Here is a 57,671-nt window from a genome sequence, read left to right on the forward strand (position 1 = left end):
ATGTTATCCCGGTCTTACAGGCAGGTTACCTACGTGTTACTCACCCGTCCGCCGCTAACCACCTAGTTGTCCGAAGACAACCAGGTAGTCCGCTCGACTTGCATGTATTAGGCACGCCGCCAGCGTTCGTCCTGAGCCAGGATCAAACTCTCCATAAAAGACAAATTGGTTTGCCGTAACCGGAGGTTACGAGCAGCAATTTGTCGAGAAGTGCTTGTTTAGCTCATTACTTCACTAGCTTTGACATATCGCTCATTGTTCAGTTTTCAAGGAACAAGTTGTTTCTTTTGCTTGTCCGTCGCTCTCGCGGCCGGAATTAGAATATAACACATTTCCGCATTCCGTTGCAAGCATATTTTTCGTTTTTCTTTCGCTGTCGTTTATGATTGCGGCGACAACGTTTAATAATATAACTCGTTTCTCGCCTCGAATCAAGTGGTATTATTTTACTTCAGTTCGCTTGTCATTTTACCCGCTACTTGTTTGCGATATACATTCAAATTAACGGCCAAGTATAGTTGGAATCGCCTTGCTCAGGCGCCTTAAAGTATTATAGATTGGGTCTAAGCAGGATTTATCATGTCAATCTTATGGAGGAAACAAGAAATGCGTACGGAAGATCAAATTAAGCGAAAACTGAATGAACTGCTGTTGCAGCATAAAAATTTGCGGGCTACATTAGATGAGGAGAAGGCGGCCACGCATCCACATTTGCTGCGATTAGAAGATATGATCTCAATATTAGAATGGGTAATGAACGCTCCAAGCGGTAGTTATCACAATTCGTAAATGGGGAATATTAATATGTTTCTCAGGGTATATACTCATATTGTTTACTTAGTGGAGCGTGTTAATTAGAAATTGTAACACTTTATGCGAATTGTTGTGGTTATAAGCGCAATCCATTGACCGATCGGTCACGACTGGTTATGATGCTGTATAAGATACACCGTTATAGTTTTCCATGTTATTTCACTTGCGGGAAGGGGAGATCCGGTTGGAGCTTACGTATAACCCGGAGGTATGGCACATCAACGACTGGGAGATCGCCTTTCGCATGGTGCTAGCACTGCTGTTAGGCGGTATGGTCGGCATTGAACGTGAGCTTGGCGGGCACTTCGCGGGATTCCGGACTCATATCCTTGTGTGTCTCGGATCGGCAGCAATCGTTATCTTGTCCATCTACGGATTCTCGGAGTTCGCCTCCGAGCCTAATGTCAGACTGGATCCGGCTCGTCTAGCCGCTCAAGTCATTAGCGGCATCGGATTCCTTGGCGCCGGCACGATTATGCGGACAGGTCTGACGATTTCGGGTTTGACCACGGCGGCATCTCTATGGGTCGTGGCCGCAATCGGGCTTACTGTAGGCGCTGGTTTCTACTTCGGTGCCGGGGCGCTGACGTTTCTCGTCGTGATTAGCCTCTTCTTCTTCAATAAGATGGAGAAACGATTCTCGCGAACGAAGAAAACGCGGCACCTCATTATACGCGTTGCGAGCGGATCTACCTGCTTAAACAAGGTCGTCAGTTATTTTAGCAATAACGGCATTCAGATTAATAAGCTCCTGATGGAGAAGGATGAAGACGCCGCCGGCAAAAACGACGATGTTCTTATTATCCGTCTTCATTTGAAGTTGAAGAAATCGAACCGGTATGAACAAATTATTGCCGAACTCTCCTCTTTCGACGGCATGCTGGGGCTGGAGACGGAAGGTGAATCGATCTAATTAGGGGAATATGCGATGTCCTTAACATTCGAAGACCGAAAGAAGCAAATCATGAGCAGGCTGGAGCGCGACGGCAAGGTAGGCGTCCCGCAGCTTGCGGAAATGTTCAACGTCTCCTCCGAGACGATCCGCCGGGATCTGGACCGGATGGACAAGGAAGGATTACTCAAGAAAGTGTACGGCGGCGCGGTTAAGTCCCGCTCCTACGCCATCGAGCCTCCATTCGATCAAAAAACGATTATCCATGCGACCGAAAAGGACGCGATCGGAGCGCTCGCCGCTTCGCTCGTCTCCGACGGCGACAGCATCATGCTCGGCAACGGCACGACGCCGCTCGCGATGATCAAGCATCTGGCCCAGCGGAAAAACGTCACGCTCGTCACCCACTCCGTACCGGTGATGCTTGCGGCTATGGAACAGTTCGGCGGCCGGCTTATTTTTATCGGCGGTGAAGTGAATGTTCATCAGCGGACGGCAAGCGGGCCGCTGGCCGAGCTTGCGCTGAAGCAGCTGAAAGTGAACAAAACGTTCATCTCCGCTGGCGGAATTACGCAGGCGGACGGCATTACCGACTACGACCTGTATGAAGCACATATCGCGCGCCAAATGGCGGAGCGTTCCGAGGCGCTTATCGTGCTCGCAGACCATTCAAAGCTCGGCAAATCAACGCTTGCCCATATTTGCCCGCTCAAATCGATTTCGGCGCTCGTCACCGATACCGGATGCTCCGCCGAATGGCGCGAGCTGTTGGATGAGAACGGCGTAGAGCTGCTAATCGCAGGTCCCGATGAGGAAACCTAGGACATTCAAGGTCGCCTCAGCAAGGGTGTATCGCCAGCATTACTCTTCATTACAACTGTGATGGAAGCGGAGCTACAGCCAAAAGTTAGAAGAGGCGTCCCACCGGGACGCCTCTTCTTTCATAATCAGTTAGGTTGTCATTCGTTCGTCAGCAGACCGGCTACCCCGCGCAAAGACGATACGCTGTAGGTCGGCATGACGCCTTCAATCGGCGTTTGACCGGAACGGTTCAACCAAACACTGGTCATGCCGATTCCGTTCGCCCCTTTAATGTCCGTTCGCAAATTGTCGCCGATCATCCAGCAATGCCGAGCCTCTTCGCCGAGTTCATCTAATACATGCTTATAGATGATCGGATAAGGCTTCCCGACTTCATAATGACCGGAGATGAACACCCGTTCGAAATAATCACCCAACCCTTGAACGCCGTCGACTTTCTCCTGCTGCAAGCTCGGATCGCCATTCGTTAACAGGACCATGCGATACTTCGGCTTCAACGCCTCCAATACGGAGAACGTATCCTCGTAGACGATCGGTCTCGCACGCCGCTCAGCCACGAACTGTTCCGCAAGTTCACTTGCCAGTGCCTTGGCTCTCTCTTCGGTTGCTCCAGCACGAATTAGCGCGTTCCGCCATACTTCTCTGCGATAGACCGGCGCATGCTCTTGCAGCCTGCGCAGCATCGGATGATCGCCCTGATCGAATCGAGCCCATAGTGCCTCCAGCTCGGTCACTTCGATTGCTTCCGCATACTCATAAGCGTCGCAGCTTCGAAATAACCGCTCCGCTTCCTCTCTAACCAACGCCTCAACGGCGACTGCGTCGACGCCGGCTTGCTGCTCCGCAATTCGACAAACCGCTTCAAACGATTCCTTCACGCTTCGTTCATCCCAGATCAACGTATTGTCCAAATCAAATATCAACGTTCTGGGCTCGCCATCGATCTTCGCCACCATAAAGGGATCACGCTCGCCTTCTATTCCACTTGACTTCTCTTATGGAAATGGTAATCGAAGATGCGCTTTCATGTCAACTTTATGTTGTTATTTGTTGTTTAATCAAAATAAAAATGACCAATCACAACAAAACACCAAACTAAATCCGGAATAATCCTTGCCCGCTCAAAGGCACGATTGGATGGCGGTCCCTGTGCAGACCGTTCTCCCCTTGCTTCATGGCGATATCGACCAGCCAGCGCGTCAAATCGGCTACCTTCATCGTCTCCATCTCTTGAAGGCTGAAAAAGCCCGCCTCGTCAACCTCGACGCCGTCGGCTGTCGGAACGCCGGAGATATAGTTCATCCCGAACGCGATGTAGACGTTATGTATGCCTCTAGGCTGATCGCGCAGCGCCACAATCCGGGTCGTCTCAGCCGTAATTCCCGTTTCCTCGAGCACTTCACGCTCAATCGTCTCTTCGATTGGTTCGAGCTGCTCAATATAGCCGCCTGGATTCGTCCAATACCCTTTACCGGGTTCTTGCGCCCGGCGGACAAGCAGCACTCTGCTTTCCTTCATGACTAGCGCGCCTACGCCTATGCTGTAATTGCCCCAGTGAACAAAACTGCAGCCTTCGTTCGTGCATGCTTTCCGAGGCGTACCGTCGATTACAATTTCAGCTAGCGCGGAGCCGCACGTCATACAATATTTCGCTTCCATTTTGTTCCCCTCTCCTGGCTTATAGGTCCAAAAAACGCTCCAATTCGGATAGTCTATCGACCGTCAACGGTGTGGCGTTATCGTACTGTAGTACCGCCTCCGGACGCAGCGGCCACGCAGCCTTCCTTGGCGCCAGAGATGCCGCAAAGGCACTCCAGTTCGCCAATTTCCAAACGTCGAGTTTGGAACCTCGCCCTTCGATGCGCTTACGGTAATCCTCCTCCGTCGGCAGTGTCACGAACAAGATCTTAACATTCACACTGCTTGTCGACTCATTGATTCGGTCAAGTTCGCGCGCCAACCAGCCCGGATCGGCGGTCTCCTTCGTAAACGGACCCACCACGAAGGATTCAGTTCCGAGCGCCACGTTCTCGAGCGCGGCGTCCATCGTTATCCTGTAGCCTAGATCTCGGCATAACGCCTTGTATGAGGCGGAATCCCTGTCAGCCGGGTCCAAGCCCTGAAGCATCATGATCGCTTCCGCCGCGGGACGCAGTAGCGTGTCCATATCAAAAAAAGCGCCTCCGCGTTTCGCGGCAAGCGCCTTGGCAACCGTTGTTTTGCCCGCTCCGGCTGCGCCAAGCACAAACACGAGCCTTTTCACCTGCCAAAACCTCCACCCTCTCGAATGTATGTCAAGGATAGCGCAATTTACCTTCTTAGTAAATGCAAAAGGGATTTCCAAGCTGCGCTCGTTCTCCCGATGCGCCCTTGGAAACCCCTTCTCGCTCATCCCTGTCAGACCACCCGTAAATCGACGGTCACATTACCGCGCGTACCTTTGGAATAAGGGCAAATATCATGCGCGGCATCAACCAGCTGCTTCGCCGTATCCGGATCGACGCCGTCGACTTTGACGTCAAGGGTCACGCCAAGCTTGTAGCCGTTGTCCACCTCGTCCCGCAGCAGCGAGACATGCGCGGTGACCTGCGTCCCCTTAGCACCTTGCGCGCCTTTCGTCCGAATCGCCAGCTGCAGCGCCTGGTCGAAGCATGACGCGTACCCTGCCGCGAATAGCTGCTCCGGATTCGTTCCTTCGCCGCCTGCGCCTCCGAGCGCCTTGGGCATTTTGATATCCAGATTCAGCGCATCGTCCGACGAAACGACGCGGCCGCTCCTTCCCCCCGTCGCTGTTACCGTTGCCGTGTATAAAACGCTCATCTTCCCTATCCCCTCGAGTCTCGTAATTGGTCTTCTATTGCTTCCGTATTGTCGGTCAAGGAGAGGAATGTTATGCAAGCGCCGCCGTTTAGCCGCAGCCTTCGCTGATACTACGGCCGAGTCACGTTCGTTGCGGCGCCCAACAAGAAAGACACCATAATCGCGATAGCAACCAATATGCCCTGTCCAAAAAAATATCCCACTTGGTAAGTTTCCGCTTCAAACGCAAGACGGCAATATTAAACGGAATACTTGCAGTCATGTATGCAATATACGGAATGAAGCCGAAAATCATCGGCAGCACGATTTAGAAAAACAAAAAAACTGCCGCTTGGGCAGTTTTCCCTTGATCGTTAGGCTTTGAAATGTTCATTCCAGAACGTGACCCGCTCAACTGGCAGGCGCGTCGTCGGATGGCCCTCCTTGGCTGCTTTCCCGATGGCAACGAGAAGCAGCGGCGCGTAACGGTCCGGAATCGCGAACGCCTCTTTGAATTTATTCTTGTCAAAGCCGGCCATCGGAACAGTGTCCAGTCCCCTTGCCCGAGCGGACAGCATGAGCTGCATCGTCACCAGTCCTCCGTCGAAAAGCACCATATCCTTGCGCGACTGCTCGCTCATCGCCGGCAGCATGGTCGAGACTCGTGCCACGAAGCTGTCCTTGATCTCCTGCGTCATATACCCGCGCGCGACCGCTTCTCCATAAATTTCTTCGATATGCTCGTAGCATTGCAGATCACCCAGAACCGCGATGACCGCCGAGGCCGTCCTCACTTGCTCTTGAGCATTGGCGATCGGGAACAGCTCTTCCTTCAGCTTCGGATCATCAATAATCAGAAATCGCCAAGGCTGCAGATTCGCTGAGGAAGGCGCGAGGGCGGCCTCTTGAATCAACGCCTCCAGCTCGCTCCGTTGAAGTTGATACGAAGGGTCGTATACGCGAACCGATCTTCTGCTCTCAAGAATTTCGGAATAGGACACTGTTTCTTCTTGTGTACGTTCAGTCATTATGGTCAGCCTCCTCGAATATACTGTGCCAAGTAAGAGCACAGTTATGGCTTAAAAAAAGCAGTTATCCAATTAACTGCAACCGATATAAGCACATTATATGAGAAGGGGACGCCACGCGCAACCTTATTTTTGCGTAAGCGTCTCCATCAAGTCGGCAAGCGTATAGCCTTGCAGAAAGGCTAACATTCGTTTATCAGCTTCCTGCATGAGTTCATCCATCGCCGCATCGAGCCGTTCGGTCTGCTCGCTGGGGGCATCTACCGCCGTGCATTCGTGCTCTTCTCCCCTCACGGCCATGTACACCTCCGCCAAGGTAATCTGGTCCGCCGACGCCTTCAATCCATAACCGCCCTCGCGTCCTTCCCTCGTCTCCACGATCCCGGCATTGGCCAACAAGGCCAAAATCCGGCGAAGAAAGGTGGCATGAGACTGAACCGAACAAGCTATGGTCGCACTGGATTGGAAAGCCCCGTCCTTCGCCAGGTACATCAGGATGTGTACGGCTTTGCGGAATTTTGGCGGCTCGATCTGATTCGTCCTCGTTGTCTTCATTCGCTCCACTCCCTTATAGGTTCAGTCTACTCTAACGGAAGGCGCGGTGGCAACGATTCCGGGTATCGGACAAGGCGCGGGACCCTGCTGAAATAAATAGGCGCTGTCAATACCAAAATGTGGTTGACAGTTATTACCGTCATGTTTTATTATACGAGTAAATAAATTTGACCGTGTAAAACGATTAGGATGTGAAAATATAATGGACCAGTTCCACATGATTACAAACTACGATCAACTCAAAGCGCTCAGCGACCCTTTCCGGGTGAAAATCCTGAACATGCTCATCGAAGGTTCTTATACCGGCCAACAGATTGCGCACAGTCTTGAGATTCCGCGGGCTAAAATCCACTATCACCTGAATGAGCTGGAGAAATACGGCTTCATTCAAGTCGTTCACACCGAGGCCAAAAACGGCATCATCCAAAAGTTTTACCGTTCGGTCGCATACAGCTTCCGCGTTGCCGACGACCTGCTGCCCTATGCTGCGGAGGTCGGCGATTACTACAGACACAGCATGCTGGAAGTGCTGAACCGGGCGAGATTGCGCGTCATCTCCGCTCCGGAAGAAGCGTTCCACACGACGACCGACGACGTACTTCGGCGTCCTCGTCTCATGATGCAGGCGGAAATTCGGGCAACCGAAGCGCAATTCGTCGATTGGCTCGTGCGCTTCCGCAAGCTTGTGGATGAACTCGATCAGCTTCCGGAACCTACCGATCAGGAAGACGCCAAATGGTACTATTTCTCCGGCATCGGCTTGCAAATCGACGAGCCTCGCTTCGGAACCGACCGCGAGCCAGCCGTCGAAGAACCGATTTCGGAACAAGAAGAACCCCCTACTACCCTCAAGGAGGAAGAATAAATGAACCCTATGCATCCGTATCAATTTGAACAAATGCATCAAGCGCAGCAGGCCGAACTGGCCCACCGCGCCCGCCATGCGTGGAAATTCGCCATGGTGAAACCACGCCCGAGAATCGTCGCCAGTCTCATCGAGCGGTTCCGCAGACGAAAGGATGACGCGCTGAAGCGGCAAGCTTACCTCGTATTGGAGGAAATGCTGCACCACGAGAACGACGAGCTTCGTCTTCGCGCGGCCGAGATCATCCTTCGTCCTTCGCGAAGCGCGAGCATGCCGCGCTCGGTTCGTCGTTCGTAATGGTCGCATCCCGTACGATCGCCGCGGTGCGAATGACGCACACAGCCGTTGCCCGCCGCTCACGACTCGATGAAATCAGAATCCGTTCGCATAATAGCTCCTTCCCGGGCAAGACCTTAGCGAGTATAACGAGGTCATCGTTCTGGGGATGGAGCTGTTTTTATATCTCCGAAAAACCACTTCATCATCGGCGGCGTCACGATCGTCGTCAGCAGCACGACCACCACCAGCACAGCGAATAAGTCCGGCTGCAGCAAACCCGCCTCTTGTCCGATCGCGGCGATAATGAGGGCGACTTCCCCTCTTGATACCATCGCTGCCCCAATGCCGAGAGCGCCGCGCCAGCCGAAGCCCGCCGCCTTCGCGCCGAGCGCGGATCCGAGCAGCTTGGAGACAACCGCAACGACCGTCAGTCCGGCGATCAGACCGAGATGGGACGAAATGCCCGAGAACTCGACCTTGAGACCGACCGACGTGAAGAATACCGGCACGAAGACGGCATAGCTAATCGTCTCGATCTTCTCCGTCACTTCGTGCCTGTAACCCGTAAAGCTGATGGCCACCCCCGCCATATAAGCGCCGATGATGGCGGCTACTCCCGTGTATTCCGCCATATAAGCGAAGGTAAAACAAAGAATCAACGCCGCCGACACGACCGATTCCGTCACCCGAAGCGGCGCGAATAGGCGAAGCACCCAGGGGACAAGCTTCCATGCCGCCGCAATGCCGACCGCGAAAAACGCGACTTTCTTCAGAATGACGACGCCCAAATTGACGTCGCCGCCCGCCAAGCTCATGACGAACGCCAGCGCGATAATGACCAGCACGTCATCGATGACCGCGGCGCCAAGTATCGTCGCTCCTTCCTTGGACTTAAGCCTACCCATCTCCTTCAGCGCCTGGACGGAGATGCTGACGCTCGTGGCGGAGAGTAACAAGCCGAGGAATACCGCTTCCAGCGGCGGCAAATCCATGAGCACTCCCGCCCCATATCCAAGCGCGAGCGGCAGCGCGATGCCAGCTACCCCGACGAAGGAAGCCGCTTTCCCCGTGCGCTTGAATTCGTCCGCATCCGTCTCGAGTCCTGCCATGAACATGAGCAAAATAACGCCAATCTGGCTGAGCTCTTCCAGCACGTCGCCGGCGGTGATCAACCCCAGAACGGCCGGGCCCAAAATAATGCCGATCAGCAGCTTGCCCAATACGGCCGGCTGACGGAACTTCACGCTCAAGTCGCCGGCCAGCTTCGACGCGAGCAATATAATGGCCAATTCAAAAATCAGCATTGTTCAACACCATCCTTATTTGGTATTATGCGCAAAAGGAGCCTGCCACCAACGGATCCCGTGCGATAGGCACGGCGATCCCTTGGTGACAGGCTCCTCCAGTTCGTTGCGCGTATTCGGTTGTTAATCCTCCACCCAGGCGAGCGATTGAATCAGTTTCGCTTTGAAAAGTTCTGTCAGAAAGTCGGCGTAATGCTCATCTTGGACGATAATTTTATACGCTTGATCCGGATAAACATAAAACAGCGCGTCCGTGTAGTCCTCGTTATCTTCAAATTGCCGCTGTATGTTCCTCATCCTTCCCACAAACGGTTCGGCTTGCAGCAGGCGAATGCGGAATTCGGTCTCCGCTCCGTCCCGCTTCTCCTTCATCTCGATAAGATTTTCATCGAAACTGTAAGTGATCATGGTTACCGCCTCCCTACATCAAATATCGGACGTAAATATAAACGCTCGCCATGGCCACGGAAAGCAGCATGAGCGGAAACCCGATTTTCAGGTAGTGGAGAAACCGGATCGGATGCCCCTCCTTGCCCGCGAGTCCCGCCACGATCAAGTTCGCGCTCGCCCCAATCAAGGAACCATTGCCGCCTAAACAAGCGCCGAGCGCGAGACTCCACCATAACGGCTCCAGATTGTCCATGCCCATCTGGCCCATCTCTTGAATCATCGGAATCATTGTCGCCACGAACGGGATGTTGTCGAGGAACGCGGAAGCGATAGCGCTCAGCCATAAGATCAACATCGACGTCGCGAGCAAATCGCCGCCCGTCAGGTCGATCGCCTTGGCCGCCAACTCCGTGATTACCCCGGTCTCGACCAGGCCGGATACCAGCGCGAACAGTCCCACGAAGAAAAATATCGTCGTCCATTCGACCCTTGTAAACGCCTGCTCCATCGTACGCTCGCCCGTAAGCAGCAGCAGCACGAAGGCGCCGGTCAGCGCGACGGCCGACGACTCCAGATGCAGCGTCTGATGCAGGAAGAAACCTAGAATGGTCAGTCCCATCACGGTCAAACACTTCGTCAGCAGCTTCCGGTCCGTAATTAGCTCTGACAAATCCAGTCTCATGACGTCCGCCTGCAGCTCGGGCGTCGTCCGAATTTGCTTGCGGAACATCCAAATGAAGAGCGGGATATACGCCAGCATGATGAGCACGGCGATCGGCGTTAAATTGTAGATAAACGCCATGAACGTTAATTCCTTCACTTCGCTGCCGATCATGATGTTCGGCGGATCGCCGATCAGTGTCGCCGTCCCGCCCACGTTCGAAGCGATAATCTGCGTGATGAGGAATGGAATCGGATTCACCCTAAGCTGCTTCGTAATGCTGAACGTAACGGGCGCCATGAGCAGAACGGTCGTGACGTTGTCGAGGAAGGCCGACCCGAACGCCGTAATCAGCGCCAGCGCGACCAGAATGCGCACGGGCTCCCCTTTCACCTTCTTGGCGGCCCAGATGGCGACGTATTTGAACAGCCCCGTATCCGCCGTTACGCTGACGATGATCATCATACCGATTAACAAGCCCAACGTATTGAAATCGATATGATGGAGCGCCTCCTCCTGCTCGACGATTCCGAATACGACCATGGCCAGGCCGCCCAGCATCGCCAGAATCGTCCGGTGAATCTTCTCCGAAATAATTAACCCGTAGATTAAAAGAAAAATGCCGATTGCCCAGTAAGCCTGTTGTTCCACGTATGCTCCTCCTTGCGTAATGCCTCCCGCTTAAACAGGGAATACCCTAAAAAAGACAAAAAGAGCCCGCTGTTGGCAGGCTCCTCCGGTACTCTCGATATGAACATATGCTGTAAGTATAGCTGCAATAGGTCCGGGTTGTAAAGACTTCGACGATGATTTCGACCTGTTTCAGGACATGGCCCGGACGCGCAAACCGATGCCGCTTAATCTATTTGCTAGCCGAATATTCCGTCCAAGTAAGCTTTCAGATCGACTTTGATCGGCATCAGATAGACGTTCGTCCCCGTCGTTGCGCCATAATCGAGGACACGCCGGGCGAATTGGGTATTCCATCCAAGCGTAGGTTCGAAGCTAGACGGGAACACGGCATTGTTCTTCGTCTCCCAATAGTTGCGCGACCGATCGCTCGTTACGGGCGATACGCCCCAGTAGATCTCTTGACCGCCCATCAATTCGTGATAAACCTCCATGAGCCGCAGATCGAAGAACGGCTGGGTGAAAAAGCCGTCCGCCCCCGCATCCAGCTTGCGTTGAATATAATCGTACTCGGCGCGGAAGTTAGCCCGGTATGGATCGATTGCGCCGTACACCTTCATCGAGGGTCTCGCCTGCTTGAGCTTTCGGATCAAATCCAAACTCGTCGTCGGGTAGACCGGGCGGTTCATGTCCTGCGGCGGATCGCCGGTGACGACGAGCACCTGGTTGATGCCATGCTCGTCCAGCACGTCAAGCAGGCCGAAATCCTGCTTCAAATTAAAATCGATGGCCCGGATATGCGGAATACAGGTCGCAAAACGGCGGCCCGCCTGCGCGGCGCCTTCCCAGCTGCGCGTCGACAGCCGCAGTAAATCCGGTATGTTAATCGCATTGATCGATGCATAGCTCGTCTGCACAAGCGTAAGCTCCGCCTCCAAATGCGCGGTATCCCTTGGTATCAGCTCAATCGAGATGTTCAGCGCGTCCACGTCCATTCTTCATCAACTTGCCCCCCTTGCCGCTCAGCTCAGCGAGCCTAGCATCGATGCCGCGCCCCGTCTATAACTGGACTCGTATTCGATGTCCGATTGCCGGATAAGGAGAAGGCTTCCTCCACAGTCTATCATATTTCACTAGACCAAGGGGGATAGTGGAGAATTTTCGTAAAGGTTCAACTGCGCGCGAAGCCGCTAGAGTCCGCCCTCCGCCTCGATGCCAAGCGGCGCGCCGAAGCATAATCGATAGCCATGCAGATCTTCCACCAGCAAATCGCGCATGCGGTAATCCATATTTTCCGGACCGAACACGATGTTCGCCCCGCTGTTCTTCAATTCCCGATAGACCGCGTTCACGTCATCGACCCAAATGTACGTATCCAGCTCCACTCCGACATGTCGATTGGGACGAACCGCCCCCTCCGCCTTGCTTTCCTTGAACAGAAACTGCACGCCGTCGCGCATGACGAATTCGCCGTCCACCGCGAAGCCAAGTACTTCGCTATAATATCGTTGCGCCGCTTCGATGTCGGTCACGATAAACACATGCGACGCATATTTAAAGTTAGCTCCTTGCGGACCTTGGTCCTTCTGCTGATCCTGTATCACGAACGCTCACTCCCGAATTAGGTGTATCTCTCTACTATGGCCAGAACGCGGAAAAGCATTACATGGGCGGATGCAACCTGACGATGGGGATGATCGGACAATCGGGGGGGGACTCTGGTGGGCACTTGGATAGACGAGAATTGATCACGCTTCGAAAAAAGGAAGAGCGACGCGAAAAGCCCCCGTCGCATCCGAAGATGAAACGGGGGCTTTTCGCGCTGGGGCAGAACGCAGACTTAGCCTAAGTTAGGACGGTCGACGAAGTTGAGCTCCGTCTTCTTCGCGCCATGCAGCTCGAACACGATGAATTCGTTCTCGCCTTCGCGCAGCAGCGGGGCCGGGATGTAGAGCGTCTGCTGCGGACCCGCCTCCCAGTAGCGGCCGAGGTTGAATCCATTGCAGTACACGACGCCTTTGGTCCAGCCGCTCGTCTCCAGGAACGTATCGCAAGGCGCGCCTTCCACGTTCAGCACCGCGCGGTGGAACGTTGGCTGCGGATACGACGGCTCCGCGCTTGCGAAGTCGAGCGTCTCCAGATTGTCGAGCGGCAGGCAATATGTCGTCCAACCGAACAGGAACGCGTTGCCGATGCGGACGCCCTCGGTAATGCCCTTGCGGTCCAGCATGTACGGCCCGTAGTTAATCCGTCCCATGTTCTCGACGACGATCCGAAGCCGCGCGCCGCCTTCCGGCACAGCGTATTGGATTGTCTTGGATTTGTCAGCGCGTTCGATTACGCCGAGCAGCCGATCGTCCGCGAAGACGAGCGCGCGGTCATGACAGTCCTGGATGACCAGCTCCTGCTCGTCGCGCGGACCGGAGACGAACGTCTCGTAGACGATGAAGCCGTCGTTCTGGCCAAGCGCCTCCATCGTCTCCGGCGCGGCGGTACGGATCGGCGTTGCAAGACGAGCCAGCTGATCGAACAATCCCGCCGATTCCGTCGCAGCGATGGTGCCATACGCCATGGTCGGGATAGGCTCCGGCAGTTCCAGCTCGGGCAGCGTCTCGAACTGCGCAATCACCTCGCGCACCGCGTAGAACTTGGCCGTCGGCTCCCCCGTCTCGCTGAGCGGGGAATCATAGTCGTAGCTCGTAATCGTCGGCTGATATTCGTCGCGGCTCGGGCAGTTCGCCCCGCTCATGAAGCCGAAGTTGGTGCCGCCGTGGAACATGTAGAAATTGACCGACGCGCCAAGCGCCATCATATCGCGGAAGTGCGCGGCCGCGTCGTCCGCATCGCGGGTATGGTGCGGCTCTCCCCAATGGTCGAACCAGCCGTTCCAATATTCCATGCACATGAGCGGGCCGTCCGGCTGGTAGCGGCGCAGCATCTCGAACGAGCGGCAGGCCTGCGAGCCGAAGTTCGCCGTCTCGAGCACGCCTTCGACCATGCCGCCCTGCAGCATGTGATGGTCTGGCCCGTCTGAGGTGAACAGCAGCACGTCGAGGCCACGCGCGACGAGCCCGTCCCTCAAATGGTTCAAGTAATTCTTGTCATTGCCGTAGCTGCCATATTCGTTCTCGATCTGCACCGCGATGATCGGCCCGCCATTGGTGATCTGAAGAGGCACGATCAGCGGAAGCAGCTGATCATAGTAGTCGTCCACGTGCTTCAAATACGGCTCATGCATGCAGCGCAGCTTCATCCCCGGATCCGCGAGCAGCCAGGCTGGCAAGCCGCCGAATTCCCATTCCGCGCATATGTAAGGACTCGGGCGCACGATGACGTGCAGTCCCAGCTCTCCCGCCAATCGGATGAACGCCGGCAGGTCCGCGATCCCCTCGAACCGGAACTGACCCTTCTTCGGCTCGTGGAGATTCCACGGCACGTACGTCTCAACGGTATTGAATCCGCAAGCCTTCAGCTTCAACAGACGGTCTTCCCAATATTCGGGCACGATTCTGAAATAATGCACCGCGCCGGATAAAATGCGAATCGGCTCGCCGTTCAGCACGAACGATTGGCCTTCAACGCCGAAATGTCCCATCGATTCTTCACCTCTGCCTCATAGTTCGATTGCTCCTCTTCATCGTAATGAGGTTGAGTAGGCATTCGAATAGCCAAAACGTCCGATTGATTGACCTTTTGAGACGGGGTCTTTTATACTGATGGCACCAGATGCAATTCTTTCCCGGGAGGGCATTCGCTTCGCATGGACAACATCCTTCGTCTTCCAAATATGATCAGCACGCTGCAGACGGTCGGCTGCCATTTCGGCGTCAAACCGCCGGACTGGCGCTATGAGCGGCATCATCATTTTCTGTTCGAAATTCTATACTGCCGCGAAGGCGAGGTGACCCAGATCGTCGGGCAGGATACGCTGGCGTTGCGGGCGGGCGATTGGCTGCTGATCAAGTCCGGCGTACCGCACGAGACGATCAACGACGCATCCGGCGCCCTGTACCGTTACTTCAACGTCCATTTCGATCTGGACGAGCCGAAGCTTCGCGAACTGCTGTGCAGCGCAGATTACGTCTTACTGGGCGATGACGAGGTCAGTCCTTCCGGAGGGAGCGACGGGCCGCTCGCCGAGCTGGAGACGATCATTAGCCGGCATGGCGAAGAGGGCGACGCGGCCGTGGAGAGCGCAATAGGCCAGCTTCGCATACAAGTATTCATCCTGCAGCTGATTGGCAAATTCGCCGACAAGCTGTTCACGGAAGGCCCGCCAATCGCTCCTGCCGCTTCCCGGATTCCCGCTACGACGAGCGAGACGGAGATTGCCCGGGAAATGGAGCGGCTGCTGAAGCTCTTCTACGCCCGCAAAGGCGCCATCAGCGAGGTCGCGCGCACGATCGGGCTGAGCCGAAGCCAGTGTACGAAGATTTTCCACAATATTTACGGCCAATCGCCGCGTCAATATGTAAGCGCACTCGTGCTGAGCCGCGCCAAACATCTGCTCGTCTATTCGACTTTGACGATGGAGCGGATCGCGGAGGAGCTTGGCTTCGAGTCGGCCAGCCAATTCTCCCGGCAATTCCGGCGCTGGACCGGCATGGCTCCGTCGCATTATCGCCCTCGTTACGAGACGAAGCGGTAGAATCAACAGCGACCGGGCTAAGGCGGGCCTTGTCTAGGTTTGATTCCGTTCGTAATTATGGATGAAAGGAGGTCGCGACACTGAAGATTCGTATCGCAATTGAGCAGGACCTGCCCGCCATCGTACGCTTGCTTAGCGAGGATGAGCTGGGGTCGACCCGCGAGCTGGTTGCCGACCCTCTGCCCGACGCTTATACGGAGGCGTTCGCGAGCATCCAGAACCAGCGGGGCAACGCCGTACTCGTTGCCGAGACTAACGGCGAAATCATCGCTTGCCTGCAGCTCACCTTCATACCCGGGCTTGCCCGCCAAGGCATGCTTCGCGCGCAAATCGAAGGCGTTCGGGTCGACGGCCGTTACCGCGGCCAGGGAATCGGCGAGCAGCTATTCCGTCATGCGATCGACGCCGCTCGCCGCGAAGGCTGCGGCATGGTCCAACTGACCACGGACAAGCAGCGCCCCGATGCGCACCGCTTCTATGAGAGGCTCGGCTTCGCCGCATCGCACGAAGGCATGAAGCTGATGTTGAACTAATCGTTCGCGCCAAGAAGGAGTACATCATGATGAACACAATGAACGCGACCGGCCGTCGGCCGCTCTATGGCATGCTGCTGGCCATGACGATCTTCGGCACGGTCGGCTATGCCGCCAGCTTCACCGGCTTAAGCTCATACGAGCTCGTATTCGTCCGTTGCCTATGCGGCACGCTCTTCCTCGCCGCCGGATGGATCTTATCCGGACAAGCAGCCCGTGAGCGGTGGAACCGCAAGGAAGTGCTGCTCGTGCTGACCAGCGGCCTTTTCCTCGTCTTCAACTGGGTCTTCCTGTTCCGCGCCTTCGAGCTGATGCCGGTGACGGTGGCCATCTCTATCTACTATTTCGCACCGGTCATCGTGCTGCTCGCGGGCAGCTTGCTGTTCCGGGAGCGACTGACCTGGCTTGCGGTTGCATCCATCGCGCTGTGTGTCACCGGCACGGCGCTCGTCTCGGGCTTCAGGTTCGACATGCCGCTGTCCGATTCGCTCGGCGGCGGCGTACTATGGGCGTTCCTGGCCGCGCTATTCTACGCCGCGCTCACCTTGCTCGGCAAAGGCGTCCGCTCGATGAGTCCTTACGCGGTATCCATGCTGCAAACGGCGCTCGGCGTCGTCATTCTTCCGCCATTCGTCCATTTCGGCGCCTACGAAGGGCTAACGCCGGGAAATTGGTCGGCATCCGCTATCGTTGGCATCGTGCATACCGGACTCGTCTACTTCCTCTTCTTCGGAAGCGTCCGCCATCTATCCGCACGCGCGATCTCAGCGCTGGTATTCCTTGATCCTGGCGTAGCTATACTAGCCGATATGACGCTCAGCGGGTTCCGCCCGACTTGGCCGCAAGCAGTCGGCATCGCGCTGACGTTCGGCGGGATGGCTGTGACGCTGATTCGACGGGTAGGTCGTAGTTCGCAGGACGATGCATAACGAATCAAGCATAAAGGGACCAATCGCGCGTCGGCTTCTGCGACAAGCGGTCGGTCCCTTCCTTACGTTAAAATTCGATCCCTTTCACTTTCGCGAACACGAGGGTATCGCGAAGCGTGCCGTCTACGCCCATCCTCTCCATGCGAAGCAGCCCCTCATGCGTAAATCCGCATCGCTCCGCCACCGCGGCGCTGCGTACGTTGCGCGCGTCGCAGCGGATTTCGATCCGATTGGCCGCCAGCTCCTCCGCCGCGAATCGAACGATGCGATGAACGGCTTCGCTAATGTAACCTTGCCCGGTACAGCTGCTCCTCGCCCAGTAGCCGATTTCGAATTTGCGTGCGTCCCAATCGATCCGGTGCAGGCCGCTCGATCCGACAAGCCGTCCGCTCTCCTTCTCGATCAGCATGAGCCACAGGTCCGAACGATCCAGGTATCGCGCCCTGCCTTCGCGAATTGTAATCTCCGATTGCTCGACCGTTGGCAGCTCGACCGCCCAAGGCATCCAAGCGGAGAGCTCCGGCATACTCTCGGCTATCGCCTCGTTAATCATCGCACCGTCGCCCCAGCGCGGCGCACGGATAAGCAACCGGCTGCTCTCGAACTGCTCAGGCACCTCCAGCAGCTGCGGGTGCACGCTATTGTCTCCCATCGCGAGCCCTCCTTCGTTTGATGTAACTCCCACTATCGCATAGGGCGCGAATCATTGTCTAGACTTTTCAGACAGCCGATACATAATCGTCCGTCCAATTGCGCATGCTCTTGGCAGTTCCCGATAAGCCACAAAGGAGGTGCGCCCATGCCCGATTGGCTGGAGGCGGCGATCCGCACGTTATTGTCCATCGTGATCCTGTTCTCCCTCACCAAAATGCTAGGCAAACGCCAAGTGTCGCAGCTGTCGGTCTTCGAATATATGACCGGCATTACGTTCGGCAGCTTGGCCGCTTACGTCTCGATCAACCTGAGCACGCCCTGGTACCTCGGACTCGTCTCGCTCTTCGTATGGGTTACTTTCTCGTACGGCATGGAAGTCGCCCAAATGAAAAGCAAACGGCTGCGTTCGTTCGTCGAAGGCAATGCGACCGTCCTAATTCAACAAGGGCACGTGCTGGAAGCGAATATGCGGAATGAGCGGCTGACAGCGGACGAGCTGCTGCAGGAGTTGCGCCGCAAAGGCGTATTCCGTCTCGCCGACGCGGAGTTCGCTCTAATGGAGACGAGCGGGGAAATCAACGTCATGCCATCAGGCGGCGACAAGCCGGCGATGCGGGACTTCGGCATCCACACGGGGATGAAGCACGCACCGGTCGCCGTTCTGATGGACGGCACCGTCATGGAGGAGCAGCTCGCGTCCATCCGGCTCAATCGCGGCTGGCTCGATCATGAACTGACAAAGCGCGGCCTGGCCGCGGCAGATGTATTCCTCGCCCAGCTCGATGCGGACGGCGAGCTTTATATCGACCTCTACCAGGATACGCCTGGCGCCAAGGAATCCGGCTAAGACGGGAAAAGATGCAATCCTCGCGCAGCCGAGCTTATAATAGGGGTATTACCGCATGGGAGGCCCCTTATGAAACGAATTAAAATGCTGACGACCGGCGGCACGATCGCCATGCAGAGCAATCCCGAAACGGGCGTCGTGGAACCGATCGAAGGCCATCATATGACAAGCTGGCTGGACCATAGCTCCAGCATCGATATGGAAGATGTCTTCAACAAGCCAAGTCCTCACCTGACGTTCGCCGACTTGCATCTCTTGCTTGCCAAGGTCAAAGCCAATCTGGACGACCCCCTAATCGATGGAATCGTCATCACTCACGGAACGGATACGCTGGAGGAGACCGCATATTACCTTGATCTTCATCTGCCGGTCGGCAAGCCGGTCGTGCTGACGGGCGCCATGCGCTCTTCCAACGAGATCGGCTCGGACGGACCGACGAATCTGGTCAACGCCATCCGAACGGCAGCCAGCCCAGGCGCGGCAGGCAAAGGCGTGCTCGTCGTGTTCCAGGATGAGGTGCATGCGGCGCGCTACGTGACGAAGACGCATACGTCGAGCTTGTCCTCCTTCAAATCCCCGGATTTCGGGCCGATCGGCTACGTGGAGAAGCAGCAGGCTGTGTTCCACTACAAGCCGCGTCCGCAGGAGAACTACCCGGCACCTGCCGAGATGAAGTCCGTCTACATCGTAAAGACGGCCATCGACATGGATAGCGCGATGATCGACTTCCTGATTACACGCGGCATCTGCGGTCTTGTCATCGAAGCGTTCGGGCAAGGCAACGTGCCGCCGACCCTCATGCCCGGCATCAAGCGGGCGATCGGCGCGAACATCCCCGTCGTTCTCGTCAGCCGCTGCGGCAGCGGCCGCGTTCAAGACACGTACGGCTATGAAGGCGGAGGCCATAGTTTGAAGGAGCTTGGCGTCATCTTCTGCTACCATCTGAACGGGCCGAAAGCACGAATCAAGCTTGCCTCGCTGCTCGCCGTCACAACCGACCGCGCGGTCATTCTCCATGCGTTCGAGGCGGAAGCGAGCATGCACGAATAGGCAGCGCAATTGAAGAAGGACCTCGCTTCGCGCATTCTGCGTGAAGTTCGAGGTCCTTTTTTGTTCAATCGGATGGCTTATTGCGGAACGCTTTTGCGCGCGCTGCCCGCGTATCTAGCGAGGTACCGAATCAGCAAGTAGAGGAGCAGCAAGCCTTGAAGCGCCAGCGTCTCCGCCGTCGGATAGATGCCGAGCGCCGAGAGGGCAGGCGCATCCGGCAGCGCATGTCCCGGCACGATCGAGGCCACTTGGAGCGAATGCACGCTCTCCCCGATAAAGCGGAACACGAGCAAATAAATAAATGCCGAAGCGACCAGGAAGAACGGTCTGAGCGGCAGCTTCACGCTGTACTTGATCATCGCGAACGCCAGGATGAGCAGCAAAGCCAACGCGCCCGCAATGCCGAGCACCAACTGGGACATGGCGATGGATGGAGCCATCCCCACATAGAAGATGGCGGTCTCCGCGCCTTCGCGGAAGATCGACAGCGCCGCCACGACGAACAACGACCATAAGCTCCCCCGCGCAAGCGCTCCGCCGACCTGGCGATCGATGAATGCGTTCCACGCTTGGACGTTGGATTTGTTGTGCAGCCAGTTACCCACCAATAACATGAAGACGACGGCTGCTAGACCCGCGAAGCCTTCGATGCGCTCGCGCATCGCACCCGCGCCGGCTTGCGAGAAGACGAGGGTCAGCGCGATCGCCATGGCCGCGCTGAGCGCGATCCCCGTGCCCGCCCCGCTCCAAATCCACTTGCGTTTGTCCGCGTTGCCGCTCTTATTCAAATACGCGACGAGCGCCCCGATGACGAGAATCGCTTCCATCCCCTCCCGGAGCAGGATCGCTCCTGCGTCCAAGGCACTGTAACGCGTGTCCTGAAGCATCGGTTCAAGCTTGGCGCGCATGTCGTCTATGACGACGATGGCTTGATCCAGCTGCGGCGGGTCCGAGACCAGATAGCCTGCCGCTTCCGTCATCCGGTTCTCGATGTTCGTATATATTGAGCTCGATCTGAGCTGTACTTCGCCCTCTATGCCCGGCCACATCCGGATGAAAGCTTGCAGCTGGCCGCTGGCTGCGTCGGCATGACCCGCCTGCGCGTCGATAGCGGCTTGATCCAGCTTATCGACGGCATCCCGCAGCGTTATGGCGGACGCATCGGATGCCGCGGAGAGTCGGCCTGCCGCATAATCCTTGAGCGTCTGCAGCAGCGCGGACGCTTCCTGCTTCGCCTGTTCCCCGCGCGGAGGATCGGAGCGAAGCGCGATCCGGATCATGCTCATCCCAGTCTCCAGCGCGCCGTATACGGAGGCGTTATCCGAGCGAATGGGCAGCTCGATCTGCTTCCAGCTCTTATCGATTATCGCGTAATCGGCAGATGCGGCCTCCCAGTCGGATTGATCGATATGCGCAAGCAATTGTTCGGCCTTCGGAATCATGAGCACGGCCGCTGCCGGTCCGGTCAACCCGCCCTTCGCTTGCGCTTTCAAATACGCATTTACCGCTTTGGCGGCGGCGGCCAGCGCCTGCTTGGCGGCAGCCGGATCCTGCTCGGCGGCTTCGACTGCCGTCTTCGCATGGGCAAGCGAGGAGTCGACGTCGGCCGTCAAATCCGACTTGGCCGCATCCGCCGCTTGCCAGAGCGCGATGGCTTGGCCGATGGCGTCCTCCGCCTCGTCGTACTTCGCTTGCCCGATATCGACAAGCGCGCTGCCGATTACCGGAAGCACGCCGTTCGCGGGAGCGGAATCGGCTGCCGCAATGATGCCCGGCCCCGCGACCAGCGCGGCAAGCAGCGTCCATAGCACGGCAAGCCGCGTAAGACGGCCTGCCGCTCGCGGCGTTCTGTTCGTTGTTGCGTTCATCTGTCGTTATACGCTCCTTCCGCCTTACAGCAGGGTATCTCCGATATAGCCGCCTTCGCGAACGCCGGGGAAGCAAGCGAACACGGCACTGCCGTTATGCACGATGTATTCGTTCAGTCTATCGGACGCCAGCCGCTGCTGCATCGGAATGAACTGCTTCCCGATATCGCGCTGGTAACTTATGAACAGCAGTCCCGCGTCAAGCTGCCCCGTCTTCTTGTCGAGTCCGCTGGAATACGAGTAAGAACGGCGCAAAATACGAAGCGTCCCGTCTCCTCTTGCGAGGCGAACGTGCGCATTCATCGGAATGAGCGGTTCGCCCTTCCCGTCCTTGGCCTCCAAATCGACCGGATCCGTCTCGCTGCGGCTGCCGAGCGGCGCGCCGCTGCCCCGATGGCGGCCGAACGTCGCCTCTTGGTCGCCAAGCGTCGAGCGGTCCCACACCTCGACGCGAATGCGGATGCGCCGCACGACCATGTACGTTCCTCCGCTCATCCAGTCCGCGCCATCGCTTGACTGCGCCCAGACGACCTCGTTCATCGTCTTCTCGTCCCGAACGTCCGGGTTGACGGTTCCATCCTTGAACCCCATTAAATTACGGGGCGTCGCGCCAGCCGGATCGGCTTGCGCGCTGCGCTGGAAGCCCTCCTGCGTCCAGCGCAGCACCGCTTTCCCGCGCGCGATGCGGGCCAAATTGCGGATGGCGTGGAACGCGATCTGCATATCGTTCGCGCATACCTGCACGCCGATATCGCCGCCCGTCCATTCCTCCCGCAGTTCGTCCCCGCTGAAAGGAGGCAAATCCGGCAGCGCGGCCGGGCGTTTGCCCGCCAAACCGAATCGTCCATCGAAGAATGATGGTCCAACGCCGAATGTGATCGTCGTCTTCGACGGCGCAAGGCCCGCCGCTTCGCCGGTATCGGATGGCGGCATATTCAAATTGTCGTTGACGTCCCCGATCATGACGCCGCCCGTCATCGCCGCAGCCGCTTCGGTCCACTTCTGGAACAATCGGCGCACGCTGTTCACGTCGTCCGTCGTCAGATCGAACGCAGCGAAACAGATAAAATCTTGCGCAGGGGTCGCAACGCCAGCCTGATGGCTGCCGTAAAATTCAACCGCTTCGCCAGCCTCGGCGAATGTGCTGGATGCCTCCGCTGCCCCAAGACGCCCCGCCGCGCCGAGCACGCCTCCGGTAGCCAAACCTCCGAGGAGCAGTCCGGCGCCGCCGATGCCAGCCATCTTCAGCATGTCGCGCCTGCTGATCGGCTTCTGCCACAGCGCGTCTTGGCGCTCGTCGCCGCTCTGTCGTTCCTTATCGTTCTTCATCCGCGTCTTACGCCTCCAGAATCGTGCCCATTTGCGACAGCGGCTCGGCCAGCGCGTCCAACGCCTGGCTCAAGGAAGTCGTGTCCGCTTCCTTGAGATCCGTGTACAGCACGTACCCGTCGCCCGATTTATACTTGGCCAGCAGCCCTTCCAGATCCGTGAAACGTTCGCCGATCTGCTGTTCGAGCTCCGCGTCCTTCGCGTTCAGCGCCGGCTTCAGCAGTTCGTAAATCTTCTTCGCCCCTTCGACGTTGGCGACGAAGTCATACAGGTCGGTATGTGAATAACGCTCTTCCTCGCCTGTCACTTTCGAAGAGGATACTTCGTTCAACAGCTCTACGGCGCCTGTCACAAGCAGCGTGCTATCGACTTCAACCGTCTCCATCAGCGCGCGCAGCGACTGCACGTCGCTCAGCAGGCGGTCGGCGAATTCGCCCATGCCGTCCGTCTTGTTGTCGACCCATAGCGACTTCTCGATCCGATGAAAACCGCGCCAATCCGCATCGGGAACGTCGTTCTCACGGGCGTCGATGTTCGGGTCAAAGTCGCCAAGCGACTCGGCGATCGGCTCGATCCGCTCATAATACATGCGCGTCGGCGCGTACAGCGCTTTGGCCGTATCGATGTCGCCGTCCTTCACGGCTTTAACGAACTTCTCGGTCTCGAGAATGAATTGGTCGCATTGTTCGATGCCATATGCACGATAATCAGCCGACGCCTGTGTCAAATCCGGCGCGCTGCTTGTCTCGTTCGTCTGCGCGGCAGCCGTTCCGTTCGCGCTTGCTTCTTTCGCCTCATTGCCGCCATTGTCTTTCGAGCAGCCCGTCAGCACGATCGCGGCCGCCGCGAAGAGGACAGCTCCTGTCTTCCATGCTTTCATCTTTCCATCTCCCCCAATGATAACCGTTCTCATCAACTTGATAAACAATCTCAATTATAAACATTGATGAGGATGTCGTAAATAACCAAAACACGCGCCACTCTATTTATTAGCCGGCTTGCTCTCTATTCTTCATTCGACTCCGCTTGCGCACAGCCGCTCCTTCTTTACGAGAACCGAACATTTCGATAACCAAGCGTTAACGATCACCTCCTACAATAAGCACCAAGGAGGTGAGGGGCATGTACTATGAGGAGGACCGGATACCGTTCGACCAGCCTGACGACATCGCGTATCCGCGCGAGGAATCCCATCAAGGCGTATCAAAGCCGGACGCCGTATAATTCCGAAGCAGCTGTCTGAGACAGGTGCTTTTTTTCTTAATTTGCGGCTGGCGTGGATGGTAATTCTTCTCAATCCATGTTGAACCCAAAGAGGCCTTGTTCACGCTGATCGCAGCGCTACAAGACCCCAGAGGCATTCGGATTTATGCGCCTTCGCAAGCTTACATCGGCTGCGTCAGGAACATGTACGCGACTTTACCGTCTTTCAGATAGAAATGCACCCGCAGGTTGTCTCCCCAGCGGTAACTCCAGGCGACGGACGACTTCGCATTCGGCTCCCCGATCTTCTCCAGCAGCTCGGCGTCGGTTGACCCGACGCCGATGCCGCTGTCCGTACGATAACGGTCATCCACGAAATAGTAGCTAAGACTCATCGCGACCACGCCCTCATCATAGACGACAACCTTCCTTGCTTCTCCGTTCATGTCGTCGTAATACCCGATCTCCTCTTTCGGCGTCAGCTTGGCCTCGTCACGCTCCCACTCGGCGAAGAGCTTACCGTCTACCTTGAGCAAATCCGCGTCGTAGCTGCCGTCGTTCGCGACGTTCTCGTTATGCTCCACAGCCAGCTGCTGCTCATCCCGAAAGGCCGCAATTTCTGCCAGCGTCGAACCCGGCTTCAGCAGCCGGCGCATCATGAGCAGCGTGTTCTCGTTCGCGTAGAACGCTTGGCCTTTCCACAAGATCGTATTGGTCGCGATCTCGTAAGGGATCTCATAGATTTTGCCGCCGTCGCGAACGCGGAAGTAGACGTCTTCGCGTTTGTCTGTGGCGGGCGCCTTGGCTTTCTCAAATTCCAGTCCGTACAGCGTCTGCATCAAATACGACTGCTCCGTCACGTTCAGCTCGATACTCGCTCCGCCGCCTGGCTGGTAAACGGTAACGCCCTCTTGACGGTCGATCTCGAACGGCAGCTGCTCGCGCAGCAAGCCGGTCAGCGGCTCGGTTTGCGCCGGCGGCTGCGGCTCGATCGTCTCCTCTTGGCTGTCCGGCGTATGCTCGTTGTCGGGCGTATTCTCCCCGGGCGGCGTACTCGCTTCGTTCGGATCGGACTTCTGCTCTTCGTTCGGCCGACCAGCCGTCTGGCTTTGACCGTCTCTCAGCCACCCTGTTAAAGGTCCCTCGGGCAGCACGCCCGCGACCAGCGTGAGCAGGATCAGCGCGCCAGCCCATACAACCGCCGCCTTTCCTTGACGACGCCCCCTTCGCTTCTCCTTCATCCCTTTGGCCTCCCGCTCGATTTGCAGCATGTGTCTGCTCGTAAACGTTCGTTGTCCGGCAGGCTCCGTCTCCTTCAACAGCCGTTCCCAATCGGCATTAAATTCGTTCATAGGACGCGCCCGCCTCCTTCCAATAGCCCGCGACTTTCTGCCTTGCCCGCGACAGACGGGATTTGACCGTCCCCTCGGAGACGTCCAGCAGCTTGGCGATCTCCTTCAGCGGCATTTCGTATTTGACGTGAAGCAGCAGCACCTCGCGAAACTTGACCGGCAGCTTCATGACCGCCTGCCAAATGTCCGTGACCGCCGCCCGGTCCATGACCTGCCGCTCGGCCGAAGGGTTCGTCCCTTTGCCGTCGATCCATGGCATCAGCGTGACTTTGCGGAAGAAAGCGGTGCGTCTATAATTGATCGCGGTATTCCGCGCTATCGTAAGCAGCCAAGTCCTGATCGAAGACTCGCCGCGGTATCGGTCAATGTTGCGGTATGCGCTCAGAAACACATCCTGCGCGATATCGTCCGCCAAGTCGCGGCTTCTCGTCAGCACGAACGCCACATTCCACACGTCCTGCCCGTATCGCTCCATCAGATCCCGGAACAATTCATCGCTCATGGCGCTCAAATGTTTCCAGTGCGCCTCTTCCATCCTCTCACCTCCATGCATTAGACAACGCAAGCGATGCAGAAGTTCCCGTTTTCTTGGTAAAATGGAAAATAAAATTTCTCTTGACCCTGACACTGATGTTAGCCTTTATACTGACGATGTACCTTTTTTCCATCGATAACCCCGGGAGGACGACATGAAAATCGGTCAATTATCGGAAGCGACGGGCGTCAGCATCCGTTCGCTCCGTTACTATGAACAGCAAGGACTGATCGCGTCGACCCGCCAGGCCAACGGGTATCGGACGTATTCGCCGCTTGCGGTCGAAACCGTCGAGGCGATCAAGCTTTATTTGAATCTGGGACTGACCACGGAGCAGATCGCTGGTTTTCTCACCTGCGTCATCCAGAATAAAGAAGCCTTCTGCGCGGAGGTCATGCCCGTCTACGAGCGAAAGCTTGCGGAGATCGAGCGGCAAATCGTGCAGCTCACGCAAATCCGGACGAATCTCATCGACCGGATGGCAGCCTTGACCGCCGAGCAAAACCGAACAACATGCGAGGAGTGTGGAACGAATGACGATCCGAAACGCAGCGAGCCATGAAGAGCTGAATAGCATTGTACAAGAAGGGCTGGTGCTCGTCGATTACGGGGCGAAGTGGTGCCCGCCGTGCAAAGTGCTGCTGCCGATCTTGGAGGAACTGGACCGCGACTTAGGCGGCACCGCGACCATTGTAAAAGTCGATTGCGATGAGCTGCCCGACGCGGCATCGGCAGCCGGCGTCATGAGCATGCCGACGGTCGTCGTCTACAAGGACGGCAGCCCGATGGATAAGCTGGTCGGTCTGCGTCCGAAAGCGGCATACCGCCAGACGCTGGACAAATATAGCTGAGGAACAAAGGGCTTCGCCCTTCGAGAACCGTTTTTCTCCCTCGACCCTTAATTGCTCCCTCCCCCTTCCCCCTCCGCTGCAATGCTGTCAGGTTAAAAAGGGCTCCGCCCCTTTGACTCCGCTTTTGTTGCCCCTCGCCCCTTCCCCCTCCGCCGAGGGGAACCAGAGGACTTCGCCCTCTGGACTCCCTTCTTCGTGCAGCCACGTTTGTTCGCGGTCGGCGGGTCGGCTTGAGGTGGGCACGCTTTTGTCCTCGCGGACAAAGCTTCAGTGGGTTTTGAAGGCCTTCCTAAGACATAAGCATGTCAATTATAGGCCATAGGCGGCTTCGCCGGACGTTTTTTCTTAACCTGACAGCATTGTCCCCCCTCCTCCAAGAGGAACTAGAAGGTTAGCACCCTCTGATCTCTGTATATACAGCCCCGTGCCGACCTTCGCTTTCATCCGATCCAGCGGACACGCTTTACTTGATCCCAAAAACAAAAGGGCTTCCCGCGCGGGAAGCCCTTTTTTCTTGCTTGGTCCGGATTGCCTGGCAAACGAAGCTATCTCCGTCCCAGCCTAGCCGAGGGCCTCGTCCAGCAGCTTGATCGCCAAGGCCAGTTTCTCCTCCGGAATCAAGTCGAGCCGATCTCCCAGACTCAGCTCGAAATAGCTGCCCTCGCCCTTCGGCCGGACATAGCTGGAGAGCCCGACGCCGCTCGCTTGCGCGACTGTGACGAGCGCCTCTTCTACCTGCTCCGGCGGAAGCGCGACATGGACATGGAACATGTTCGTGACCGGCACCTCAGGCACTGTGACGACCTGGCGGCACGCGTTGAACAGACGAGCAACCTTCTCCGCGCCAGCCCAGTAATGGGCCATCTTGTCCACCCGCAGATCGAAGTTATAGTCCGCGGTGACGATATACGGATATAAGCTGATCAAATCGCCGCCATGCCGTCTTTTCCACACGACAGATTCCTCCGTGAAATCGGATTCGCCAGCTAGAATCGCGCCCGCGATGCCGCCGATCCCCTTATAGAACGAGACGTAGACGCTGTCGAACAGCGCGCAAATCTCGGCTGCGGTCTTCCGATAGTACGGCAGCACTTCGAACAGCCTCGCGCCGTCGAGATGGAGCTTGATCCCGCGCGCCCGGCAATGGGCGGAGATGGCTTCCAGCTCTTCGTACGCCGGCAATTGCCCGCCAATCTCCCGCTGCGGCAGCTCCAGCAAGAGACAAACGACGTCCTCCGGCATGCCGGTTACATCGTCCAGCCGAATGAGGCGATCTGCATCCGCAAGCAGCACCGGTTCGATGCCATGCAATTCATGCAACCCGCGCTGCTCGTGAATTTCGAGATGGCACAGCGGGTGGTAGGCGACGCGCTTGGACGATTGGCGGTCGCTCCAGATGCGCAGCGCGATCTGCTGGGCCATTGTGCCGCTCGGGAAGAAGACCGCCGAGGATTTGCCCAGATAATCGGCCATTTTGCGTTCGAAATCTCCGATCAGCTTGCCTTGTCCGTACATATCAGCCTCGGTCTCCGCGTCCATGCCATCGAATGCCTGCTTCAATAGATCGACATTGCGCGGTGCGTGGCCGCCTAACTTATATTCCGCTTGTTGAAAGACGGATGCTAACGAGTTCGTGTTTTGTTGGTACATCAAATAATTCTCCCTTCTGTCCGGGCTGCTAGAGCGAGGGACAAATCTAGTATAGCACGCATAAGACGCGAAAGAGGCCTTCCATAGGGATGGAAGGCCTCTCCTGCTAGATTCGCCAATGCGTGGCGTCGCCTTAGTCTTGCGGCTTGCTCTCCTCTGCCGGCCGTTGGCCGATCGTCTTCTTCTTCAAGAGCAGCCATACCTGGGCCGCGATGAAGATCGAAGAATACATGCCTACGGCAAGTCCGAGCGTCATCGCCATCGAGAACAACGCGATGGACTTGCTGCCGAACAAGAGCAGGATGAATGAAGCCACAAGCACCGTCAAACCGGTATTGATCGAACGCGTCAGCGTCTGCGAGACACTCACGTTGACGAGCCGCGCCATATCCTCGAATGTGCGGATTTTGGCAAAACGAAGGTTCTCTCGAATCCGGTCGAAGATGACGATCGTATCGTTGATCGAATAGCCGATAATCGTCAAAATCGCAGCGATGAACGTCAGGTTGACCTCGAGCCGGAAGATCGAGAAGATGCTGACGACGACGAATACATCGTGGAACAGCGCGACGATGCCCGCCAGCGCGAACCGCCATTCGAAGCGGATGCTGATCAGAATGATAATGCCGATGCTCGCGAACAAAATCGCATAGATCGCCTTCACCGCCAGCTCCCGCGCGATGCCCGGATCGACGGTGTTCTCCTCGATGGAGACTTCCTCGCCGTACTTCTCCTCGAACAGCGCTTTGATCGCGTTCACTTCGCCTTTGTCGGAATCGAGCACCCGGTCGAACCGAGCGGTAACGCGCTCGCCTCCCTCGCCGCCGACCGTCAGCGACTCGGGTGTAACGCCTGCTTGCTCGAATAACGCTTCCGCGTCCTCTTTGCTCACGCTCTTGCCGACAACCATATCGAGGCTCGTCCCCGCTTTGAAATCAACGCCGTAATTGAAGTTGAACAGCAGCACGAACACGAGTCCCACGATGGTGATGGCGCCCGAAATCGCGAAGAACAGATTACGGAGCTTGGTGAAATTGAAAATTTTATAATAGCCGTCCTCATAGCCCGTCTTGTCCGAGAGCTTCTGGATATCCGATGGCTTGACGCCGTAGTGCTTGCTCTCGCTCAACCAGCCCGTGCCAATGAACAGCTTCAGCAGGAACCTCGACAAATAGACGTTAGTGGCCATGCTCAGAATGTTGCTGAGAATGAGCGTCAGCGCGAAGCCTTGGATTGCGCCAGTGCCGACGAAATACAGCACGCCCGCGGCGACGATCGTCGTGACGTTCGCGTCGAGAATCGTGCGGAACGAGCTCTTCGAGCCCGCCTTCATCGCCGACAGCAAGCTCTTGCCGGTGCGCATCTCTTCGCGGATCCGCTCGGCCGTGATGATATTCGCATCGACCGCCATGCCGACGCCGAGCACGAATGCCGCGATGCCCGGGAGCGTCAGCGTCGCCTGCATCCAATAATACAGGACGAGCAAACCCCAGTTATAAATGATCAGCGTGATACAAGCAATGAAGCCTGGCACGCGGTACACAAACAACATGAACAGCAAAATGAATATCGTGGCGATTACGCCGGCCAGCAGCGTCTGCTCAAGCGACTTCTGCCCCAGGCTCGCACCGACGGACTGCGTATACTTCTCGGTCAGCTTCAGCGGCAGCGCGCCCATATTGATGATGTCCGCGAGCTCCTTGGCTTCAGTCATCGTATAATTGCCGCTAATGGTGGCGCTGCCGTTGCCGAGCACGTCCCGTACGACCGGATTGGACAGCATCTCCTCGTCTAGATAGATCGACAGCTCTTGCCCCAGCAGCCGCTGCGACACCTCGCGCAGCTTCTCCTTATCCTTCACCTCGATGAGGATCATCGGCTGGTTCATCTCATCCATGGCCACTTCCGCGGCGCCTTCGACGAAATCGTTGCCGAGCAGTTCCTTCTTGCCGTCCGGCCCGCGGAAGGTCAGCTCCGCCGGCTTCTTCATCATCTCGCGGACGGTCGCCTCATCCTGAACGCCCGCGATGCGCGCGCGGATGCGGTTCGTGCCCTCGGTCGTCACCTCCGGCTCCGTCACGCCGAAGGAATCGGCACGTTTGGCCAAGCTTTTGGCGGTCTGCTGCAGCGCTTCCTTCGTGATCGTGCCGCCTTCTTCGATCGGCTGCGCCTCATACAAGATCTCGAAGCCGCCTTTAAGATCCAAGCCTAATTTGATACCGCTTAAAATCGTCGGGCTTGTCGTGAACACGACGGCCAGCGTAATAAGCGCCGTCAGCAGAAAGCCTGCTATTCTTCTTCCTCTCATCGTTAACATCCCTTCGTTATTGGCTTCTTGCAGCGCAAAATAACGAAGGATTGTCTACATACACGCTCGTCATTTGGATCGGCGCAAGCAACCGGTGACGCAAGAGAATGGCGATGGCGTCGCTGCCGACACGACCATGCTTGGCGAGATCCCTTCGGAATCGCCCCATCCAAGCGGCTGCTCCTAACCCGCCAAGCGCAAGAGGGACGACTTTGGGCTCATTCGCAGGCTTGCCCGTCCCTGCGGCGTGTACGCCTTGCTCGGCGCTGATTCGCGCCCCGCCTAATTCTACTTTATGCGGCTGACCCGTCAGCGCGGGTGCGAGCAGCAGCGAGAGCATCCCGATCAGCATGAACGCGATCCATGTGTTAGGCGCGGCTTTGCGCCTGATGGCGTGCACCATTCTTGTCGTCCCCCTTCCTTGGCGAGTGTCTCGCATAAAAAAGCAGGCTTGCATGCAGCTGCAAGTCTGCCGAAATGTGATAGAATCCGCTTGTATACGGACGAATTAAAGGTTGGTTTCATTTTTTCGCCGCTTCCCCAGGGGGGAATCATCATGAGATCCCGCGATCAATCGGTCAACGGGGCGCGCGATAGGTTGCCTAACTTCCCAACATTCGTCTATTGACACGATCTAACCCGTCATGTAATATTTATCCCGGTGCAGCGCGCACGCATCCGCAATCGAATACTTACGATCGTATAACCTCGCAAAATGCCTATTCAGGCAAGGGCGAGGGTTTCTACGGGGAGCCTTAACTTCCTAACTACGACGCCAGCCGATTATCCTGACGATGATCCCGCTGACGATCGGAGTTAGGATTTTTTTGTTGGCTGGAATTTGAGTAAGGAAATCAAGGAGGTCTATACACAACATGAAGTACTTATTATCCGTCTTTCTCGGAGCCGTCAGTTACGGCATCCTTTCGACCATAGTCGTGACTGCGTACGGCAAAGGATATGATCTCGGCGAAGTCGTCGGCAGCCAGCTGTTGACTGGCTTCCTGCTCTCCTGGGCCCTTGCGCTCTGGACGAAATACCGCCAAGGCCGTCTGGCCAAAGCGAATCCTGCTGCCGCGGCCGCAATTGCAAGCCAAGAGCAGAAGCTCACTTGGAAGCATCGCCTGATCCTCATGGCGGCCGGCACGCCGACCGCGATTACGGGTCTTGTCTACTACCACTCGCTTCGCTACATCCCGGCGTCGCTCGCCATTATTCTGTTGTTCCAGATCACATGGATTGGCGTACTGATACAGGCGATTAGCCAGCGCAAACGCCCGAACGGTATCATGGTGCTGACACTGGCCGTTCTGTTCGGCGGCACGCTGCTGGCAGCCGGCATTCTGGAACAAGGCGCATCGAAATTCAATATGCTCGGCATCATGTTCGGCCTGTTGGCCGCGGTCAGCTACTCGATGTTCATTCTGTTCAGCGGCAAGGCGGTTCCAGCCGCGAATCCGGTCTATCGCAGCGCGTGGATGCTGACTGGCGGTCTGACGCTCGTATTCATCCTGTTCCCGCCGGCATTCCTGTTCAACGGCGTCATCTGGGGCGACCTGCTGCTGATCGGCTTCATGCTCGGCCTGTTCGGCGCCTTCATCCCGCCGCTCCTGTTCGCCGTAGGCGTGCCGCATATCGGCGAGAGCATGTCGAGCATTCTCGGCGCATCCGAGCTGCCGGTCGCGGTGGCACTCTCGTCGATCGTGCTCCACGAGTACGTCAGCCCGCTGCAATGGACTGGGGTCGTGCTGGTTCTGATCGGCGTGGCGCTGCCCGAACTGTATAAACTCAGGAAACAATCGGGCTCTGGAAGCGTCCTTTCTTCTTAAGATCGCGCATCATGCGTCCCGCCATCATACTCTAATGTAACGAGAAGAACCTCCCGGCGCCTGAATGCGTCCGGGAGGTTCTTTTGATGTGTACCGGTTTAGAATAAGGCCCACCATATTTTATCAATGCCAACGACGAAGAAAATCCATACACCGACCAGAATATGCGAGAACGAGGCGCCAAGGAGCGAATTTTGCCGGGCATACATCCAACCCCAATAGAAGCCCGGGAACAGCGTGAGAAGCGCGAACGTCAAATTGAGATGCGCATGCGCCATGGCGAACAACAAGTTGGAGAGAAGGATCGCAAGCCATACGCGCTTGTTCGACGGGGGCAAAAAGTTCTGCAGGGCGGACTGAATGCCGCTGCGCGATATAAATTCTTGAATTGGACAAAATAACGCGTAAGCCAACCCATAAATAAGCATCGTCTGGTCAAATCCGCCGCCCGCCACCTGCCGCACGATGCTGAACACCGTATCGTCAATCTCCGGATGCAGCAGCAGCACGACCCACTTGAGACCCGCGATCCCCGCGAGCAGCGGAATCGTCAGCAGGAACGATTCACCCAGCACCTTCCGCCAATTAGCCAGCGTTAGTCCGAACATAGCTAACGGATAGCCGCTGCGCCGGATGAGCACATACATCGCGGTCGCCATGATGGCCAGGATACCGATCGAGATCCAGTTCGATCCCCACTGAATGACCAAGTCCATCAGCGTCCGGAACGAGAGCGTGTAGATCGCCAGCAGAAACAGGATATTCACCGTAAACATCCCCATGGCAATCTGCGCCTTGCTCGCCGCCAATTCCTTGCGGATGGACGCTACCGTCACCTGATTCGTCGCGTTCAGCTTGGCGGACAGATCCCGCGAAATGTTGCTCAACAGCTTGACATGCATAGCGTCGTTCGCATTATGCTGCCAAATCAGCTCAAAATCGATGCGGATTACAGCAGACGGTTCGCATGTCCGAATCGTCGCCGACCGGGCGCCTTCCGCATCCGCCAGCAGGGCCATCTCCCCGGCGCTCGCTCCCGGCTCGAGCCGGACGATCGTATAATTCTCGCCAGTCTCCGCATTACGCTTAAGCACCTCCGCACCGCCGCCGACGAGGATGATCACCGTTCGATCCGTGTCTCCTTCGCGGATTAACACTTCCCCCGCTTCGACGTTAAGCCATTGCGCCGATGCCGTCACACGCGCCAGCTCTTCCTCGGTCAAATGCGCCATTAGCGAGTGCGCGCGTAATACTTCTCCAATACCACTGGCTTGAATGTCCAACTCATTCCCGCTCCTTTCCGCGCTTCTTCTCACGACTTCGGCACGCTTAGGTCTTCGATGCGAAGCGCGCGCGTATGCACCGTATGATTCCATGACTTGTTCCGGCTCGTGAAGAAGGCGATGAACGTCAGCGGCAACCACGTCAGCTGGAAAATCGGATAGACCGGGATACCCAGGTACGCCTTCCAAGGCTTCTTCTCGATGAACAGCACGAGCGGCGTCTGCAGGAAGATCGCGATATGGATGCTCCACCAGACCCAGTCGGGCGCAAGCTGTTGAATGCCGAGCTGCTCGAACAGCGGCGTCGCGACTTGAAGATACAGCATGACCGAGATGCTGGCCAGGAAGAGGAAGCGGAACGGCTGGAACAGATAGAGCACCGCATCGAATTTGGCGAAGCTCCGGTGACGGATCGCGCTCTTGAGCAGCGGCCACGTGAACCGTCTCGCGCAGTCGAAGTGGCCCCGCATCCAGCGCAGCCGCTGCCTAAGCGAGCTCATCATCGTAATCGGCTTCTCGTCGTACACGATGGCGTTGTTCGCCCATGACGGCGCGATGCCCCGCTCGACGCAGCGGGCGGTGAACTCGACATCCTCTGTCAGCGAGTGAGCGTTCCAGCCCATCTCCTTCAGCAGCGCGGACTCGAAGCACATGCCGGTGCCGGCCAGCGTGTTGGCCATGCCCAGGTTGTACCTCGCCAGCTGCCACATCCGGTTAATGTACCAATAGGTAATCGCATACGAGATCGAAACCCATGAATCATAGGGGTTCTTCGTCTCGACATAGCCTTGAATGACTCGCTTGCCCTGCAGCAGCTTCTCGTTCATCTCGGCCAAATAATTGAGGCTGACGAGATTATCCGCATCGAAGACGACGACCGCGTCGTACTGCTTATCGCCTGCCCACAGCTTGGCCAACAGCCACTCGATGGCATGTCCCTTGCCCTTGTTCGCCAAGTCGCAGCGTTCCATCGGCGTCAACCCGTGTTGGCGGACGATATCCGCCGTCCGGTCCGTGCAGTTGTCGCAGATGACGAAAATATCGTATCGTTCCTTCGGATAGTCCAGGTTCTTCAAATTGTCGAGCAGCGGCGCGATCACCTGCTCCTCGTTGTGCGCGGCGACGACGACGGCGAACGACTTCTCCGGCGCTCGTGCCGGCGTCTCCTTCTTCGCGCGGAATCCCGCAAAGCTGAGCAGCGATTGATAGACGCCGATAAAGCAAATAAGCGCTTGGATGATTATACAAACGAGGTTAAAGCCGAATTGAATGGCGTGCATCGTACTTTTGTCCCTTCCCCATGGTGTAAGTGGTTAGCTTGCGAAGATTACTATTGAAAAGATAGCGCGACATCCATCACGCCTTTCGCTTCATCGAAAGCCGCGATGTCTTCCTTGCCGTTGCCGTCAAAGTCGGCCGCGATCGGCACGATCCCCTTGCCGGCAGCCCATGGCCCGAACGCATTGTCCAACTGGCGGAACGATCCGTCGCCTTGCCCCGCGTAGACCTGCCAGATCCCAGCTCCCGGGTCGTGCACGATAAGATCGTCCCTCCCATCGCCATTAGCGTCGGCAATCAGCACGTTCGAATCCCCCTTCAGCTTCAAGCTTAACGACGCGGATGGCGCGAGCGTGCCGCCGCTTGTCAGACGGATTCCGATCGGCTCTGCCCTATCGTTAGGTATGAAGAGGAGATCGTCCTGCCGATCGTCATTGAGACGGGCGCTCGCGACGCGCGCATCCACCGGAACGGTCGCCCCCGTATCCATCCAGGCCAGCTCGTCGCCTACGCGCGAGATCGCGATCACGCGGCGATCTTCGGCTCGGACCGCGATCCACTTGCCGCCGCCCGGGCATCCGTCCGCGCAGTCTTGCAGCTGCGTCAAGCCGGCTGGAAGCTTGCCAAGCGGCGTCAGATAAGCCGTCCCGCCTGCGGCATAACCCGCCGTCTGCAGGAGGCCTGTCGCTTGATCATAGATCATAAGCTCCGACCGCCCATCATCGTTGACGTCTGTTAGGAGCAATTGTTCGTCAGGATTGTAGTCCCGCGTCAGCCACGTCGCCGCCTGATGCTGCAGCTGATTGCGCGGCCATCCGAACGCCCCCTCGCTAATCTCGATGCGCGACTTTCGCACCGTAACGACATCGGCCAGCCCGTCTCCGGCGACATCCCCGATCAGCGGCGGACCTATCGCATCAAGCGCCACGTACCGGTTCGCGGGCGAGAACGGCACCGCGTCGTACAGCCGGATGAACCGGTAGCCTTGGCCGGAGAGTCCGGCTGTGAGACGATGGAGCAGCGTCTTCTCGTTGCTGCGGTAGCGATAGACGGGCAGCCCGTCGCGCAACACGGGCTGGCCTTGTCCATCCTTGACGGCCTCCAAATGCTTGAATTCCAGAAACGGGTGGAAATAAAAGGAGGCCAGCCCGTCATATCCGTCGGCCTTGTCCAGCAGACGATCAACCGATGCGTCATCGGTCAAGTAGCCGAGCGGCGCCGGCACGTAAACCGAGCCGTTCGTCACGCCGCCGTATGTATTTAGACTCTCGTATACGTTGAGATCCCGAAACGTCCGTATCGAATAAAGGTCGGGCTCATACAAAATGCCCATGTAGGAGCGGAAGGTGGCTTCCTGCTCGCGGGTGTCCTTGTAGTGGGGCGACTCCCAAAAAGCGGGGGTGAGCCCGGCTTGACGGAACGCGGCCAAACTGCGCTCGATCCGTTCGGCGGCATACGCCGGCTCGAATGTCTCATCCGCGCCCGGCACCTTGAACTCGCGCGCGATGCCGGTGATATGATTGTCGTCCGCGCGAGCCTCGCGCCCATATTGATGCGTGTAGCCGTGCATGCCGAGCACGGCGCCGCGCTTCTGCGCGTTCTGCAGCAAGCGGATGAACTGCCCCGTCAGCACGTCCGGCTCAGGATCGTCGATCCCCCGCTCTATCCACCTGCCGTCCTCTTCGAGGTGGATCGATCTTGGAATGACCGCCATATGGAACGGAATATTCAACCCATCCAGCTCGTCCAGCACCGCCCTGAGCTTGCCGAGTCCTTCCTTCGTCCCGTATTCGCCCCCCGGCTCGATGTCTTCCAGCCGAAGCATGGCGTGGTGCTTGTCTGAATTCGGATATGCGTTCGTACCCGACCTGTCATACGCATAGTAGGCGATGGCGACCGCCGCGAGCAGCGCGACCGGGTAGAACAGTATTTTCATTTTGCGAAGTACTCGAACCAAGGTTAACCCTCCTATGCCGCATGAGCCGAGATGCTTGCTCCCGCCCAGCTGACGAGAGTTAGTATAAAACATTTCCCACGCGGCGAATAGGGCGTATTTGGGTTTTAGGCCTTAATTTTCACTAAATCTCGAGACCTATGTCTCGACTTCGTTCGACATTTTAATATAAATAATCCCAAATGAGTGATTGGGAGAATAAGCGTTACTGCGGAGAGAGACATGGGGCACAAGCAATGTGAGATTTCGAGAATGGGAATGGAGAGGCAACGTCAGACAGAGACGCCTCAATAGCGACCTAGGTGTCGCTATCAGGACGAAACGAGGCAGGGGCGCGGCGTTAGCGACCTGGGTGTCGCTATCAGGACGAGACAAGGCGGGGACGCGGCGTTAGCGACCTGGGTGTCGCTATCAGGACGAAACGAGGCGGGGACACGGCGTTAGCGACCTGGGTGTCGCTATCAGGACGAGACGAGGCGGGGACGCGGCGATAGCGACCTGGGTGTCGCTATCAGGACGAGACGAGGACGCGGCGTTTGCGGCCTGGGTGTCGCTATCATCCAACTAAAAAACGCATGCCCGTACCAAGGAGCATGCGCAATCCATCCTCGCGAACCTAGCATCAGTCCGGCATAATCCAGACGATCTCGGCAATCCGCACGAAAAATGTATTGTTCCGCACTCGCAGCGCAACGTGGTCCGGCTTGCAGCTTTGCACGATGCCTTCAATTCGGCCGCGCGTGGTCTCGATGACGACGTAATGGCCCATGCAGCCTTGCAGCGTCTCGACGACGAACGGGTCGACCGGGTTGACCGTAACCGGCCCATTAAACAACGGCAGCGATGGCGACTGCCCGCCTTGATGGTAAGGTTGCGACGGCATTCCGTAAGGGTTCACAGACTCACTCCTCCAATGGTTTGAACGGCACACCGTATCGTATGCCGCCGCCCACGACGAGGTATAGGCGCCTGCCGCCCTGCCGCTGCCTTAGGCTAAAAGCACGCCAGTCCCAGTCCAGCCGCCGCAAGACCGAGCACTACGGAAGTTACCACGTACAGCGCCGCCCGGCCCGGTTGACCGCCCGTAACCAGCTGCACCGTCTCGTACCCGAATGTCGAGAACGTCGTATACGCCCCGCAGAAACCCGTCCCGACCGCCAGCCAGACGCCCTCTGCCAGACGGCCTGCATCATGCAGGCCGAACAAAATACCGAGCAGCAAGGAGCCCGACAAATTGATCGCCCACGTCCCCCATGGAAAGGAAGAAGACATCCGGGAATTGATCCACTTGCCCGCATAGAACCGCGTGAGCGTCCCTGCGACCCCACTTAGCCCGATGAGCCAAATCATGGCGCGCCCTCCCCTTGCGTCCGCAGCCCGCGGCCCAATCGCACGCCAGCGAAGGCGAGGGCCAGACCGCCGCCGACACTGAGCGCGATATAGAGACCCGCCGTGGCCGCATGCCCGCTTCGGAGCAGAGCCGCCGATTGGACGGAGAACGTGGAGAAGGTCGTGAACGCCCCCATCACGCCCGTCCCTAGACCAAGCCGCACCTGCGGCGGGATGCGCCATCTCCCCGGCGTTGCCGTGAATAATAATCCAAGCGCGAAGCAGCCGAGCAAGTTGATGATCAGAATACCGAGCGGGAAGCCGCTCCCCAGTGGCGGAATCACCTCACTCAGCCAATATCGAAACAGCGTGCCCGCGAAGCCGCCGATCGCCAGCGCAATGACATTCATGTTCCTCTCTCGCTTCCTTTGTCCAAAATAATAAACTCCTCCCCCGCCATAACGGCGGAAGAGGAGCCAAACCAGATTATGACGGTTCCCTTATGACGGATCCAGCTTGAATTGCGCGGCGCGGCTGCCCATCTTGTCCGCCTCGCTCTCCAGCGACTCCTCGTCGTTGATCGCCTTGCCGCCGATCTCGGCCGTCGGCTTCACGCGTCCTTGCTTCTGCTGCACGAGGTGCCAAGCTTCATGCGGAAGATGTTTCTCTTGACCCGGCCCGACGTGAATATCCGTCCCTTGCGCGTACGCGAGCGCGCCCAATTGCTGCGGCTTCGTAGAATTCCGATGCACCCGCACGTCGTCCATCGGGATCCCGCTCAAATTCTCGATGCCCGCCTTTAAGGTTTCCCCCAGTCCGGTGCGATCTCCCTTCGCCTGCAGTACCGGCCGCGAGCCCCCGCCTCCGATGCGCCCCGACTGCATCAGCTGCATCGCGATCTGATTGCCAACCGTTCGCTGCAGCTGCGCAATCGTTCCCGCGGATGCGGGGACGCCTGTATTCCGCGTTTGCTGCGCGGACGATTGATTCCGTGACGTCGATGTCGCGGATGGCTGCCGCTCTCCGCCTTTATTCGTGTACTGATGCAAGTCCGTCGGCTCCTTTGTCATCCCGATTGCGTTATTCATACGCGTGATCTTTTCCTCATTATAGCATTAAACGCAAGATGGGAGGCGGGAACTTTGTCGCTTACGCCTACGCTTGTTCGGCCGGCAGCGTGCGGCGCAGTCGAAGCGCCAGCATGCCCGACAGCAAGAACAACCCGCCAGCCGTCAAATAGGTCGTACGAACGCCAAACCAATCTGCGATCAGCCCCATGACCATAACCGATACGCCGAAGGTGACCGAGAGCAGCGTCCCCTGCGCGGCGTAGACTCTCGCCAGCTCGGCAGCCCCTACGCGCGTCTGAAAAATAGTCCGCTGCGCGATATCCCGCATCTGGAACGCCGGCCCCATGAGCAGACACAGCAGCAGCGCGACGGGCGACGACGAGGTGAGCGCGAATAATACGGTCATCGCCGAGATTGCCAGCGAGCCCGCGATCATGGCAGGGATCAGCCTGCCTTCGATCCTTCTTGCGAACAGCATGACAAGCAGCCCGCCCGATATCGTGCCCGCGAAGTAAGCGGCGTTCATGAAGCCGAACCAGTCCGCGCCTTGGCCGAGCACCTCCTCGACGTAGATCACCATGATCGCCGCGACCCAGACGCCATTGGCGATGCTCTCGATCACATCCATCGTCGTTACCACGCGCAAAATCGGACGATCCCAAATCGTCTTCCAGCCGGATTTCATCGCGCTCCAATTGGAGACCTCCTGCCCTTGCGCCTCGCCCGCCGGCTCCGCCTCCTCGAACCGGACGCACCATGCGGCTGCCCATGCCGTCCCCATAATGGCCAGCGCGGCCCAGAAGCTACCGGACCAGCCGATCCAGGCGATGACGATCCCGCCAAGCGCCCATCCGGCCATCATGACCGTCTGGTCGGTCGTGGACATCAGTCCGTTCGCTCGGACGAGCATCGCTTCGGGAACCAAGCGCGGAAGTATGGCATCCTTCGCCGGCTGCGACCAGCCCTTGAAGAATGCGAAGCCGAATAGCAATGCAAGAAGCGCGGCAATCCCCATCCTCTCCGCGAAAGCCTCATAAAACGCTGCGATGAGCAGCAGGAACAAGATTTCGCCCGCCATGCTGCCGAGCAGCACCTTGCGCAAGGGGGACCGCCGCAGCACGATCGGCGCGATCATGCCGCTCATGAACAGGGCGGCTACCCGTACGATTGGCACCAGCCCTGTCACGAAGGCCGAACCCGTCGCCTCGTTCACGAGCACGATCAGCGTGAGCGTGAACAGCACGTCGGCCAAGTTCACCGCCGCTTCCGCGGCTAACAACAAATAGTAATTCCGGTTCAGTCTCATTACGCTCGCGCACTCCTCCTCTATGCTAAGGATATCTCGCCAACATAAGGAAGATTACGGCAGACTTAATCGGGTGGTCGACATCCTATTAATCGCTCCTTCTCCGGGAAATAAACCGCAGGCGACCTGCCGGCACGCTGAGCAAAATAAGGAGCGCGGCCAGGCCGTCGGTTATCGTAAGGGGTTCACCGAGCAGCAAGAAAATAAACAACAGCGTCACGACAGGCGTAAAGAAGGTGAAGTTCGCGATCAGCGTCGCCGGCGAATGCCGGAGCGCGCGAGCATACAGGATGAAGCCAAGCACGACGTTGCTCATGGCGAGCCATAACGCGCCGTAGAAGTCTGCTTTCTCCGGCCAAGCGAACCCGGAGTTCGTGACCAACGCGCATACGGAGAGGAGCAGCGCGAAGCAAGCGATGGCAAAGATGCTTAGCGCCGCGTCCTGCTTGTTCCATTTGAGCAAATTCGTAAACACGCCCCAGCTAATCGCCGCCCCGATCGCATATAGATCGCCGGCCAAGTCAGTGAAGTGGAGCTGGGCAGGATTGCCCCCGGTCATGAGCAGCCATGTACCCGCAAGTCCCATCAGCACAGCGATCACGGTGCCGCCGGTCGGCTTCTCCCTGTTCATGGGCAGCGCAAGCAGCACGATGAAGATCGGGAACAAGTAATTCAGCATGGACGCTTCGACCGCGGGGATGCGCTCGAGTGCTTTGAAATACAGAAAGTCGTACAGGAAGGAGAAGAGTCCACACGCCGCCAAAATCAACCAGGCTTCGGCTGTCCATCTTCGCATCGCGGACAAGCCGCCCCCGATCAGGACGAAGGCCGCGAAGACGGTCGCCCCAATCCCGTACATATAGAACAACAGTTGATAACTGTCCAGCCGGCCGAGCAGCAGCTTGCTGACGGCGGCCACCGAGCCCCACATCAGCAGCAGGATCGGCATGAGGACGAATGGATTGGTGGACCAAACTTTCGAGTCTTGCGCTTGCATAGCTAGTTGTCCTCCAATGATGTCGTATGAAATGGCGCAAACACCCGCAAGCTCAACCGTTTACAGCGCATAGCCGCGAACGGTGACGCCGCTCGATGTAAGTAAGCGATCACGACGAGATCGCGGACCGCGATCCGGTCGGCCAACTGGCGGAACTACTCGCGCTGCAGCATTATGCATGGCTCTCTTACGAATATATGTACCGGGAAACGCGCGATAACCCTGCACTCCTCGAAGCGCAGGGGATCAAGCGGGCGAGAGGACTGCTGGGATTCTGGCAGCAAGGAAGATCTAACTAGTTATCATCGCTGCCGTCGAGTGCCAGCCGGAGCATGGCGGCCACGCCCGAGACTTGCTCCTGTAAGTTATCCTTGGGAACGAATGACAGGGTCCCGTCCGTCATGGCCTTCGGCACCTTCACGAAGCCGATCTCTATGTCGTTGATGAAAATCATGATAGTCGATCCAAGATTATCTGCCGTTATGCGCTCCAGTTTCTCAGGATCCTTAAACGCAATCTTCAGCTTATCCGTTGCTTCGGGAGCGGAGGCAGATTCAACTTCCGGCTTCAAATCCGCTCCGGTTGCCAGAATATCTCCCTTACGATCTTTGAAGTAAATCTGCAGCCCGCTGTAAGGTCGTAACAGTTGAATCGTATCCAAGTAATCTTGCATAATGCCTTCATTATAGCTCTGCCCGCTCAACTGCAATAGGATTGGAGAATAGATCAGTCCATGTATAGCATGATCGATCGGCTTCCAGCCTTCCTCATCCATCCACAGCGTGGAAGCAAGCATAGGGTCCGCGCCCTGATCAAGCAAATACCGGACGACCTCCGGCTGGCCGTACCCTGCCGCTTCATGGAGCAGCGTATAGCCCGCCCCGGGCATGATAACGTCAGCATATGGATCCTCCCGGTAATCGACGGGAAAACCAGCTTCAATCAACACTTTCGTTACCGGAAGACTTGCGGCCGCGAACATATACGGCCTCAAGCCGTCCACGCCCATCGGCAGCGTTGCCGCCTTCCAGTCCCGAAGCGCCAGCTTCACGGCCTCGGCATCCCCATCCATCATGGACCGGTTAAGCTTGTCCTGTGGATGGGAAAGCGCCCAGATGACTTGGATCCCATCGTCCTTGTAATACTGCATCTCCCCGCCGCTTGCCTCGATCACGAAACGAAGCGAGATATAAACCGTGCTCTTCTCTTGCCGCAGCGGGACAGCGAGCGTCGTTGCCTTATCTCCCACGTAGGCCGTCTTCGCATTCAATTTCACCCGAATCGGCTGCTTCCCACCCGTAAGCGTCCATTCCTTGCCTGCGGCCGACCACGCCAGCGCAAGCTTCAGCGCGTCTGCGGCAGGGCGAAGCCCGATCATATTCTCGCTTCTTCCTGCGACGGTCATCGTCTTGAACGCGGTTTTCTGACCGTCGATATAAAGCGCCGGCGAAGCCTGTACGCTATTAGCGGCCTCAGCGTTCTCCGCCATCAAGGGCATAAGAGCAAGCAACAAGGCCATCACCAGCATCCCTTTGGTCGCCAAGGCGCCCAAACCTCCCTTGTTCAGAAGCGCGGCATCGAGGTATGTACCCCTAATCGCTATCCGCTTGCCATAAGCCATTTAGTCGTCCCCTCTCTCCTTGTCTTGTTCGGCTGCTCCTGGCTCTTGATTCACGCCAACCTCGCCGATCGGTTCGAAAATCGTATAGCCGATCCGGCGCGGCTGGCCGATTTGTTTGGTCAGGAGAAGCTCGTCGTCCGGCGCGTAGCCTGCCCGCATATAGGCGGCAATGGCGGGGCCGTTATCGCTGCCCGTCAGCACTCGAACGTCCGACACGCCGCGCTCTTCAAGCACCTGCTCCAGGAACCCGATAAGGGCAGATGCCGCGCCGATCCGGCGCGACTCCTCCTCCACGTACAACTCCGTGATCTCGCCGTGCGGCTGCGGATAACAGAACGACTCCGCGACCTGCGCGCACGCGAAGCCGACGACACGCGCATCCAGCACTGCGACGGCAACTACCTCTCCTCTTCCGCGACCGAGCTGTGCCCGAACGTCCTCGGGTGATCGGACTACGCCGTTGAACGCGTCGTTGAGACGCGCCAAATCCGCCGCATCCCGCGCGGCGGCCAAACGAATTTCCGGTTGCATCATTTGTCTTCCTCCAGTCATGAGCTATAGCGGTCTTGTCTTCCGCAAAATGGGTTACTAGATAGACGGGTGCAGGTGAGAGAATAATAGATTGGCTACATATACTATAGCAAACTATTGGAGAGGAATGATCGAATTGGTAGTCTTTGATGACGTATTCGTTATGAATAGCCTTACCGTGCAAAACGCAGTGCATGTTGTGGGTAATGCGACGGTAAACAACAACATGCAGATCAACGCGGACCTCACCGTTCAAAGCGATATTCAAGTGAACGGCAGCCAGACGATACAAGGCAGTCTGCAAGTGAACGGCAGCCAAAGCGTGGCAGGCAATCTGGGCGCCGGCGACACGCTGAGCACCGTGAACCGCGTCGTTGCAAGCGCTCAAGCTCTGGTGCCGTCGGGCGCGGCGACACTACAGCAAGTCCGCTACTACGCGACGAACGTCGCGAATATGCCCGGGCTCGTGCTGAAGGGCACCGACGGATTTAACTATGTGCTGTTCATCGACACGACGGGAGGCACGGTCAACATCGGTATTCAGCGCGCGTAAGCGGCGGCTCGCCGCACGCAGGCGAAATGCGCGTCAGGCATATCTTGCAAGCCGAGTCGCGCCAAGCCATTTTTCTTGCACGCGAAACAGTTAGCCTTTCCAATAACCGGTTCGAATGAGCGCGCGCTTCACGGCCTTCAGATAGGCATAACCGTCGCGCCTGTCCGGTTCTAAATAAGCGCCCTCCGCCCATTCGTTCCACGCGTTAAGAAACAGATATTCGCTCCCGTACAAGCCGGCCGCGCGTTCGATCTGTTTGGCCAAATACCAGCTGAATTTATCGGGCGCCGCGCCGATGCAGCTCTGTCCCCGAAGTCCCAGCCGCGGCGTGTTGTCCCAATTGACGAAGGCGCCAGGGAATACTTGGCCTCCCATCCGGCGCGGGGAACGGGATAATATCGCCTCCCAAATTTGATCGTAATCCAGCACCAAATGTTCGCCCTTCGGCAGCTTCAACTCGCTCCACAGCCTAGGCGCGGTATTGTTCGCGAACGTATAATGCGGCTCGAACTCAAGACTCGCGTCGAAGCCCGACTGTCTTGGCACCGGGAATCCGCCGAGCGTCCGGATGAAATATACGCCTGGCAGCCCGCTCCCCCTGGCCAACTCATTCCAGCAGGCAATCATCTCCTCGCAATGCGGGATGCTGCCCGGACGGTAAAGAACGAACACCGGTTTACCCTCGATGCGAATATACCGCTCATCCCGGAAGGCCGGAAGCAGCTCGCGAAAATGCGCCTTCCACTCCGGCTCTCCGCCGTACCATTGCGGCATGAGCACGTGTTGCTCCCCACCGTCCCATTTGCGCGTCCACGGCTCATTCGCCCAGGAGAGGCAGAACGGGATCCCCGGTTCGCCCAGCCGCAGCACCTCCTCGAACGGCTTCTCAAGCAGCCGCTTGCCGCCGAACCAATAATGATAGTAACAGAAACCGTAGATCCCGTAGGCTTGGGCCAGCTCCGCCTGCCAGCTTCGCGTCGTTGGATCGGTCAGATCATAATAGTATTCGTCTAAAGGCTCCTTCGGCTGCATGTGCCCGGGGTACAGCGCGGTCGCTTTGCGGGTGTTCGTCCACTCCGTGAAGCCTTCTCCCCACCATCGGTCGTTCTCGGGAATGCGGTGAAATTGGGGCAACAAAAACGCGATGATCTTCACGCCTCGCACCTCCTCTTGCATGCGCTCTACGTCTGAAAGACGACATGCAGCAGCTTCGCGGCGATCTGCAGGAAAGAATAACGGTAGGTGCTTCCCCACAGCGCCTTGCTCGAGATCATCCGTACCTGCTCGACTTGGTCCAAATAATAGGCTACCTTCTCGCTCAGGTCGCCGGCGGACCGGAAGGTCACCACCTCTTGGCCCGGCGTCAGATAGTCCAGCACGCCCGACTGAGACGGCAGCAGCTGGAACGATCCGCATGCGGCGATCTCGAACGCCTGCCGGGATACGTGCGAGAAATTGACGACCATGCCCGCGCCGTTATAATAATCCGCCGGGGTCTGCGCATCCGCGCAAGCCTCGATCGAGCGGTCCGCATAATCGCCATGCTCCCCCAGGCCCCACACGGTTAGACCACGCTCGCTTCGCAGCGTCCGGATCGCCTCCGCGCACGCCGCGTCCGGTTCGCCGACGAGCAGCAGATCGCAAACGTACGATTCGCGGCGCGGCGTTGGATAATATATGGCGCGATCGGCAGAGAAGGGCAAATGGTGCACCTGTTCGCAGCCGGCGCGCAAATATCCCGAAATACGGGCCATTTGCTGCGTAAATACAACCTGAAAAATCGGCTTCAGGCTGCTCGCATCCGAATAAGCCTCTAGACTGTCGGACAGCCAAATCGCCTTCTTGACCGACAATCGGGAGAGCTCGTCGAGACAATCGGCCGGAATCGGCTGCCGGTCCGCGAGAATAAGCACCAGGTCGGGCTCGAGCTGCTGCGCTAGAGAGGATAAATCGTGGTATGGCTTGTATACATCCGCCTCTCTCGCTAGTAGACGAAGGTTATCGACAATCGCTTGTTCCAGCCGCCAAGCGGACGGATCCGACAGGAAACTAACAGCCATTACTTTCTTCTGTTGAACATTAGCGGCTTCGTGCAGATGGATATACTTAACTTCCCGTTGGGGGAGACGCGTGCGCGCAGCGGACGGCGGCGCTCCCGCGGAAGGTGCGGACGACCGACGAATATCCTTCAAGACGCGGACTGCGATTCGTTGGATCACCTTTTCGGACAACGGGTTAATCTTGGCCGCAGGACTCTTCTTTCGGAGTTTGCGCTTAGGCGTCTTCACGATGTTTTCCTCCTGACCCTAATCCTCCGGATATTGTATGAGCCGAACTGGCACCTGCCACCTGTCAGGTGTCCAACCACTGGCAAAACGGGCGGTTCGCCCGCATCGGAAACGCAAAACCTCCGGCTCGCGGGCGGGCGCGATACCGGAGGTCGTGCTTGCGTGCAAGAAGAAGACAGGTTTGTTGAAGCCCGACGCGTATCTAGTCGGCCTCCGCCGCCGCCGCGTAGAAGCCCCGGCACGTATCGGACGACTTCGGGCCGTCTCTAAGAAATGACCAGCTGCGGCTGGGCGGCGGACGCTTCTCTTGCGTTAAACTGCACGTCGCCTTTGCTGCTCGCCGCGCCTTCGTTGATCAACAGGATCGACACTTGCTTGTCGTTCATGTTCGCGTTCGCGAGAGCGGTCACGTCGATCTCGACCCACACGCCCGCCGCGCCCGCGATATTGACGGAGGCGCCAGCCGTCGTGCCGGCCGGGGCATTGTTCCACGTAATCGCCGATTCGGTCCAGCTCTCGTCGGTGCTGTACGCCTTCAACGTGCGCACTGCATCGGCATTGACCGCGTTAACGTAGAGACGCAGCTTGGCCGAGGTGACGGTCGTACCCGTGAATGCGGAGAAATCGAATTTCAAGTAAGCTTTGCGCGCATAACCCGAGGCGTCCGATTTGACCATCAGGTTCGGGTCGGCGCCGTAATTGACCGCCGCGTAGGAGCCGTTGCGGACGAAAGCGTCCGCGGACGGCGCGAACGTCTGACCCGTCTGCGCCACGCTCGTCTCGTGCGCGCCGATATCGGCCGAGCCGACGTAGAGCGGGTTGCCCCAGAAATCTTTGCCGCCGTTATTGGCCATCGCAAGACCTTGATTGATCAGCGGCGAGTTCGCGTTCAGCTTGTAGCCGGCGAGCGTCCCGAAGCCGTTGCCGCCCGTGCCCCCGCTTACGAACGACGGATTGGACGTGATTTTGCCCGTGTCCGCCGGTTCCGTGGACGGATGCACGCCGCCCGCTTCATAGAAGGCGTTGTTGCCGAACACCGCCGCGTCCGCCCAGTTCACGGTGCCCCAATTGGTCGGCGCGCTCGCGTTATGGTTGTAGAAGACGTTGTTGTACAGGCGAAGCCCCGCGGCGGCCGGGAACGCGTCGTCCGCGGTCATTTTGGCCTTGGCGCCGTCGTAGTAGTAAATGTTGTTGTAGAGGAGGGCCGGCGTTTTTTCTTTGGAGCTGACCCACTTGATGAAATAGCCGTCGTTCTCGCTAATGTTGTAGCGGAACACGTCGCCCTCGTTGCTGCCCATTAGCAGCAGGAAGCCTTGCGGATTATCGTGGGAGTAATTGTACTGGAACGTCGTGTTCTTCAGATACAAATCGAAGTCGTACGCCATGCCGTCCTGATTGCTTGCCGGACCGCCGTATACCTCGTTGTATTGGAACACGTTGTTCTGGGCGACCGTATTCCAGATGCCCGCGATCGCCGTCGTGACGAGCGTGCCGAAGTTCGACACCGTGTTGCGCTCGACGAGCGCGCCGTCCGCGCAGCGCACGACGATGCCGTCGCCGCCGATGCTGGTCAAGGTATTGCCCCCGACATACACGTTCGTATCCCAATTGCCGTATTTCAGCGCCGACGTCGTGCTGAAGGAGTCGTCGCTCAAATATAGGCTATGGTCGGTCAGCCGGATGCCGGAGCGGTCGACTTTGCGGATCGTGTTGTTCTCGATGCGGATGTCGTTGAAGCGCGCGACGGTCGCCTGCGCTTTGTCGTACGTGCCGACGATCGTGCCGATAATGCCGCCGTTCGCCTTCGCGGACGGATTGTTATAGCCATCCACGTCGTGGACGTCGACATTGCGGACATAGATATGGTTGTACACGCGGTCGCTCGCGTTGGCATCGATCGTGAAGTAGACGCCCGCCCGCAGCGCCGTGGATGTGTTGTTGTCCGCGCTCAAGTTCTCGTCGTTGCTCACGTCAAGGTTGTTGATTTCCCAATACTCCTGATTTTTGAGGAAGACCGTGCCAGAGTTATACGTCGTTGTTGAACCGGATACGGTCTGCGTGAAGCTCGAACCGCCGCCATTAATGCTCGGCTTCGCGCCGGCGCCGTACTTGTCGATGACGATCGGACTGCCTGCCGCGCCCGAGCCCTTCGGCCACAGCTGGCCGGTCCACGAGCCGCCGGATTTGAACAAGATTCGGTCACCGGGGCCGAACGTCGTGCCGTTCACCTTGGCGAGCGTCTTCCACGCCGCCCCTTCGCTCGTGCCCGCGTTACTGTCGCTGCCCGCGGCCGAATCGACGTAATACGTCGTCCCTGCGGCTGACGCCGGCTGCGGCGACCAGGCTGCCTCGGCGGCCAGCGGCGATGCGAGCAGCAGCGCTGCCAGCGCGACTTGGATCCTTTTCTTCATAAACAATCCCTCCTATATCGGAAGATGTGATGTCTTGCCACTCTTATTGTAACCGCTTACAATAAGGGGCGGTGTTCATTATTTCGACTTTTGTGTGCAGGATGATGACTTCGACTTTGTTCTTGTCAAAACATAAGAAAAAAACGGACCCCGAAATGGTGTCCGTTCGTACAAGCTAAACACTTATAGATCATTAAAATTACGCGTAACCAGCCCTGATACGCCGTTACCTTGATAAGAAAGATTCTTATAATAATAACCTGAATGACTGTGCTGAAACTTTACTTGCCCACTTGCGTTGCTTACCCTAATGCCTGGTTGCATGAGATATGTTCCTTTTGCGACTGCCGTTCCTAACGGAAAATCAAATGTCCACTTCCCGTAACCAAGCGACAGTGAAGAGTTATCGGTAACATCAACCGACTGCCTGGTAAAGTTCCATGATATGGTCGGCAAACCTCCAGTTAGTGAAACGGCAAAATTAGCTCCCGATGTCGTTGTTGAAGGACCATATGATAACAGCTTCTGATCCGGGACATACGGTTCCACAGTGTGCCTCGTGGCAATTTGTCTGGTTTGATAGCCATTAACTGCTCGCGTTTGATTCGAAGCTTTAACGTCCCATACTGAAACAGACTGGCCATTGATAACCGTAGTACCTGTCTTATTATAATCCACCGTCGAATCAAGAAGCCCCGCAACCACGTACGAACCATCCGAGAGTTTTTCTTGATCGCTGTAGATCGCCCAATGAAAGACATCTGTGTAACTGGTTCCCGTAGGGACAGCAGTTGCTGCTGCGAATGGAGTAGATTGCGGCTCTTCTGCTGAAGAGAAATTCCTTGTGAATCCATTCGTTTTTATATTAGCCGTGTTTGCTGACTCAACGGCAATTTTTTTAAGATCATTAATAGGCGTCTCATCTAGATTGGAGAAGAAGAATTCCGTTTGTTTCTTTCCATTTATGGTATAATAACCAACGCCTACCAGGTTGGATTTTTGATTGTTTTCGCCCGGTTGGACGTCGATACTCCCCTCAATAAAGGGTTTGATATCACCTTCGCTGAGTGTTTTTCCATTTTTGTGGACAAAATTGTAATGATTGTTTTGCTTGCGTTGATTTTTCTGAACAAGGGTATTTGTAATTATCTGTTCCTCAAGCCACACTGGCAGAGATACAATGTCTGATTGCCAAGCTGGCGATTCAGGTGAATTGTCTGCAGCGTTTATCTGAGTAATTGGGGTCAATCCGCTTGAACCAAATACTGAAAATGCCAAGATCGTTGCAATTGTTAGCTTTCTTTTCATTTTCAATCACCTCAATTTTCAGTTCAAATTTCTAAGACATTATTTAGTAAGGAGAAAACCATATGTCCAACTTTGTTCAAATCATTGCTTGCATCGGTTTGGGATTCTTTACCGGAATTCTACTTAGCGGTAATGGAATTCATATCAGCGAAAGCGGGATACATATCCTCCTCGGATGTATTTTCTGGGCCCTCATCCTCATTTTTATTAAACTAGAAAAAAAGTAAATAAACACCAAATAGACATGATTAGATAGCCGCTTCACATCCTGTGCAGCCGCTTCAATCAACTTCCCTATTTATTAGAACATATTCCATCTCGGCAAAAAGGAAGAGGCGCATGCGCCTCTTCCTACACGCCCTTCGTCCCGTTCCCCCGATAATCCCCCGGACTCATCCCCATATACTTCTTGAACACCTTCGAGAAATACGTGCGATCGGAGTAGCCGAGCCGGACGGAGATCATCTCGATCGTCGCGTCCTTGTCGCGCATCATCTGGAGCGCGATGTTCATTTTGAAGCGGTGCACGTAGTCGGTGAAGTTGACCCCCGTCATCTTCTTGAAGTAACGGGAGAAGTAGCTCGGATTCATGTACAAATGGCTGGCCATCGTCACGAGCGACACATTCTCGGACAGATGCTCCGTGATGTACCGGTCGATCTGCTTCGGCTTCGGATCGATCGCATAAGCGGCCGGACTCTCCGGCAGCGCGTGGACGATGCTCGCCAGCCGCGTCTTCACGCTCTGTGCCGTCTCCGCCAGGCGCACCGCATGCTGCAGTTCGGTCAGGAACAACGCGTTCTCCTTATCGTAGCCAGCCTCCGCCTCAAGGAGCCGCACCCACTGCGCAAATACGGCGACGACCTGCGCTCGAGGCGCCCGGGCTTGCTCGGCCTTGGCCGCCAGCTCATCCACAATCGCAAGCATCGCCGCCAGATCCCGGTCGCGAAAGGCCGTAATCAGCTGTTCCTTCTCCCGATCCGCTTCGAAGGCGGACGCAAGGGCCGCCGTCTCTTCCGGCTGGCGGCTGATCGCGACGACGCCGCCTTGTTCATAGAACATCCGGGTGCGGCTGAACCGCTTCAGCTCCTGCACCATCCCGGCGAGTCCGCCCAGTCCTTGCGTCTCCCCGCTGTGGCAGATCGTCAGCGCGATGCGCAAATACGCCTCCGCCTTGGCCGCCAAATCTTCCGCGAACCGCCGGAACAACGCCAGCGTGTTGACCGCCAAATTACGCTCGTAATTAAGCAGGCAGACGAGCCCGCGGCCTTCTTCCGCGAATACCGTCATGCCGCCGAGATCATGCGCCATCTCCTGCGCGATATTGTACAGCGCATAATGGAGCAGCGGCGCATCCTTGAGCCCGTAGCCGCGCAGCAGCGAGGCGAAGTCGATATGAACCAGCCCCAGCATGAAATACGGCGCGCGCCAGTCGATGCCGAGCCTGCGGCCGGAAGCGAGCGCGACCTCGGAATGGTCGCCGCCGGATACCTGCTTCCAGAACGCCTGCTTCAGCACGTCGCGGTTGCGTTCGACCTCGTCGCGGTAGGATAGCTGCGAAGCGCGATCCTGCTGCGCCTGGAGGAGGCGGATGCTCTTCTCCACGCTATGCCGGAGCGAATCCGCCGTCAGCTCGTCCTTGATCAGATAATCGTCCGCGTCAAGCTGCACCGCTTTGCGCGCATAGTGGAAGTCCTCGTGGCAGGTGAGGAAAATAATCCGAACGTCCGGCCGGATCGCCCGCAGCTCGGCCGCCAGCGCCAATCCGTCCATGTGGGGCATCCCGATATCGGTTATGACCAGCTGCGGCGCCTCCTCCTTGAACCGCTCCAGCGCCTTTGCGCCCGACTGCGCGGTGGCGGCGACCGCCACGCCCAGTTCCCGCCAGGGCAGCAGCTTGTTCAGGTACTTGAGCATCGGCGCATCGTCGTCAACCAGCATCGCTTTGTACATCATCGACATCTCCTCTTCCGGCGGCCGCTCCGCCCGGGATCGTGATCGTGAACGCCATTCCGCCCTGCCTGCTCCGCCCGATCGCAAGGCTCGACGCCTGGCCGTACGTCAGCTTGATCCGGCTCCATACGTTGGCCAGCCCGATCCGCTTATCCGACGCCTGCGGTTCATTCCCGGCGTGCAGCGTCCGGCGAAGGCGCTCCAGGTCGGTCTCGCTCATGCCTCTGCCGTTGTCGCTGACCGCGATGACGCAGTCGCCGTCTTCGCGGCGGACGCCGAGCCAGATCGCAGCATCCTCCCGGCCATCCTCGAACCCGTGCACGATCGCGTTCTCCACGAGCGGCTGCAGCATGAGTCGCGGCACCTCCATCTCCGCCAGCGTCTCGTCCAGCTCGACATGCAGCGCGATCGGCATATCGCTGCGCATCTGCATAATGGCCGCGTAATCCTGCAGCAGCTTGCATTCCTGCCGCAAGGTGCACGGCTCGTTCACCCGCATGTAGGCGCGCAGCAGGCTCATGAGCGCGTCGATCTGGCGGCTGTTCACGGGATCGCCTTCGAGGACGAGATTGCATTTGATTGAATTGAGCGTATTGAGCAGGAAGTGCGGCCGGATCTGCGAGAACAGCGCATGCAGCTCGATCTCCCGTTTCTCCTCCTGCTCCTGCTCGACCTCGGCGATGAGCCGGTTGATCTGGTCGAGCATATGGTTGAACGCCGTCCCGAGCACCGCCACCTCGTCCTTGCCCCGCACCGGGAACCGAAGCAGACGGTTGCCGCCGCCGAACTGCTCGGCCGTCCGCCGCAGCTTCTGAAGAGGACGGTGCAACGTGCGCGCGATGAACACCGAGATGACGAGGAATGCCGCGATGCATGCCGACAGCGTAATCGCGTAGAACCTGTACACCTGGGAAATCTCGGCCGTGATCGCCTTGGAGTCGAACCGGTAGATGAGCTTCCAGCCCGGACGCCCGACCTTCGCTTGAACCTCCTTGGCATGCGCCAATTCGGACAAGACCGCCCCTTTCGGATACTCGAAGAGGGGATGGCCGTCCGTCGCGATCAATTGGAACAAGCCTTCGCCGCCCTTGGCGAACGTCCGCTCGAAATATTCGCTTGGGATGCCGACGTACAGCGTGCCGAGTTTGGCGCCGTTATCCGGCGTACGGATCGACTTAACGGCGAAATAATACGTCTCGGTTCTTTTGCCCGAAATTTGCAGCAGCTCCTCCGCCTTCTCCCAGCGCATCCGGTTGCTTGTCGCCGGCTCCTTCTGCTCCCGCAGCCAATGATTCAGCGCCGGATAATCCAGCACGTTGTTCGCCGCGTAGATGACGAAATGGCTGTTGTTGACGAAGAACACCTGCGCGTTCAGGCCGGATGTCTTCGAGTAGGCCAAATCCATAAACTCCGCGATCCGCCGGTACGTGAAATAATCCTTCGACGACGACAGATTGCTCACCTCTTTGAAGGCGATCAAGTCCTCCAGCGTGTTGCTGTCGCTCGCGCCGAATAGGTTCGACGCGTAGATCATATCCTCCACGTTCTTGTCCAGATCGGACGCCATGACGTTCACCATGTTCTGGTTCGACGCGTTCACCTTCTCCACGACGACGTCCTTGATCAAGTAATACGACGCGACCGAGACGAAAGCGAGCGGCAGGAGAATGAAGACGATGAGCGAAATTTGGATTCGCCGGTAAAACGAAAATTTAAGCAGCCACTGCATCTTGGCACCCTCCCCATGCCGCCCGCTACGCAAGGTGAAACGACTATCGCCGTGCTGTGCCGCGATAGCCGTTTCATTCCGGAAAAGCTGATTGGTTTGCGTTCACAATCCGAGGATTGGGAATGCAGCATTCAGCGATCGAGAAATACAAGATGATGGATAGGCGCGCAGCTTATCCATGCTTGTATTTGGAAAAAGGCAACCTCGCGGTCACCTCTTGCCTCATTCGCCCCGAATCTGTCTGGCGGGCGGTTATTTGGTATTCTTCGCGATAATCGCGTTCGCTTCGTCGGTCATCTGCTTCTGCGCTTCCTCGGCCGTCAGGTCATCGAGCAGGAAGGCGCTCAGCCCGTTCTCGAGCACCGTCTTCAGCTCGCCGGAATAGCTCGTCGAGTAGCTCGGCTCGTAGACCGTCTTGATGCGCGGGTCGAACGCGGTCGCGCCGAGCGATGTCAAGTCGACGAGATTCGTCTTGTCGCCGACGAGCGCGGTCATGACCTTGTTCTTGTCCGCGGCCTTGGAGCCCGGGAAGTCGACGACGACATCCGTCTGCGTCGCCATGTATTTGATGAACGCGTACGCTTCCGCCTTATGCTCGGACGACTCGCCCACGCTCAGGTAGTGGCCGCCGATGTAGCTCGTGCCGACCGCTACTTCCTTCGAGGAAGCCGGCAGCGGCGCGAACACCGTCTGGAAGTCGTGCGGGAAATTCGTCGTGTCGAGGATCTTGTTCACGATGAATGTCGCGATCGGAATCATCGCCGCCTTGCCGTTCAGGAACTCGGTATCGTAACGCAGCTTCGCGCCGACCGTGTCGGACAGCGACTTCGCGGAATGGTCTTCTTTCTCCATCGCCCGTCTCAGGTTGAAGAAATCCGCGAACGACTTGTCGCCGAACGCCGGCTTCCGGTCCTTCGTCAAGTACGGGTGCGGCAGCTCGGAGTATGCGATCGGGTTCGCGTATTCGCCCCACGTATGGAAGAACGCGCCGTACTGCTTGGCGTCGCCTTCGCCGGTGGTCATCTTCTTCGCGTAGTCGCGGAAGTCGTCCCACGTCCAGCCCCACGTCGGCACCGGCAGCCCCGCCGCGTCGAGCGCCTTCTTGTTGATCGCGACGAGCCATGGCGAGGAAATATCCTGCAGGCCGTAAACTTTGCCGTCGTACTTCGGCGTCATGTAGAACGCGTCGTCCACGTTGATGCTGTCGCCCATGAGAAGCTCGTCCAGCGGGGCCAGCACGCCGCGCGCGGCCCGCTCGCTGACGAAGTCGACGTGGGAGAAGGCGATGACGTCGAGCGGATCGCCCGAGGCGGCCATCAGATCGAGCTTCTTATAGAAATCAGTCGTGGAGCCGGTCGTCACCAGCGGCACGGACTCGACGTCGATCGTCGGATTCGCCTGCTCGAAGTTCGCGATAATCTTCGCCAGCTTCTCTTGGTTCGCGCCATTGTCCCAATTGTAGTATTTGATGGTGACTTTCTCGCCGCTATTGTTCGTGCCTTCCGCGGCGTTCGTCTCTTTCGCGCCGCCGTTAATCGGCGTATTCGCGCCGGACTCCGTATTATCGGCGTTGCTGCCGCAGCCGGCAAGCGCCATCATTGCGATCGCGGAGGTTAATACAAGCTTCGTCCCTTTCATTCTCTGTTCCCCCTCAAGGATAGTTTACTCGGTTACATGGTTAATTGTAAGCGTTTTATTCAAACCACGGCGTGCACTCTCTTGCGTTCCTTGTGCAGTTCCTTGTGCAGTTCATTGTGCAATTCCTTGTGCAGTTCCTCGTCAGTGCCTTGCGTTGTTCCGCGACCTGATGCAGCCCAGCGCGATGCGCCGATTGTCTGCGTCCGCGACTTTCGTTACCCTTTGACCCCGCCGCCCGCAATGCCGTCGATGACTTGCCGCTGCAGCAGGATGAACAAGATGAGCAGCGGGATGATCGCCGATACCGCCGCCATCATGACGACCGCGTAGCTCGTCGAATAGATGTCGTTGAACGACTGCATGCCAAGCGTGATCGTGAACAGCTTCGGATCCATCAGGAAGATGAGCGGCCCTTGGTAATCGTTCCACGTCCACAGGAATTTGAGGATGCCGACGGTCGCGATGATCGGTTTGGCCATCGGAAGAACGATCTGCCAATAGATGCGGAAAATTCCGGCCCCGTCCATTTTGCCCGCCTCGATGTATTCTTGATGAATGCCCATCATGAACTGCCGCATCAGGAACGTCAGCGGAATCGTGAAGGCGCCCATTAGAATAAGCGAAGCGTGCGTGTCGTACAGGTGCAGCCACCGGATCATGATGAACCGCGGGACGAGCGTCGCCTCGTTCGGAATGAGGAAGAACGAGAGCAGCAGGATGAACGCCCCGTTCTTGAACGGGAAATTCAGCTTCGCGAACGAGAAGCCCGCCATCGAGGAGAAGAGCAGCGTCAGCAGCGTCTCGATGACCGCCAGCTTCAGCGAATTGAAGTAATGCAGGTTGAAGGGGACGTCGCCCATCCACACCGTTTTGAAGTTCTCGATGAAATTCCATTCGCGCGGAATCCACTGGATCGGGAAGGCCATAACATCCTTCTCGAACTTGGAAGCCGCCGAGACCATCCAGATTAGAGGGGAAATGAACAAGATCGAAAAGACGGCCATGATCGCCGTGACGATCGCTTTCCCCGTTGTCTTGCTTCGCATCGTGAATCGCCAACCTTCTCGTCTAAAATTGTTTCTTCTGCGCCTTCCATGTGACAGCCGTAACGACCGCGATGATCAGGAACAGCATCCATGACAGCGCCGACGCATACCCCATCCGGAAGTTCTGGAAGCCCTCTTCGAAAATGTAATACACGAGCACGTTCGTCGAATTGTTCGGTCCGCCTTCGGTCAGGAACGCGACGAGGTCGAACACCTTGAACGACGCGACGATCGCCGTAATGCTGAGGAAGAACGTCGTCGGTCCGAGCATCGGCAGCGTTATGCGGTAGAATCGCTGCAGCCACGACGCCCCGTCGATCTCGGCCGCTTCGTACAGATCCTCGGGAATCGTCGTCAGTCCAGCCAGGTAGATGACGATATTGTACCCGATGCCCTGCCAGACGGCGACGATGATGATCGCCCAGAGCGCGTAATCCGTGCTGCCCAGCCAGCGCGGCGGATCAGCGATCCCCAGGCTCATGAGCAGATTGTTCACCGGACCGCTCGACGGATGGAACAGCGCCGAGAATACCGTCGCCACCGCGACCGTCGTCGCGATGTACGGGATGAAGAACACGACCTTGAAGTAGTCCCGCAGGTACACCTTCGAGTGAATGAGCACCGCGAAGACGAAGCCGATGAACATGCTGACCGGCACGGTAATGACCGAATAGATCAGGTTGTTCTTCAGCGTGAGATAGAACGTCTTGTCGTGGAAGAGCGCGGCATAGTTGTCCAATCCGACGAAGCGG

At 57.4% G+C, this 57,671-nt stretch carries 55 protein-coding genes and 1 rRNA gene (1 of these 56 running past the window's edge); 14 read left to right on the forward strand and 42 right to left on the reverse strand.

Features of this window, described 5'->3' with window-relative positions:
- Nucleotides 1-158, reverse strand: a 16S ribosomal RNA gene (locus tag ACFFSY_RS11220); the annotation flags it as partial.
- A gap of 421 nt (nt 159-579) precedes the next feature.
- On the opposite strand from ACFFSY_RS11220, the gene ACFFSY_RS11225 reads away from it, so the two are divergent.
- From ACFFSY_RS11225 to ACFFSY_RS11235, 3 genes are all read left to right on the forward strand, one after another.
- A complete protein-coding gene (locus ACFFSY_RS11225; RefSeq protein ID WP_377493840.1) occupies nt 580-789 on the forward strand; it encodes a hypothetical protein in 210 nt (69 codons plus the stop codon).
- Nucleotides 790-997: 208 nt separating this feature from the next.
- Nucleotides 998-1,726, forward strand: a complete 729-nt coding sequence (locus ACFFSY_RS11230; RefSeq protein WP_377493842.1) for an MgtC/SapB family protein — start codon at nt 998-1,000, stop codon at nt 1,724-1,726.
- 15 nt (nt 1,727-1,741) lie between these two features.
- On the forward strand, nt 1,742-2,527 hold the full coding sequence (locus ACFFSY_RS11235; RefSeq protein ID WP_377493844.1) for a DeoR/GlpR family DNA-binding transcription regulator: 786 nt from the start codon (nt 1,742-1,744) through the stop codon (nt 2,525-2,527).
- 137 nt (nt 2,528-2,664) lie between these two features.
- On the opposite strand, the gene ACFFSY_RS11240 is transcribed toward ACFFSY_RS11235, so the two are convergent.
- The 6 genes from ACFFSY_RS11240 to ACFFSY_RS11265 form a co-directional block, all read right to left on the reverse strand.
- Nucleotides 2,665-3,450 (reverse strand): HAD family hydrolase, encoded by a 786-nt coding sequence (locus ACFFSY_RS11240; RefSeq protein ID WP_377493846.1) that lies wholly within the window; start codon nt 3,448-3,450, stop codon nt 2,665-2,667.
- Between the two features lie 172 nt (nt 3,451-3,622).
- Nucleotides 3,623-4,186: an NUDIX domain-containing protein gene (locus ACFFSY_RS11245; protein WP_377493848.1), complete on the reverse strand. Its 564-nt coding sequence runs from the start codon at nt 4,184-4,186 to the stop codon at nt 3,623-3,625.
- Nucleotides 4,187-4,205: 19 nt separating this feature from the next.
- A complete protein-coding gene (locus ACFFSY_RS11250; protein ID WP_377493850.1) occupies nt 4,206-4,790 on the reverse strand; it encodes a P-loop nucleotide/nucleoside kinase family protein in 585 nt (194 codons plus the stop codon).
- A 134-nt stretch (nt 4,791-4,924) separates the two neighbouring features.
- Nucleotides 4,925-5,347 carry an organic hydroperoxide resistance protein gene (locus ACFFSY_RS11255; RefSeq protein ID WP_377493852.1) on the reverse strand — a complete coding sequence of 141 codons (423 nt, stop codon included), beginning with the start codon at nt 5,345-5,347 and terminating at the stop codon, nt 4,925-4,927.
- A gap of 353 nt (nt 5,348-5,700) precedes the next feature.
- A complete protein-coding gene (locus tag ACFFSY_RS11260; RefSeq protein WP_377493854.1) occupies nt 5,701-6,354 on the reverse strand; it encodes a nitroreductase family protein in 654 nt (217 codons plus the stop codon).
- Between the two features lie 126 nt (nt 6,355-6,480).
- The gene (locus ACFFSY_RS11265; protein ID WP_377493856.1) at nt 6,481-6,909 is read right to left on the reverse strand and encodes an RrF2 family transcriptional regulator; all 429 of its coding nucleotides are present in this window, start codon (nt 6,907-6,909) and stop codon (nt 6,481-6,483) included.
- A 202-nt stretch (nt 6,910-7,111) separates the two neighbouring features.
- Here ACFFSY_RS11265 and ACFFSY_RS11270 point away from each other — a divergent pair, with 202 nt between their 5' ends.
- Together ACFFSY_RS11270 and ACFFSY_RS11275 are read left to right on the forward strand one after the other, a co-directional pair.
- Nucleotides 7,112-7,774 (forward strand): ArsR/SmtB family transcription factor, encoded by a 663-nt coding sequence (locus ACFFSY_RS11270; protein ID WP_377493858.1) that lies wholly within the window; start codon nt 7,112-7,114, stop codon nt 7,772-7,774.
- The gene (locus ACFFSY_RS11275) at nt 7,775-8,071 is read left to right on the forward strand and encodes a hypothetical protein (protein ID WP_377493860.1); all 297 of its coding nucleotides are present in this window, start codon (nt 7,775-7,777) and stop codon (nt 8,069-8,071) included.
- A 134-nt stretch (nt 8,072-8,205) separates the two neighbouring features.
- Here ACFFSY_RS11275 and ACFFSY_RS11280 read toward each other — a convergent pair whose 3' ends face one another.
- The 6 genes from ACFFSY_RS11280 to ACFFSY_RS11305 all read right to left on the reverse strand — a co-directional run bounded on the left by ACFFSY_RS11280 (nt 8,206) and on the right by ACFFSY_RS11305 (nt 14,633).
- Nucleotides 8,206-9,357, reverse strand: a complete 1,152-nt coding sequence (locus ACFFSY_RS11280) for a cation:proton antiporter (protein WP_377493862.1) — start codon at nt 9,355-9,357, stop codon at nt 8,206-8,208.
- A 123-nt stretch (nt 9,358-9,480) separates the two neighbouring features.
- Entirely contained in the window at nt 9,481-9,765 is a 285-nt protein-coding gene (locus tag ACFFSY_RS11285; RefSeq protein WP_377493864.1) for a hypothetical protein, read from the reverse strand.
- 13 nt (nt 9,766-9,778) lie between these two features.
- Nucleotides 9,779-11,059 (reverse strand): ArsB/NhaD family transporter, encoded by a 1,281-nt coding sequence (locus tag ACFFSY_RS11290; protein ID WP_377493866.1) that lies wholly within the window; start codon nt 11,057-11,059, stop codon nt 9,779-9,781.
- A gap of 218 nt (nt 11,060-11,277) precedes the next feature.
- On the reverse strand, nt 11,278-12,033 hold the full coding sequence (locus tag ACFFSY_RS11295) for a methylenetetrahydrofolate reductase (protein WP_377493868.1): 756 nt from the start codon (nt 12,031-12,033) through the stop codon (nt 11,278-11,280).
- Nucleotides 12,034-12,228: 195 nt separating this feature from the next.
- A complete protein-coding gene (locus ACFFSY_RS11300; protein WP_377493870.1) occupies nt 12,229-12,642 on the reverse strand; it encodes a VOC family protein in 414 nt (137 codons plus the stop codon).
- Nucleotides 12,643-12,878: 236 nt separating this feature from the next.
- Nucleotides 12,879-14,633 carry a glycoside hydrolase family 35 protein gene (locus tag ACFFSY_RS11305; protein ID WP_377493872.1) on the reverse strand — a complete coding sequence of 585 codons (1,755 nt, stop codon included), beginning with the start codon at nt 14,631-14,633 and terminating at the stop codon, nt 12,879-12,881.
- 165 nt (nt 14,634-14,798) lie between these two features.
- Between ACFFSY_RS11305 and ACFFSY_RS11310 the strand changes: the two genes are divergently transcribed.
- The 3 genes from ACFFSY_RS11310 (at nt 14,799) to ACFFSY_RS11320 (ending at nt 17,148) form a co-directional block, all read left to right on the forward strand.
- The gene (locus ACFFSY_RS11310; protein WP_377493874.1) at nt 14,799-15,686 is read left to right on the forward strand and encodes an AraC family transcriptional regulator; all 888 of its coding nucleotides are present in this window, start codon (nt 14,799-14,801) and stop codon (nt 15,684-15,686) included.
- 110 nt (nt 15,687-15,796) lie between these two features.
- Nucleotides 15,797-16,219, forward strand: coding sequence for a GNAT family N-acetyltransferase (locus ACFFSY_RS11315; RefSeq protein ID WP_377494022.1), 423 nt, complete (start codon nt 15,797-15,799; stop codon nt 16,217-16,219).
- Nucleotides 16,220-16,245: 26 nt separating this feature from the next.
- Nucleotides 16,246-17,148, forward strand: a complete 903-nt coding sequence (locus ACFFSY_RS11320; RefSeq protein WP_377493875.1) for a DMT family transporter — start codon at nt 16,246-16,248, stop codon at nt 17,146-17,148.
- Between the two features lie 67 nt (nt 17,149-17,215).
- On the opposite strand, the gene ACFFSY_RS11325 is transcribed toward ACFFSY_RS11320, so the two are convergent.
- On the reverse strand, nt 17,216-17,800 hold the full coding sequence (locus ACFFSY_RS11325) for a GNAT family N-acetyltransferase (protein WP_377493877.1): 585 nt from the start codon (nt 17,798-17,800) through the stop codon (nt 17,216-17,218).
- Between the two features lie 147 nt (nt 17,801-17,947).
- Here ACFFSY_RS11325 and ACFFSY_RS11330 point away from each other — a divergent pair, with 147 nt between their 5' ends.
- Entirely contained in the window at nt 17,948-18,649 is a 702-nt protein-coding gene (locus ACFFSY_RS11330) for a DUF421 domain-containing protein (RefSeq protein WP_377493879.1), read from the forward strand.
- Nucleotides 18,650-18,718: 69 nt separating this feature from the next.
- Entirely contained in the window at nt 18,719-19,699 is a 981-nt protein-coding gene (locus ACFFSY_RS11335; RefSeq protein ID WP_377493881.1) for an asparaginase, read from the forward strand.
- A 77-nt stretch (nt 19,700-19,776) separates the two neighbouring features.
- Here ACFFSY_RS11335 and ACFFSY_RS11340 read toward each other — a convergent pair whose 3' ends face one another.
- From ACFFSY_RS11340 to ACFFSY_RS11360, 5 genes are all read right to left on the reverse strand, one after another.
- Nucleotides 19,777-21,567 (reverse strand): FTR1 family iron permease, encoded by a 1,791-nt coding sequence (locus ACFFSY_RS11340; protein ID WP_377493883.1) that lies wholly within the window; start codon nt 21,565-21,567, stop codon nt 19,777-19,779.
- A gap of 24 nt (nt 21,568-21,591) precedes the next feature.
- Entirely contained in the window at nt 21,592-22,896 is a 1,305-nt protein-coding gene (efeB, locus tag ACFFSY_RS11345) for an iron uptake transporter deferrochelatase/peroxidase subunit (RefSeq protein ID WP_377493885.1), read from the reverse strand.
- Between the two features lie 7 nt (nt 22,897-22,903).
- Nucleotides 22,904-23,776: an iron uptake system protein EfeO gene (efeO, locus tag ACFFSY_RS11350; RefSeq protein ID WP_377493887.1), complete on the reverse strand. Its 873-nt coding sequence runs from the start codon at nt 23,774-23,776 to the stop codon at nt 22,904-22,906.
- A gap of 505 nt (nt 23,777-24,281) precedes the next feature.
- Nucleotides 24,282-25,451, reverse strand: coding sequence for a hypothetical protein (locus tag ACFFSY_RS11355; protein WP_377493889.1), 1,170 nt, complete (start codon nt 25,449-25,451; stop codon nt 24,282-24,284).
- Nucleotides 25,438-25,986 (reverse strand): RNA polymerase sigma factor, encoded by a 549-nt coding sequence (locus tag ACFFSY_RS11360; RefSeq protein WP_377493891.1) that lies wholly within the window; start codon nt 25,984-25,986, stop codon nt 25,438-25,440. Before ACFFSY_RS11360 ends, ACFFSY_RS11355 begins: the two co-directional genes overlap by 14 nt.
- 154 nt (nt 25,987-26,140) lie before the next feature.
- On the opposite strand from ACFFSY_RS11360, the gene ACFFSY_RS11365 reads away from it, so the two are divergent.
- Nucleotides 26,141-26,548, forward strand: a complete 408-nt coding sequence (locus ACFFSY_RS11365) for a MerR family transcriptional regulator (RefSeq protein WP_377493893.1) — start codon at nt 26,141-26,143, stop codon at nt 26,546-26,548.
- Nucleotides 26,520-26,837 (forward strand): thioredoxin family protein, encoded by a 318-nt coding sequence (locus ACFFSY_RS11370; RefSeq protein WP_377493895.1) that lies wholly within the window; start codon nt 26,520-26,522, stop codon nt 26,835-26,837. The genes ACFFSY_RS11365 and ACFFSY_RS11370 overlap by 29 nt, the downstream gene beginning before the upstream one ends.
- 561 nt (nt 26,838-27,398) lie before the next feature.
- Here the strand turns inward: ACFFSY_RS11370 and ACFFSY_RS11375 are convergent.
- The 3 genes from ACFFSY_RS11375 to ACFFSY_RS11385 all read right to left on the reverse strand — a co-directional run bounded on the left by ACFFSY_RS11375 (nt 27,399) and on the right by ACFFSY_RS11385 (nt 31,198).
- A complete protein-coding gene (locus ACFFSY_RS11375; protein WP_377493896.1) occupies nt 27,399-28,487 on the reverse strand; it encodes a threonine aldolase family protein in 1,089 nt (362 codons plus the stop codon).
- A gap of 133 nt (nt 28,488-28,620) precedes the next feature.
- The gene (gene secD / locus ACFFSY_RS11380; RefSeq protein WP_377493898.1) at nt 28,621-30,795 is read right to left on the reverse strand and encodes a protein translocase subunit SecD; all 2,175 of its coding nucleotides are present in this window, start codon (nt 30,793-30,795) and stop codon (nt 28,621-28,623) included.
- A 16-nt stretch (nt 30,796-30,811) separates the two neighbouring features.
- Nucleotides 30,812-31,198 (reverse strand): hypothetical protein, encoded by a 387-nt coding sequence (locus ACFFSY_RS11385; RefSeq protein ID WP_377493900.1) that lies wholly within the window; start codon nt 31,196-31,198, stop codon nt 30,812-30,814.
- Between the two features lie 472 nt (nt 31,199-31,670).
- Between ACFFSY_RS11385 and ACFFSY_RS11390 the strand changes: the two genes are divergently transcribed.
- On the forward strand, nt 31,671-32,624 hold the full coding sequence (locus ACFFSY_RS11390; RefSeq protein ID WP_377493902.1) for an EamA family transporter: 954 nt from the start codon (nt 31,671-31,673) through the stop codon (nt 32,622-32,624).
- Between the two features lie 98 nt (nt 32,625-32,722).
- On the opposite strand, the gene ACFFSY_RS11395 is transcribed toward ACFFSY_RS11390, so the two are convergent.
- The 11 genes from ACFFSY_RS11395 to ACFFSY_RS11445 all read right to left on the reverse strand — a co-directional run bounded on the left by ACFFSY_RS11395 (nt 32,723) and on the right by ACFFSY_RS11445 (nt 43,996).
- Complete coding sequence (locus ACFFSY_RS11395; RefSeq protein WP_377493904.1) at nt 32,723-33,907, reverse strand: cyclic nucleotide-binding domain-containing protein; 1,185 nt, start codon at nt 33,905-33,907, stop codon at nt 32,723-32,725.
- A 29-nt stretch (nt 33,908-33,936) separates the two neighbouring features.
- Nucleotides 33,937-35,187, reverse strand: a complete 1,251-nt coding sequence (locus ACFFSY_RS11400) for a glycosyltransferase family 2 protein (protein WP_377493906.1) — start codon at nt 35,185-35,187, stop codon at nt 33,937-33,939.
- 50 nt (nt 35,188-35,237) lie between these two features.
- Nucleotides 35,238-37,142 carry a DUF2334 domain-containing protein gene (locus ACFFSY_RS11405; protein ID WP_377493908.1) on the reverse strand — a complete coding sequence of 635 codons (1,905 nt, stop codon included), beginning with the start codon at nt 37,140-37,142 and terminating at the stop codon, nt 35,238-35,240.
- A 619-nt stretch (nt 37,143-37,761) separates the two neighbouring features.
- Nucleotides 37,762-38,037 (reverse strand): YuzF family protein, encoded by a 276-nt coding sequence (locus tag ACFFSY_RS11410; RefSeq protein ID WP_377493910.1) that lies wholly within the window; start codon nt 38,035-38,037, stop codon nt 37,762-37,764.
- A 95-nt stretch (nt 38,038-38,132) separates the two neighbouring features.
- Nucleotides 38,133-38,489 (reverse strand): fluoride efflux transporter CrcB, encoded by a 357-nt coding sequence (gene crcB, locus ACFFSY_RS11415; protein ID WP_377493912.1) that lies wholly within the window; start codon nt 38,487-38,489, stop codon nt 38,133-38,135.
- Nucleotides 38,486-38,878: a fluoride efflux transporter CrcB gene (gene crcB, locus ACFFSY_RS11420; protein ID WP_377493914.1), complete on the reverse strand. Its 393-nt coding sequence runs from the start codon at nt 38,876-38,878 to the stop codon at nt 38,486-38,488. Before crcB (ACFFSY_RS11420) ends, crcB (ACFFSY_RS11415) begins: the two co-directional genes overlap by 4 nt.
- Nucleotides 38,879-38,968: 90 nt before the next feature.
- Entirely contained in the window at nt 38,969-39,556 is a 588-nt protein-coding gene (locus ACFFSY_RS11425) for an eCIS core domain-containing protein (RefSeq protein ID WP_377493916.1), read from the reverse strand.
- Between the two features lie 67 nt (nt 39,557-39,623).
- The gene (locus ACFFSY_RS11430) at nt 39,624-40,844 is read right to left on the reverse strand and encodes an MFS transporter (protein ID WP_377493918.1); all 1,221 of its coding nucleotides are present in this window, start codon (nt 40,842-40,844) and stop codon (nt 39,624-39,626) included.
- An 88-nt stretch (nt 40,845-40,932) separates the two neighbouring features.
- Nucleotides 40,933-41,841, reverse strand: coding sequence for a DMT family transporter (locus ACFFSY_RS11435; protein WP_377493920.1), 909 nt, complete (start codon nt 41,839-41,841; stop codon nt 40,933-40,935).
- A gap of 295 nt (nt 41,842-42,136) precedes the next feature.
- Nucleotides 42,137-43,462 carry an ankyrin repeat domain-containing protein gene (locus ACFFSY_RS11440; protein WP_377493922.1) on the reverse strand — a complete coding sequence of 442 codons (1,326 nt, stop codon included), beginning with the start codon at nt 43,460-43,462 and terminating at the stop codon, nt 42,137-42,139.
- A complete protein-coding gene (locus tag ACFFSY_RS11445) occupies nt 43,463-43,996 on the reverse strand; it encodes a GNAT family N-acetyltransferase (protein WP_377493924.1) in 534 nt (177 codons plus the stop codon).
- A 124-nt stretch (nt 43,997-44,120) separates the two neighbouring features.
- Between ACFFSY_RS11445 and ACFFSY_RS11450 the strand changes: the two genes are divergently transcribed.
- A complete protein-coding gene (locus tag ACFFSY_RS11450) occupies nt 44,121-44,546 on the forward strand; it encodes an autotransporter outer membrane beta-barrel domain-containing protein (RefSeq protein WP_377493926.1) in 426 nt (141 codons plus the stop codon).
- Between the two features lie 90 nt (nt 44,547-44,636).
- Here ACFFSY_RS11450 and ACFFSY_RS11455 read toward each other — a convergent pair whose 3' ends face one another.
- The 9 genes from ACFFSY_RS11455 to ACFFSY_RS11495 form a co-directional block, all read right to left on the reverse strand.
- Entirely contained in the window at nt 44,637-45,701 is a 1,065-nt protein-coding gene (locus ACFFSY_RS11455) for a glycosyltransferase WbsX family protein (RefSeq protein ID WP_377493928.1), read from the reverse strand.
- 26 nt (nt 45,702-45,727) lie between these two features.
- Complete coding sequence (locus ACFFSY_RS11460) at nt 45,728-46,834, reverse strand: glycosyltransferase family protein (protein WP_377493930.1); 1,107 nt, start codon at nt 46,832-46,834, stop codon at nt 45,728-45,730.
- Nucleotides 46,835-47,100: 266 nt separating this feature from the next.
- The gene (locus tag ACFFSY_RS11465) at nt 47,101-49,245 is read right to left on the reverse strand and encodes a CBM96 family carbohydrate-binding protein (protein WP_377493932.1); all 2,145 of its coding nucleotides are present in this window, start codon (nt 49,243-49,245) and stop codon (nt 47,101-47,103) included.
- 183 nt (nt 49,246-49,428) lie between these two features.
- Nucleotides 49,429-50,553 (reverse strand): hypothetical protein, encoded by a 1,125-nt coding sequence (locus tag ACFFSY_RS11470; RefSeq protein WP_377493934.1) that lies wholly within the window; start codon nt 50,551-50,553, stop codon nt 49,429-49,431.
- A gap of 351 nt (nt 50,554-50,904) precedes the next feature.
- Nucleotides 50,905-52,509: a response regulator gene (locus ACFFSY_RS11475; protein WP_377493936.1), complete on the reverse strand. Its 1,605-nt coding sequence runs from the start codon at nt 52,507-52,509 to the stop codon at nt 50,905-50,907.
- A complete protein-coding gene (locus ACFFSY_RS11480; protein ID WP_377493938.1) occupies nt 52,484-54,235 on the reverse strand; it encodes a sensor histidine kinase in 1,752 nt (583 codons plus the stop codon). The genes ACFFSY_RS11475 and ACFFSY_RS11480 overlap by 26 nt, the downstream gene beginning before the upstream one ends.
- Nucleotides 54,236-54,487: 252 nt before the next feature.
- Nucleotides 54,488-55,873, reverse strand: a complete 1,386-nt coding sequence (locus ACFFSY_RS11485; protein WP_377493940.1) for an ABC transporter substrate-binding protein — start codon at nt 55,871-55,873, stop codon at nt 54,488-54,490.
- 215 nt (nt 55,874-56,088) lie between these two features.
- On the reverse strand, nt 56,089-56,919 hold the full coding sequence (locus ACFFSY_RS11490) for a carbohydrate ABC transporter permease (protein WP_377493942.1): 831 nt from the start codon (nt 56,917-56,919) through the stop codon (nt 56,089-56,091).
- A gap of 22 nt (nt 56,920-56,941) precedes the next feature.
- On the reverse strand, nt 56,942-57,671 hold the 3' portion of the coding sequence (locus tag ACFFSY_RS11495; RefSeq protein ID WP_377493944.1) for a carbohydrate ABC transporter permease. 203 nt of this gene lie beyond the right edge of the window; 730 of the gene's 933 nt are visible here — the last part of the coding sequence; its start codon lies off the right edge, out of view; it ends in the stop codon at nt 56,942-56,944.

Origin of the sequence: Paenibacillus aurantiacus, assembly GCF_042431225.1 — a bacterium.
Taxonomy (GTDB): Bacteria; Bacillota; Bacilli; order Paenibacillales; family Paenibacillaceae; genus Paenibacillus_Z; species Paenibacillus_Z aurantiacus.

Coding starts and splice junctions, on each gene's coding strand:
- ACFFSY_RS11475 (WP_377493936.1), bottom strand. CDS start 52,509: ATGATGTACAAAGCGATGCTGGTTGACGACGATGCGCCGATGCTCAAG.
- ACFFSY_RS11400 (WP_377493906.1), bottom strand. CDS start 35,187: ATGCACGCCATTCAATTCGGCTTTAACCTCGTTTGTATAATCATCCAA.
- ACFFSY_RS11385 (WP_377493900.1), bottom strand. CDS start 31,198: ATGGTGCACGCCATCAGGCGCAAAGCCGCGCCTAACACATGGATCGCG.
- ACFFSY_RS11450 (WP_377493926.1), top strand. CDS start 44,121: ATGATCGAATTGGTAGTCTTTGATGACGTATTCGTTATGAATAGCCTT.
- ACFFSY_RS11440 (WP_377493922.1), bottom strand. CDS start 43,462: ATGGCTTATGGCAAGCGGATAGCGATTAGGGGTACATACCTCGATGCC.
- ACFFSY_RS11375 (WP_377493896.1), bottom strand. CDS start 28,487: ATGTACCAACAAAACACGAACTCGTTAGCATCCGTCTTTCAACAAGCG.
- efeB (WP_377493885.1), bottom strand. CDS start 22,896: ATGAAGAACGATAAGGAACGACAGAGCGGCGACGAGCGCCAAGACGCG.
- ACFFSY_RS11330 (WP_377493879.1), top strand. CDS start 17,948: ATGCCCGATTGGCTGGAGGCGGCGATCCGCACGTTATTGTCCATCGTG.
- efeO (WP_377493887.1), bottom strand. CDS start 23,776: ATGAAAGCATGGAAGACAGGAGCTGTCCTCTTCGCGGCGGCCGCGATC.
- ACFFSY_RS11275 (WP_377493860.1), top strand. CDS start 7,775: ATGAACCCTATGCATCCGTATCAATTTGAACAAATGCATCAAGCGCAG.
- ACFFSY_RS11445 (WP_377493924.1), bottom strand. CDS start 43,996: ATGATGCAACCGGAAATTCGTTTGGCCGCCGCGCGGGATGCGGCGGAT.
- ACFFSY_RS11430 (WP_377493918.1), bottom strand. CDS start 40,844: ATGAGACTGAACCGGAATTACTATTTGTTGTTAGCCGCGGAAGCGGCG.
- ACFFSY_RS11490 (WP_377493942.1), bottom strand. CDS start 56,919: ATGCGAAGCAAGACAACGGGGAAAGCGATCGTCACGGCGATCATGGCC.
- ACFFSY_RS11370 (WP_377493895.1), top strand. CDS start 26,520: ATGACGATCCGAAACGCAGCGAGCCATGAAGAGCTGAATAGCATTGTA.
- ACFFSY_RS11355 (WP_377493889.1), bottom strand. CDS start 25,451: ATGAACGAATTTAATGCCGATTGGGAACGGCTGTTGAAGGAGACGGAG.
- ACFFSY_RS11305 (WP_377493872.1), bottom strand. CDS start 14,633: ATGGGACATTTCGGCGTTGAAGGCCAATCGTTCGTGCTGAACGGCGAG.
- ACFFSY_RS11480 (WP_377493938.1), bottom strand. CDS start 54,235: ATGCAGTGGCTGCTTAAATTTTCGTTTTACCGGCGAATCCAAATTTCG.
- ACFFSY_RS11360 (WP_377493891.1), bottom strand. CDS start 25,986: ATGGAAGAGGCGCACTGGAAACATTTGAGCGCCATGAGCGATGAATTG.
- ACFFSY_RS11365 (WP_377493893.1), top strand. CDS start 26,141: ATGAAAATCGGTCAATTATCGGAAGCGACGGGCGTCAGCATCCGTTCG.
- ACFFSY_RS11270 (WP_377493858.1), top strand. CDS start 7,112: ATGGACCAGTTCCACATGATTACAAACTACGATCAACTCAAAGCGCTC.
- ACFFSY_RS11335 (WP_377493881.1), top strand. CDS start 18,719: ATGAAACGAATTAAAATGCTGACGACCGGCGGCACGATCGCCATGCAG.
- crcB (WP_377493914.1), bottom strand. CDS start 38,878: ATGAATGTCATTGCGCTGGCGATCGGCGGCTTCGCGGGCACGCTGTTT.
- ACFFSY_RS11340 (WP_377493883.1), bottom strand. CDS start 21,567: ATGAACGCAACAACGAACAGAACGCCGCGAGCGGCAGGCCGTCTTACG.
- ACFFSY_RS11465 (WP_377493932.1), bottom strand. CDS start 49,245: ATGAAGAAAAGGATCCAAGTCGCGCTGGCAGCGCTGCTGCTCGCATCG.
- ACFFSY_RS11265 (WP_377493856.1), bottom strand. CDS start 6,909: ATGAAGACAACGAGGACGAATCAGATCGAGCCGCCAAAATTCCGCAAA.
- ACFFSY_RS11470 (WP_377493934.1), bottom strand. CDS start 50,553: ATGAAAAGAAAGCTAACAATTGCAACGATCTTGGCATTTTCAGTATTT.
- secD (WP_377493898.1), bottom strand. CDS start 30,795: ATGAGAGGAAGAAGAATAGCAGGCTTTCTGCTGACGGCGCTTATTACG.
- ACFFSY_RS11485 (WP_377493940.1), bottom strand. CDS start 55,873: ATGAAAGGGACGAAGCTTGTATTAACCTCCGCGATCGCAATGATGGCG.
- ACFFSY_RS11280 (WP_377493862.1), bottom strand. CDS start 9,357: ATGCTGATTTTTGAATTGGCCATTATATTGCTCGCGTCGAAGCTGGCC.
- ACFFSY_RS11320 (WP_377493875.1), top strand. CDS start 16,246: ATGATGAACACAATGAACGCGACCGGCCGTCGGCCGCTCTATGGCATG.
- ACFFSY_RS11255 (WP_377493852.1), bottom strand. CDS start 5,347: ATGAGCGTTTTATACACGGCAACGGTAACAGCGACGGGGGGAAGGAGC.
- ACFFSY_RS11225 (WP_377493840.1), top strand. CDS start 580: ATGTCAATCTTATGGAGGAAACAAGAAATGCGTACGGAAGATCAAATT.
- ACFFSY_RS11435 (WP_377493920.1), bottom strand. CDS start 41,841: ATGCAAGCGCAAGACTCGAAAGTTTGGTCCACCAATCCATTCGTCCTC.
- ACFFSY_RS11260 (WP_377493854.1), bottom strand. CDS start 6,354: ATGACTGAACGTACACAAGAAGAAACAGTGTCCTATTCCGAAATTCTT.
- ACFFSY_RS11390 (WP_377493902.1), top strand. CDS start 31,671: ATGAAGTACTTATTATCCGTCTTTCTCGGAGCCGTCAGTTACGGCATC.
- ACFFSY_RS11325 (WP_377493877.1), bottom strand. CDS start 17,800: ATGGGAGACAATAGCGTGCACCCGCAGCTGCTGGAGGTGCCTGAGCAG.
- ACFFSY_RS11285 (WP_377493864.1), bottom strand. CDS start 9,765: ATGATCACTTACAGTTTCGATGAAAATCTTATCGAGATGAAGGAGAAG.
- ACFFSY_RS11425 (WP_377493916.1), bottom strand. CDS start 39,556: ATGAATAACGCAATCGGGATGACAAAGGAGCCGACGGACTTGCATCAG.
- ACFFSY_RS11235 (WP_377493844.1), top strand. CDS start 1,742: ATGTCCTTAACATTCGAAGACCGAAAGAAGCAAATCATGAGCAGGCTG.
- crcB (WP_377493912.1), bottom strand. CDS start 38,489: ATGATTTGGCTCATCGGGCTAAGTGGGGTCGCAGGGACGCTCACGCGG.
- ACFFSY_RS11245 (WP_377493848.1), bottom strand. CDS start 4,186: ATGGAAGCGAAATATTGTATGACGTGCGGCTCCGCGCTAGCTGAAATT.
- ACFFSY_RS11310 (WP_377493874.1), top strand. CDS start 14,799: ATGGACAACATCCTTCGTCTTCCAAATATGATCAGCACGCTGCAGACG.
- ACFFSY_RS11295 (WP_377493868.1), bottom strand. CDS start 12,033: ATGGACGTGGACGCGCTGAACATCTCGATTGAGCTGATACCAAGGGAT.